Source organism: Micromonospora sp. NPDC000207, from assembly GCF_040300925.1.
Lineage (GTDB): Bacteria > Actinomycetota > Actinomycetes > Mycobacteriales > Micromonosporaceae > Micromonospora.
In genome coordinates, this window is sequence record NZ_JBEPEQ010000016.1 from 1 (window position 1) to 57,671 (window position 57,671).

Genomic DNA, 57,671 nt, shown 5'->3' on the forward strand with positions numbered 1-57,671 from the left:
GCCGCGTCTCCCACCGCCGCCGGAGTCGTCGGCGTCCTCGACACCGGGGCCTCGGCAGCCGGTGACTTCACCGCCACCCCGCTGCTCTCCTCCGGGTCCTGGGCGGCCGGTGCCTCCTCCGGCGCGTTCACCTACGGCTACCAGGTCCAGGTCCCGGAGGCGACCGGCGGCCTCCAGCCGAAGATCAACCTCGGGTACTCCTCCCAGTCGGTGGACGGTCGGACCTCGGCCACCAACAACCAGGCGTCCTGGATCGGCGACGGCTGGGACTACAGCGCGGGGTCGATCACCCGCAGCTACGCCAACTGCGCCCAGGACTCGAAGAAGGCCGGGGCCAACAACGCCACCCACCGCACCGGGGACTTCTGCTGGGGCTCGAACAACGCCACCCTCTCCCTCGGCGGGTCCACCACCGAGCTGGTCTGGGACGCCGACGAGGCGACCTGGTTCACAGCGAACGGCGACGGGTCCCGGGTGGAGCTGGTCAAGGACACCAGCAAGGCCAACGGGGACGCCGACGGCGAACACTGGATCGTCACCACCCGGGACGGGACCCGGCACCACTTCGGTCTGCACCGGCTGCCCGGGTGGTCAACCGGAGACCCGGTCACCAACTCCGTCCTCACCGTCCCCGTCTACGGCAACCACGCCGGGGAGCCCTGCTACCAGGCCGGGAACTGGGGGGCCTCGGTCTGCACCCAGGGTTGGCGGTGGTCGCTGGACTACGTCGAGGACGTCCACGGCAACGCGATGAGCCTGTGGTGGACCAAGGAGACCAACCACTACGCCCGCAACTTCAACTTCAAGGACCCGGTCCGGTACGACCGAGGCGGCTACCTGACCCGTATCGACTACGGTCAGCGGCGCAGCACCCTCTTCTCCGCCCCGCCGGTGTCCCAGGTGACCTTCTCCGTCGCCGAGCGCTGCTTCGCCGAGGGGAGCCTCACCTGCACCGAGGCGAACTTCACCAGCAAGGAACCCGCCAGGTACCGGATCTGGTACGACACCCCGGCGGACCTGCGTTGCACGGCCGGGCAGAAGTGCTGGAACGCCTCCCCGTCCTTCTTCACCCGCAAGCGCCTCGACAAGATCACCACCTGGACGCAGCGGCAGCCCGGCAGCACCGCCCGGCAGGTCGTCGACGAGTACCAGCTCAAGCAGTCCTTCCCGATCCTGCAGACCGGTACCAACACCGCCCTCTGGCTGGAGTCGGTCACCCGGACCGGCTACGGCCGGGCGGGTGGCACCGACCGGATCAGCCTCAACCCGGTCCGGTTCGAGTCCAACGTCGAGGACATGCCGAACCGGGTCCGCAACGACCACCGTCCCGGGTTCTCCCGGCTGCGCATCGCCCGGGTCATCAACGAGTACGGCGGGGAGACCGTCGTCACCTACCGGCAGCCCACCGGCGGCTGCGCCACCGGGGCCGGCCTGCCAGGAAAGACCGACACCACGGCCCTGAGATCGAACACCCGGCTCTGCTATCCCGCGTTCTGGCACCCCGACCCGGCCGCCGAGGAGATCGACTGGTTCCACAAGTACGTCGTGGAGAGCGTCGAGGAGCTGCCCGTCATCGACGGCCCGGCGGTCAACACCATCACCAGGTACGCCTACGACACCCCCGGGTGGAAGCTCGCCGAGCAGGAGTTCACCAAGAAGTCCACCCGGACGTACTCCCAGTTCGCCGGGTTCGCCAAGGTCACCGTCCTGACCGGGCACGACGACGACAGCGACGGCAGTCGGCGTACGAAGTCCGTCGCCAGGTACTTCCGGGGGATGGGTGACACGGTCTCCGTCCCGGACGTCACCGGGACCGAGATCGCCAAGGACCGGGAGGCCTTCGCCGGGCGGATCGCCGAGGAGCTGACCTACAGCAGCGCCGAGCACGCCGACTCGAACTGGCTGACCCGCAGCGTCACCTACCCGGAGGCGCTGGAACTGGGCCGACGCGACCGGGACGACGGGCTCAGCCCGCTGCGGGCCTGGCGGGTCACCGAACCCCGGACCCGGTCGTTCACCAGGTCCTCCGGCACCGGGGACGACACCCGTACGCTGCGGACAGTCGAGTCGAGGACCACCTACGAGACGACGTACGGTCTGCCGACGTCGATCGAGTCCCTCGGGGACACCGGCCGCACCGGGGACGAGTCCTGCACGTCGGTGCAGTACGTGCACCGTACCGACAAGCACCTCATCGGGTTGACCCGGCAGATGCGGACCAGCCCGACCACCTGCGCCGCCGCCACCTTCGACGACCTGGGGACCCTCGCCTCGGCCAGCCGGATCGGCTACGACGGCGCCGCGTACGGCACCGCACTGGCAGTCGACGCCCGGGGACTGGTCACCCAGACCTGGTCGCTCAACGGCGCCGGGACCGGCTACCAGTCCGACGGCACCGTCACCTTCGACGCCCACGCCCGGGTCACCGGCCGCACCGACCCCGACGGCAAGACCTCGACCACCACGTACACCCCCGACACCGGCCAGGCCTTCCAGGTCCGGGAGAGCAACTCCCTGCAACACCGGCAGATCCAGGAGATCGACCCGGGGCGGGACGTGGTCCTGCGCAGCACCGACCTCAACGACCTGGTCAGCGAGGCCCGGTACGACGCCCTCGGCCGCCTCGTCCAGGCGTGGGGACCCGGCCGGAGCACCACCGTCACCCCCGACTTCGCCGCCGAGTACGTCGTCGAGACCGGGAAACCGTCCTACGTCCTGACCAGGCTGCGGGGACACGACAACCGGATCGACACCTCGATCACCATCTACGACGGTCTCGGCCGGGAACGGCAGACCCAGGAGGGGGCCGTCGGCGGGGGGCGCCTGATCACCGACGTCTTCCACAACGCCGCCGGCGAGGTGTGGCGGACCCAGAACGCCTACTACGCCGACGGTGCTCCGAACGGAACGCTCTTCACCCCGGCGGCCACCGACGAGGCCCCCGCCGCGGTGCCCAACGCGACCCACTACGCCTACGACGCGCTCGGTCGGGTCGTCGAGGAGATGCCGATCCACCACGGCGTCGAGGTGCCCCTGCGGGCCACCCGGTACAGCTACGGGGCCGACCACTCCACAGTGATCAACCCGACCGGGGCGCCCTCCTACCGGCTGTACACCGACGCCCTGGGCCGGACCGCCCGGGTCGACACCTTCACCAACTCGGCGCGTACCGCGTTCACCTCGATGCGCTACGAGTACGACGACCGGGGACAGCTCGCCAAGGCCACCCACTCCGCCGACCCGTCCCGACCCTGGACCTGGGCGTACGACAAGCGGGGCCGGCTGGCCAGCGCCACCGACCCGGACACCGGCACCACCACCGTCGGGTACGACCACCGCGACCGGCAGGTGACCTCCACGAACGCCCGGGGGATCACCGTCTGGAACGGGTACGACGAGCTGTCCCGCCCGACCCAACAGCGGCTGGGCGGCAGCACCGGAACCCTCCTCGGCCAGTACACCTACGACACCGCCACCCGGGGCAAGGGGCTCCCGGCCACCGCGACCCGGTTCACCGACGGACTGCCGTACACCCAGTCGATCGGCGGGTACACCGACGACTACCAGCCGACCTCGACCACCCTGACCCTCCCCACCGCGATCGCCACCGCCTGGGGGCTGGCCACCACCTACCGGTACGACTACACCTACACCGACACCGGTCTGCCCGAATCGGTCACCCTCCCGGCCGTCGGCGCCCTGCCCAGCGAGAAGATGCTGGTCCGGTACACCGCCGACGGGCTGCCCCTGTCGGTGTCCGGCAGGGACTGGTACGGCTCGGAGACCGTCTACTCCCCGTACGGCCAGGTGCTGCGCTCCACCCTCGGGGCACAGCCGTCCCGGGTGTGGACGATGGCCTCGTACGACGACGCCAGCGGCGCCCTCACCGACCAGCAGGTCTACCGCGAGCAGAAGGGACACACCGCCCGGGTCGCCGGGAACCTGGTGTCCCACCGCTCCTACGGCTACGACAACGCCGGGAACGTCAACTCGATCCGGGAACGGGCGATCGGGATCCAGGAACGGCAGTGCTTCAGGTACGACGCCGTCGGCCAGCTCACCACCGCCTGGACCTCGAACAACCTGACGTCGTGCATCGCCGGTGCGGCAGGTCCGGACGGTGTCCCGAACGTGGCTGCCGGACCGGACGGGGCCGGATACTGGCACCAGTACTCCTACGACCTGCTCGGCAACCGGACCCGGTTGGTGGAGAAGGACATCACCGGGGACACCGCGAAGGACGCGACCTCCACCTACACCTACGGTCGGGTCGACGGCGGCCAGCCGCGCACCCTGACCCGGGTCACGAAGGAGTACACCACCCCGGCCGGCGCGGAGATCACCGCTGTCGCCCAGCGTCTGTACGAGGCGACGGGGGAGACCAGGTCCGTCGCGTCGGTGGAGAACGGCGACGAGCAGACCCTGACGTGGACTCATGACGGTCAGGTCGAGCGGATCACCGGGCAGGGCAGCAAGGGCCGGTCCCCGTACGTGGGGGTGGCGGGCAAGTGCCTGGACCTGACCGGTGGGCAGGCGGTGGCCGGGCAGCCGATCCAGCTGTGGTCGTGCAACGGCACTCCCGCCCAGCGGTGGACGTTCGCCCCCACCCCCGGCCAGCCCGACGGGGACGTCGGCTCGGTGACCGTGTACGACGACTGGTGCCTCCAGCCCGCCGGCAGCGCCGCCGGTTCGGCGGTGCAGTTGCAGAAGTGTGACGGTGGGGCCGGTCAGCGGTGGGAACGCTCCTCGACCGGCCAGTTGACGCATGTCGGGTCGGGTCTGTGCCTTGCGGTGCAGGGTACGGCCACCGCCGACGGAACCCCGACGGTCCTCGCCGCGTGTGCGGGTGGGGCGGTGTCGCAGCGGTGGGAGGCGCAGTACGACACCCGGCACATCTACGGCCCCGACGGCAGCCGACTGTTGACCGTCCAGGGTCGGCAGGCCACCCTCGACCTGGGCGAGGCCCAGGTGACAGTCCAGTCCGGTGGGACGTGGGTCAGCACCCACCGTTCGTACGCGGCCCCCGGCGGCAGCATCCTGCGGTACGCCCACGGGGCGGGCGGTTCCCAGTTGGCGGCGATCGCCGGGGACCATCAGGGCTCCCCTTATGCCGAGGTGGCTCTCGACGGGTCGGCGATGACGCCGAGGATCCGGAAGCAGGATCCGTTCGGCAATGCCCGGGGCACCGCGTACCTGGCGTCGAACACCGAGACCCGGACCGGGTTCCTCGGTGCCGTCCACGACGACGCGTCCGGCTACACCCCACTGGGTGCCCGCCTGTACGACCCGGCGGTGGGCCGGTTCCTCTCCGCCGACCCCGTGTTGGACCTGGCCGACCCGTTGCAGTCCAACGGGTACGCGTACGCCCACAACAACCCGGTCACCCACTCCGACCCGACCGGCCTGTCCATCTCCCTGACGCCGTCGGAGACGGCTGCAGCCCTCGCGGGTGCCGGCCTGTCCGCCGCCCAGGTCGCCCAGGCCAACGCCGACATGGGCAAGACCGTCACGTCAATCATCTTCTCGGTGGCGTGGGACGTCCTGAAAGACTTCCTCGGCATCAACGCCGCTCTCGGCTGCTTCGGCGGCAGTGTCTGGTCCTGTGTCGACCTGATCACCGGGGCGATTCCCTGGGTGAAGGCCGCCCGCAACGCCGGGAAGATCATCGGTGCGGTGACCCGGACCTTCAACGCCATCCAGGCCCTCCACGCAGCTAAACGCCGCGCCGAACAGGTCCTCCGCGCCGCGAAGGCAGCCGAAGCATCCGCCCTCGCCGCGAAGAAGGCGGCGATCGATCGGGCGAAGAAGGCAGCCCAGGCAGCGAAGAAGAAAGCCGCCGAGAAGGTCAACACCACCAGCAACCGGGCGGTCAACCAGGCCAAGAAGACCGGCAACCCCGTCCAGAAACAGGCCCAGGCCAAGTCGAACCCGAAGGCATCATCGGCTGCGTCCAGCGGTGGTGGGAAGTCCGGAGGCGGCGGTAAGAACTCCGGCGGCGGGGCAGGCAAGGCGACTTCCAAGCCGGGAGGTAACTCCGGGGGCGGCAGCCGTTCCAACGGCGGCACCAGCGGAGGCGGCGGAAACGGCAAAGCTGGCAACGCCGCCGAGGTCGCCACCGGCGGATCCTGCAACAGCAGCAGCTTCATCCCCGGCACCAAGGTCCTCATAGCCGATGGCACTACCAAGCCCATCGAAGACCTCAAACCCGGCGACAAGGTCCTCGCCACCGACCCCACCAGCGGCGACACCACCGTCGAAACCGTCACCGCCGCCATCACCAGCACCGGCACGAAACACCTCGTCAAGATCGCCATCGACACCGACGGCGATCAAGGCACCGATCAGGCCGAGATCGTCGCTACCGACAACCACCCCTTCTGGGTGCCCGACCTCGACCAGTGGACCGACGCCAAGGAGTTGAAGGCCGGTCAGGGGCTCCGAACCAGCGCCGGCACCCACGTCCAGATCACCGCCATCCACCGCTACGCCACCCAATGGGCCACTGTTCACAACCTCACCATCGCCAACACCCACACATATTATGTAGCAGTCGGGGAGCGCTCGGCGCTGGTCGGTAACTGCGGCGGCTCGATCCGTGTCTCTGTGTCCGCTCAAGACTGGGGAACGAAGGGGGCTCATGTGCACATCGGAAACCATGAGGTGCGTGTGTTCCCAGACGGAACTGGGGGGATTGGCGCCGAGGCCATCCGTCTGAGTTCAGGGACCGCTACGCCTCAAGACGTGCAGCGAGCGCTTGCTGAAATAAATAGAAGCGCTCGATTCCGGTCCGACTTGATCGGCAAAGCACGTAGCGCCATGGCTAGCATGAACAGTGGCGAGTGGGGCATGAACCTAAATCGCGCCGCCGAAATGAACTTCCTGATAAAGGCATTGGAGAAAATGGGGTGACCGGCATCGAGTTTTATTTGGACGCACTCCTGTCGGGCGAGGTGTGCGGTGTAGGGGCAGGGTCTTCTGCTGATCGCATCCAAGAAGTCCTGGGATCCGGATTTATCGATGATCGGCGAAAAAGATGGATGCGCCGCGATTTCGGATTAGTGGAGTTTCATTTCAATCGAGTGGGGCCAACTTGGACGTGTTTTGGCTCCACAATTCAAGTCCACCGATTGAAAGAAGCGGGTGGCTCGATTACCCCCAGATCATTGATCAAACTGTATGGTGAATTATCGTCAACTCTCGATCATGCAACTCTCACCGACGCCTTTCAAGCACGAGGTGGTCTTCTTGTGCGCGAAGGGGTCGCAGGGGAATTCGTGCGCTACCGGGTTGCCGGGGCGAGCTCCTTTGTCTACTCCCTTCGCAGTGCCCCGGAGAACTCGATCGCCAGTCATCCCATCGAGACGGTGTGGTCAATCGACCTCAGGGCGCGTCAAGCTTAACCGGGGTTAACATAAGCAGGCCGAGTTCGGTGGATCAGTACGGCTGCTGGCCCTGTCCGCTGCCCAGGTCGCGCAGGCCAACGCCGACATGGGCAAGACCGCCACGTCGATTATCTTCTCGGTGACGTGGGACGTCCTGAAATACTTCCTCGGCATCAACGCCCCGCTCGGCTGCTTCGGCGGCAGCGTCTGGTCCTGCGTCGACCTCGTCACCAACCTCATCGCCGCCAAGAGGGTCTTGCAGATGGGCAGGATCCTCGGGCGGTCCACCGCACATTTCGAGCTGTCCAGATCCTGTTCGACGCCCAAACGCCGCGCAGAACAGATCCTCCGCGCGGCGTAGTCCGCCGAATCTTCCGCGCTGGCGGCGAAGAAGGCGGCGATCGAGCGGGCGAAGCGGGCGGCGCAGGCGGCGAAGAAGAAGGCCGCAGCGAAGGTCAACACCACCAGCAACCGGGCGGTGAACCAGGCCAAGAAGACCGGTAACCCTGTTCAGAAGCAGGCTCAGGCCAGGTCGAACCCGAAGGCCTCGTCCGCTGCGTCCACCGGTGGTGGGAAGTCCGGAAGCGGTGGAAAGGCGACTTCCAAGCCGGGAGGTAACTCCGGGGGCGGTAGTCGCTCCAACGGCGGCTCCAGCGATGGTGGTGGAAACGGTAAGGCCACCGGGGGTTCCTGTCAGAACCCGAACAACAGCTTCGTCCCCGGCACCCCGGTGCTCATGGCCGACGGCAGCACCAGGCCGATCGAGGAGGTGGAGCCCGGTGATCGGGTGATTGCCACCGATCCGGAGACCGGGCGTACCGAGGTGGAGACCGTCACGGCCGCGATCACCGGCGACGGCGTCAAGCACCTGGTCACCATCACCGTCGACACCGACGGCGACCAGAGCACCGAGACCGCTGACGTCACTGCCACCGACGGGCATCCCTTCTGGGTTGCCGATCTCGGCGAGTGGGTCGACGCCACCGACCTCAACCCCCAGTGGCTGCGCACCAGCGCCGGCACCCACGTCCAGATCACCGCCATCACCCGCCACACCCAGCGGGCCACCGTCCACAACCTCACCACCGCCAACACCCACACCTACCATGTACTCGCCAGCGACACCCCCGTCCTGGTCCACAACTGCAGCGAGACGTTCTATCGAGACATGAGTGAGAAAGAATTTCAGCAACTTGGGCCAGGTGGCGAAATTTCCGTGCGGGGAACGGAGATTTTCGTTACTCAGTCGCGCGACTACCTGGAAGGTTTGAGAGGGCGAGTTTCTCGCGGTGGTGGACGTAATGCTGACAAGTACTCGGTGCTGGTTGCGTTTGAAATGCAACGAGGGGCTCGCGACGCACTCGTGGCCGCAGGGAAGCTGCCAGCCGACATTGGGCAGGATCTGCGGTCTGTGCACTTGAAAATGGAACGTGGGTTCGAAACCTTCGGCCTTAGGACAGATTCAGTTCATGTTTTCAATTCGAGGATCACGAGCTTTGCGAGGGTGGACGATTGGTGGCGAGCGATGATCTCGCGGATGCGGTCGACTCTCAAGTTTCCCGGGGTCCAATAACTGCTGAAGTCGCAATGAGGATCCAGCACGAGTTTCCGGCTGCCGCCGAGTACCTAGCAAGCTGGATTCGAATTTCTGCTGAAGGCCGTGACTGGCGGAGGGTCGAACGGCTTGCAAACCTTGCCGCCGCGTTGCGGGCTCCCAATCTAAGTGCTGTCCTTGTTGGTCTTCTTGAGGCTGATATTAGTGGCCTGAATGAGGAGGATCTGGTAGATATCCTTGGGGAGATTCGAGCAGTTGAATCAGCAGGAGCAATATTTCGCATTATTAAGCGACGCCTTGATGTAGATGCTCCCGCTTACTGGCTGTGCCAGAAAGCGATTCTTTCTCTGAGTGAGCTTGACACAGATGAGGCTGAGCGGTACCTCAGAAGCATGCTCTCCGATTGGTGGCCAAAACCAGTCCGATGGCATGCGGCGGTCGTACTGTGTGTGGAGGACGACCTCGGGTTCGACGAGGGTTCCATGCTTACCTAGGCTGGTTAATTCAGAAGGAGTCTTTCCTGAATTAGCTAGTGCCGTGACCATGAACGTTCGCGGCGTTGAGGAGTATCTGTCGCCCGGCGGCCGTGCCGGTTCCTGATCGTGAAACCGCTCCCGTGGTCTTGGCTCACGGGAGGGGCAGAGGAGTTCACTGTCCGGGGGAGCGCGGCGATCGGTGGCGCGCACCCGCCGGGCTGTCAGGCGTGTGGGGCCTGGTCGGCCTTGAGGGCCTGGAGGAATCCGGTCCATGCCCGGTCGGTGAAGGCGAGGGTGGGGCCGTTGCGGTCCTTGGAGTCGCGTACGCCGATGGTGTCTTCGGTGAAGCGGACCTCGACGCAGGCGGCGTTGTTGGAGCTGCGGGTGGACTTGAACCAGTCGCGGTGGGGGGTGGTCACGTCATCTCCTCGGCGATCCGCTGGATCAGGGCCAACGACTCGGCCGAGTTTAGCGCTCGTTCCTGGGCCTCGGCGAAGGTGACGACGTAGTCGGCGACCCGACTGGACTGGTCGATGATGTCGCTGGAGGTGAGGACCTCCTGCCAGACCAGTTCGGGTAGTCGGGGCGAGGGGAACGACAGGATCTGGAACGGTCCGCCGAGCGCAGGGTGTGCTCCGGCGGCGAAGGGCATGACCCGGATGTCGAACTGGTGGGGGCGTTCGGTGAGCAGGGTGGCCAGGTGGCCGAGCTGGGCACCCATCACCGCCGGGCCACCGACCTGCTGACGCAGCGCGCCCTCGGCGACGACGGTGGTCAACCGCAGTGGCACCTCGCTGGTCAGCCTGGCTTGGCGGGCCATCCGGGCGCTGATACGCCGGTCGATCTCGGTCAGTCGGACGTAGGTGTTGCCGCCCCGGATCACTGCACGGGCGTACTCCTCGGTCTGCAACAACCCGTGCAGCAGTTCGTTGTCGTAGCTGCGGATTTCTGCCGCGCCGGCCTCGTAGCCGAGGAAGCGGAGGAACTCGGCCGGGAAGAGCTGGGAGTACTGGTGCCACCAGGCCCGCTGCATCGCCGCGACGCGCAGCTCCTCCAGCTCGGCGGCCTCGCTCGGCTCGACCTCGTAGATCTTGACGAGTTGGGCCAGTCGGTCGGCTGGCAGCTTGACCCGACCGGATTCGACCCCGGAGACGTACGCCTGGGTGATGCCGCTCGCTCGCCCGGCGGCGACGGCGGTCAGGCCCAGCTCCTCCCGGCGCTCCCGCAGCCGGATGCCCAGCTCCCAGGCGTGGACTGTGGGCGATGTCAAGGCGGGCCGTGGCCAGACCCGACCCGGTGGCATGCGGCGGTGGTACTACGCGTCGAGGTTGAACTCGGATTCGACGAGGACACCATGCTTACCTGACGGACAAAAGGGCAGGACCGCCCCGAGGGCAGTCACCTGTGAGAGGCGCTCGGCTGGCGCTGATAGCGGTCTTTCCCTCGACCGAGGGGTGAAACCGAGTCTCGGGGTACGTGGGCTGTCAGGTGGCGAACGGAGGCGGGAGCGGGTCCGGTCAGGTGTGTGGGGTGTGGTCGGCCTTGAGTGCGTGGAGGAAGCCGGTCCATGCCTGGCCGGTGAAGGCGAGGGTGGGGCCGGTGGGGTTCTTCGAGTCGCGTACGCCGACGGTGTCGTCGTCCATCCGGACTTCGACGCAGTTGGCGTTGTCGGAGCTGCGGGACGACTTGAACCAGCCCTGGGTCGGGGTGTCGGACTGTACGGTCACGTCATCTCCTTGGCGATCCGGCGGATCAGGTCGAGTGATTCGTCGGAGCTTACCGCCAGTTCTCGGGTCTCGGCGAAGGTGACGACGTAGTCGGTGACCCGGACCGACTGGTCGATGATGTCGATGGAGGTCAGGATCTCCTGCCAGACCAGGTCGGGCAGCCGGGGCGACGGGAACGACAGGACCTGGAAGGGTCCGCCGAAGGCTGGGTGTGCGCCGATGGTGAACGGCAGGACCCGGATGTCGAACTGGTCGGGGCGTTCGGTGGCGAGCCGGACCAGGTGGTCGAGTTGGGCGCGCATCACGGTCGGGCCGCCGACCTGCTGGCGCAGGGCACCCTCGCTGAGGACGGCGCTGATCCGGAGTGGATGTTCGCCGTCGAGCCGGGCCTGTCGGGCCATCCGCACGGCGACGCGCCGGTCGACCTCGGTGAGGCGGATCGTGGTGGTGCCGCCCCGGATCACCGCGCGGGCGTACTCCTCGGTCTGCAACAGGCCGTGGATGGCCTCCGGGTGGAAGCTGCGGATCTGGTCGGCACCGGCCTCGTAACCGAGGAACCGCAGGAACTCGGCCGGGAAGAGCTGCGAATACTCGTGCCACCAGCCGCGACGGGCGGCCCCGGCCCGAAGCTGTTCCAGCTCGGTCGCCTCGTCCGGCTCCAGTTCGTACGCCTCGACGATCTGGGCCAGACGGCGGGCGGGAAGTTTGACGCGGCCCGCCTCCACGCCGGAGACGTAGGCCTGGATGATGCCGATCGCGCGACCGGCGGCTGCTGCGGTGAACCCGACCTCCTCGCGGCGCTGGCGTAACCGCAGTCCAAGCTCCCACGCCTGAACGACCGGCGACGAGTCCAGGTGCGACAGGGGTGCACGGGGGCGGGGCTTCTCTGTGGACGGGGTGGCCATGGCTCCTCCAACACTCGAACTCACCGATGACCGCGAGTATTCACCCCGACACGCTTGATATCAAGCTGTGAAGGGTGCATTCTCAGGAAAACAATCGATCTGTCGATGCGTCGAGGAGGTAGTCATGGAGACCGAGGGTCGGTGGGTCTACCGGCAGGAGAAGGTTCCGCACGCGTTCTCGTTGTGTCGGGTGCTGGACGCGGGGACGTTCGAGCAGTCGTACGACCTGCTCGGGGTCGTCCAGGTCACTGTCGACCGGCGGTATCCGGAGCGGTTGCCCGCCGCCTTGCGGCCGTGGGCGTTGGCCACTCTCACCAGTGGCGGGTACGGCTTCGGCCGGTACTACGCCTCGTACAGCACTCTCGACGAGGACGGTGAGCCGGACAAGGCCATCGCCGACGAGTACGTCGACTGGTCCGGCACCGAGACCCTGGCCCCCACCTCGCAGCCCTCGGACGGTGAGGGCGTCGAGCGGGCCTGAGGGGGCGGTGACGTTCGCGAGGCCCCGGGTCACCCTTCAGGGGGCTGGGCTGGGTGGGCCGGGTGGGCCGGAGCCCGGTGAGCAGTGTGCTTGCCGGGCTCCGGTGTGTCGTGCGGGTGGTTCCCGGTCTGGTGTCGGCCGGGGTGGTGGGGGATTACCTGCCCCGGCTCCGGCGTCGTCGCTGGGCGTCCGGGTCTTGCGTCTGGGTCTTGTCCTGGTCGTCGGACTGGCGGATCTCGCCGACGGTCCGTTCCCGCAGGGCGGCGATGTGAGGTCGGGTGAAGCCCGGGGTGGTGCGGGCGGCCTGGATCCCCCGCATCGCCTCCGCGTGCTCGACCGAGTCGTGGTCACCGTGCTCCCGCAGGGTGGCCCGAATCGTGATCAGAGCGTTCTCGTTGGCGATCTTGGCGGCGTCCTCGTCCCGTTGCCTGTCCTGCTGGGCCTGGAACCGGGCCCGATCCGCCTCCCGTTGTGCGTCGACTTCCGGTCGATGTTGGTTCATCCGGGGACCTCCTGGAGGATCGTCGATGCGTTGCGTGCCCGCCCTACGGCGGCGGACCCCGGTCGGTTCGATGCGGATTCGACAAAGGATGTGGCGTAGCTCATTGCGCTCATCGGGTCGCCGAGAGTATTGAATCGAAAGTTGACGGACCGTGTGTGCGACGGCGTGCGTCGGGGGCTGCGGTGGCTAGGGTGGGCTGTGCAGGATGTCCCGCTGAGGGGGTGAGCCCGGATGGCCCAGGCAGCGTACGCACCGGAGCCGATGCCGCAGGGCACCGAGGCCCGACGACCCGCCGGAGCGTCGTTCGACGTGCTCCGGTGGCACGACGAGCCGTGGACCGCCCAGCTCGCCCTCGACCTGTTGCCGGAGACCAACGGCCCCAAGGTTGAGGTCCTGAGCGGAAGCGTGATCGTGACACCCCACGCCGGATACGACCACCAGGACGCCGAGCTTGATCTCGCGTACCTGTTGAAGCAGGCGGCCCGTCGGGCCAAGCTGTGGCTCTACGCGGAGGCCAACGTCGTCTCGGGCGACGACCTCTTCATCCCCGACATCGTCGTTCTCCGGGTGCCCGGGGGTGGCCGGACGACCATGGACATCCGGCACGCGGTCCTCCTCGGAGAGGTGGTGTCCCCGGGTGCGCGGCGTAAGGACATCGTCGATCGTCCCCGGGAGTACGCCGCAGCCGGTGTTCCCTTCTTCCTCCGGGTGGATCTTCGTAACCGGATTCCCACGATCGCCCTCTACGAGCTGGTCGACGGGGAGTACCGGCCGCAGGCCGCCGCAGCAGCCGGGATGACGTTCGTGATGCGGGAGCCCTTCGAGTTCGCCGTCGACCCGGCCGACCTGCTCGGCGAGGAGGCCCCACCGACCGACGACGAGCCGGAGTAGCGTCCAGCAACGGATCGGTGGGGGCCGCAGGGGCAGGTCGGGGCGGGTTGGTGAGGCTCCCAGCGAGGGCTCAGACAGGGTGGGACAGAATGGGCCGGTGACGACCCCCCGCGACTGTGTGCTGCTGGGATCCACCGGTTCGATCGGTACCCAGGCCATCGACATCGTGCGAAGCAACCCGGACCGGTTCCGGGTGGTGGCGCTGGGTGCCGGTGGTGGAAACGTCGAGCTGCTCGCCGCCCAGGCCCTGGAGTTGGGGGTCGAGGCGGTCGGGGTGGCGAAGGCGTCCGCCGTGCAGGACCTCCAACTCGCCTTCTACGCCGAGGCGCAACGTCGGGGGTGGGCCACCGGGGACTTCAAGCTCCCGAAGATCGTGGCCGGGCCGGACGCGATGACCGAGTTGGCGCAGTGGCAGTGCGACGTCGTCCTCAACGGGGTCGTCGGATCGTTGGGGCTCCCGCCGACGCTGGCGGCGCTGCGCGCCGGGCGTACCCTTGCCCTGGCCAACAAGGAGTCCCTGGTGGCCGGCGGCCCGCTGGTCAAGGCCGCGGTGACCCGGCCGGGGCAGATCGTGCCTGTCGACTCCGAGCACTCGGCGCTCGCGCAGTGCCTGCGGTCCGGGACCCGGGCGGAGGTACGCCGACTGGTGGTGACCGCCAGCGGCGGACCGTTCCGGGGGCGGCGGCGCGAGGAGCTGACCGAGGTCACCCCGGAGCAGGCGTTGGCGCACCCCACCTGGAACATGGGGCCGGTCGTGACGATCAACTCGGCGACGATGGTCAACAAGGCGCTGGAGGTGATCGAGGCGCACGAGCTGTTCGACGTGCCGTACGCCGACATCACGGTGACGGTCCACCCCCAGTCGGTGATCCACTCGATGGTGGAGTTCGTCGACGGGTCGACGATCGCGCAGGCCAGCCCCCCGGACATGGGGCTGCCCATCGCCCTGGGACTGGGCTGGCCGGACCGGGTCCCCGGGGCCGCCGGTGCGGTGGACTGGACCACCGCCCACACCTGGGAGTTCGCCCCCCTGGACGACACCGCGTTCCCGGCGGTGGCACTGGCCAAGGCGGCCGGTACGGCGGGGCGGTGCCGACCGGCGATCTACAACGCGGCGAACGAGGAGTGCGTCGCCGCGTTCGTCGCCGGGCGGCTGCCGTTCCTCGGCATCGTCGACACCCTGGAACGGGTCCTGGACGAGGCCCCCGACTATGCCGAACCAGGTACGGTCGAGGACGTGCTCGTCGCTGAGTCGTGGGCGCGTGCCCGCGCGCAGGAGATCATCGTGGCATCTGTGGAAGGAGCTTGATGGCGTACCTGCTCGGGGTGGTGCTCTTCGCCCTGGCCATCCTCATCTCGGTCAGCCTGCACGAGGCCGGTCACCTGATGACCGCCAAGGCCTTCGGGATGAAGGTCACCCGTTACTTCGTGGGCTTCGGCCCCACCATCTGGTCGTTCCGCCGGGGCGAGACCGAGTACGGCCTCAAGGGCATCCCCCTCGGCGGCTTCTGCAAGATCGTCGGAATGACCCCGCAGGACGACGACGTCGAGCCGGGTGACGAGAAGCGCGCGATGTGGCGCTACCCGGTCTGGAAGCGGACGATCGTGATGTCCGCCGGGTCGGCCGCCCACTTCGCCCTCGCCCTGATCGGCATCTGGATCATGGCGATCTCCGCCGGGCTGCCCAACCCGCAGTTCCCCAGCACCGAGGAGCAGATCCGGGCCGAGCCCGCAGTGGTGGCGCTCGCCGAGTGCGTGGTGCCGGAGTTCGCCAACCGGGCCTGCGCGGCCGGGGACCCGGCCAGCCCGGCCGCCACCGCCCAACTGCGCGACGGCGACCGGATCACCTCGCTCAACGGCATCCCGGTCAACGACTACGGCGACCTGCTCGCCGCGATCCGGACCGTCGCCCCCGGCAGCACCGCCCAGATCGGGTACGTCCGCGACGGCCAGGAGACCACCGCCAGCACCGTGCTCGCCCAGACCCAGCGCCCCCCGCTGGACGACCCGAACGGTGCCGTCACCCCGGTCGCCGCCCTCGGCGTGGGCCTGATCCCCAGTACCCCGGTCCGGGTCACCTACGGTCCGCTCGCCGCGTTCGGGGCCACCGCCGACTTCACCGGCACCATGGCTGTCAACACGTACGAGGCGATGAAGCGGCTGCCGGAGAAGGTCCCGGCGCTGTGGAGTGCGATCACCGGCGGCGAGCGGGACATCGACACCCCGATCAGCGTGGTGGGAGCGAGCCGACTCGGCGGGGAGGCGGTGGCGAACAACGCCTGGATCGTCTTCTTCATGCTCTTCATCTCGCTGAACTTCTTCATCGGCGTGTTCAACCTGTTGCCGCTGCTGCCCCTGGACGGCGGGCACATCGCCATCGCCTGGTTCGAACGGGCCCGGTCGTGGATCTACGCCCGGTTCGGCAAGCCCGACCCGGGTCGGGTCGACTACCTCAAACTCATGCCCCTGACGTACGGGGTGATCCTCATCGGTGGCGCGTTCACCCTGCTGACCATCACCGCCGACGTCATCAACCCCATCACGCTCTTCTCAAGGTGAGTGCCCCAAAGTGACAGCTGTCAGTCTCGGTATGCCCGCCGTGCCGCCCCCGCCGCTGGCCAAGCGCCGCACCAGCCGCCAGATCATGGTCGGCGACGTCCCGGTGGGCGGTGGCGCCCCGGTCTCGGTGCAGTCGATGACCACCACCCTCACCTCCGACGTCAACGCCACCCTCCAGCAGATCGCCGAGCTGACCGCCGCCGGATGTCAGATCGTCCGGGTGGCGGTGCCCAGCCAGGACGACGTGGAGGCGCTGCCCGCGATCGCCCGCAAGTCGCAGATCCCGGTGATCGCCGACATCCACTTCCAGCCGAAGTACGTCTTCGCCGCCATCGACGCCGGGTGCGCGGCGGTCCGGGTCAACCCGGGCAACATCCGCCAGTTCGACGACAAGGTCGCCGAGATCGCGGCGGCGGCCTCGGCGGCGGGCACCCCGATCCGGATCGGGGTCAACGCCGGGTCCCTGGACAAGCGGCTGCTCGCCAAGTACGGCAAGGCCACCGCCGAGGCGCTCGTCGAGTCGGCCCTGTGGGAGTGCTCGCTCTTCGAGGAGCACGGGTTCCGGGACATCAAGATCTCGGTCAAGCACAACGACCCGGTGGTGATGATCCGGGCGTACCGTCAGCTCGCCGAGGCCTGCGACTACCCCCTGCACCTGGGGGTCACCGAGGCCGGCCCCGCCTTCCAGGGGACCGTCAAGTCGGCGGTCGCCTTCGGGGCGCTCCTGGCCGAGGGGATCGGCGACACCATCAGGGTCTCCCTGTCGGCCCCGCCGGTGGAGGAGATCAAGGTCGGGGCGGCGATCCTGGAGTCCCTCGGGCTGCGCGAACGCGGCCTGGAGATCGTCTCCTGCCCGTCCTGCGGCCGGGCCCAGGTCGACGTCTACAAGCTCGCCGAGGAGGTCACCGCCGGTCTGGAGGGGCTGCCGGTGCCGCTGCGGGTCGCCGTGATGGGCTGCGTCGTCAACGGCCCGGGTGAGGCCCGGGAAGCCGACCTCGGCGTCGCCTCCGGCAACGGCAAGGGCCAGATCTTCGTCAAGGGCAAGGTCGTCAAGACCGTACCGGAGGCGCAGATCGTGGAGACCCTCATCGAGGAGGCGCTGCGGATCGCCGACGAGATGGGCGCGGAGCTGCCGGAGGAGCTGCGCGACCTGCTTCCCGGCGGGGCCACCGTCACCGTCCACTGACCCGCCACTCGTCCCGCAGGCCGTGGCGTCCGACGAACCGGACACCACGGCCTGCGGCGTTCCCACGGTCGCCGGTCGGTCACCCGCGTCCTGCGGTCGGGCGGCGGCGGACCGGGAACATCTGGCAGGCTGGTGGTCGTGCTGACGGTTCCGGTGCGCCAACTGGGGGAGTCGGAGCGTCGCGCCGTGGAACGCCTGCTCGACCTCGACCCGTTCGCCGGGGCGCAGGTCGCCGAGCGGATCGCCGCCCGCGGGCTCGCGTGGTGGCGGGCCGAGGGCAGAGTCCTGGGGTACGGCGCCCGCCGCAACCTGGAGGCCATCTGCTGGCTCGGCGGGAACCTCACCCCGGTGCTCGCCTCCGACGCGGCCGTCGCCGCCTTCGCCGACCTGCTCGCCGGGGAGGAGCGGCTCTGTTCGTCGATCGTCGGGCGGGCCGACGCCGTCCTCAGCCTGTGGGACCGACTCGCCACGACCTGGGGGCCACCCCGTGACGTCCGGGCCAACCAGCCGCTCCTGGTCGCCGACGCCCTGCCCGGGGTGGTGCCCGACCCGGAGGTCCGCCCGGTGCGCGCCGGTGAGGTCGACAGGCTCTTCCCGGCGGCGGTGTCGATGTACACCGAGGAGGTGGGCGTCTCCCCGTTGACCGACGACGGGGGGCGCAGCTACCGCCGTCGGGTCAACGAACTGGTCCGGGCCGGGCGGGCGTACGCCCGGTTCGTCGACGGCCAGGTGGTGTTCAAGGCCGAACTGGCGGTGGTGACCCGGCGGACCGCCCAGATCCAGGGGGTCTGGGTGGCCCCGTCGTGGCGGGGTCGGGGGATCGCCACCGCGGCGATGGCGGCGGTGGTCCGCGACGCCCTCCTGCGGGTGGCCCCCACCGTCAGCCTCTACGTCAACGACTTCAACGAACCGGCCCGCCGGGTGTACCAGCGGTGCGGGTTCCGCCCGGTCGGGACCCTGGCCACAGTGCTCTTCTGACGCCACCGATCGAACGTTGCGGCAGCTCACGCGGTTGGTGGAGCGGACCGGTGCGCGCCCCGGTACGGGCGGAAAAATGCGTTGAGCGGGACGTCCCGGACGGGAAGGCTGGGAGGATCGCCACCCCCCTGTCCCGGAGGAACCGCATGCGCCTGCTCCGTGACCTGTGGGTCACCTCCCCCCGTCGGATGGCGGTCGTCGCCGTCCTCATCGTGCTCGGCGCGGCAGGTCAGGCCGCCGCCTCCGCCCTGGCCGGCCCGGTCCTGGTGCACCGCTCCGGAGGGTTCTTCACCCTGCTGGCGGCGGCCCTGGTCGCCCTGGTCCTGACCGACCTGGTCGTCGGGCTGGTGATGGCCGGGTTGACCGCCGACTGGTCTGCCGACGTCCGACGCCGCCTCTGCCGGGTGGCGATGGGGCAGGACCTGCCCACCCTGGAGAACACCCCGGTCGGGGAGCTGCTGGACCGCATCGACGGGGACGTCTACCAGGTCGCCGCCGAGGTCAGGGGCGCCGGCGTACGGCTGACCCAGGCACTTGCCGGTGGGGTGCTCTCCACGGTGGTGGCCTTCGTCGTCTGGTGGCCGGCCGGGATCGGGATGCTGGTGGTCACCGCCGTGCTGGTGGGGGCGCTGCGTCGGCCCACCGCCCGGATCGCCCCGGCCCGGATGGCCGAGGAGGAGGCCTGGTCCGACCTGGCCGCAGTGGTCGAGGAGGCGGTCCACGGTCAGGACGACGTCCGTACCAGCCTGGCCCGTCCGTACGTGCTGAAGGTGTACGCGGGGCGGGCCGCCCGGGTCCTGGAACGGGGGATCCGGGTGTTCCGGCTCACCGGCCAGGTCACCACGATCGCCGGGGCGGTGATGCGGGGCGGGATCGCCGCTGTGGTGCTCGGCGGGTCGTGGGCGCTGGTCACCGACCGGATCGACGGTGCCCGGCTGACCGCCGTCTGGCTGCTCGCCCTCGGGTACGGCGCGACGGTCGAGCACACCAGCCGGCTGGTGCCGCAGATGCAGCAGGCCCTCGGGGCGTGGGCGCGGATCCAACTGCTCGCCGCCGGCGCGCAGGAGCCGACGGGCGGCCTGACCCCGGTCCCCGGTGACCTGGTCATCAGGGGGCTCACCTACCGCTACCCGTCGGAGGACGCCGGGCGGGGACCGGCCCTGCGCGACCTGCACCTGACCTTCGCCCGGGGCCGGTCGTACGCCCTCGTCGGGCGGACCGGGTCCGGCAAGTCCACGCTGGCCAAGGTGCTGTCCCGGGCCGTGGAGGTGCCCGCCGGGACTGTCTTCCTCGGCTCCGTGGACCTCGTCGACCTCGACGTGGAGCAGTTGCGCCGGTTCGTGGCGGTGGTGCCGCAGCGGACCGAGATCCTCGCCGGCACCCTCGCCGAGAACGTGGCCCTGTTCGACAGGAACCTTCTCGACGCCGCCGAACGGGCACTGCACGAACTGGGCCTCGACCCGTGGGTCGCCGAACTGCCTGACGGGGTGCGGACCCGGCTCGGGGAGGGCGGTCACGTCCTGTCCGCCGGGCAGGAGCAGCTCGTCGCGTTCGCCCGGATCCTGGTCCGTGATCCGCACGTGGTGATCCTGGACGAGGCGACCGCCCGACTGGACCCGGTGACCGAGGCCCGGGTGCAGCGGGCCACCGAACGGCTGCTCGCCGACCGGATCGGCATCGTCATCGCCCACCGGCTCTCCTCGGTCCGGCGCTGCGACGAGGTGGTGCTGTTGGCCGACGGTGCGGTGGTGGAGGCCGGGCCGATGGCCGGGTCGCGGCGCTTCGCCGAGCTGCTCGCCACCAGCGACAGCCTCGCCCTCGCCGGGGCGGGCGCCCAGGTCGGAGCCGGTCGGGGCGGGACGGCACCGGTGGTGCCCCAGTCCCGGCCGGAGGGCGCTGACCCGGTGGTGGTGGTCCCGGAGCGGGCGGAACCGGTGGCGAAGGGGACCCCGCCGCCGTTGCCCGGGTCGCCGCCCGCCCGGACCATGCGGGAGATCCTGCGGCTCAGCCGCAACGACCCCCGGTACGGGCTGGTCTCCATCGTCCTGTTCGGGGTGATGACACTGCTGGGCCTGGACGGGGTGGTGCTGCCCTGGCTCTGGGCCGACGTTGTCGACGGCACCGCCGAACCCTGGCTGCCGGCCCTCGGGATCGTGGCCGCCCTGCTCGTCACCGCGCCGTTGCCGTACTTCACCAACCTGTGGTTCCCGCAGTGGTGGGTCCGGCAGATCCTGCGGATCAACGCCCGGCTGGTGCACGGGCAGACCGGCCCGCGTCGGGTCAGCGCCCACACCCCGGCAGAGGTGGTGGCGCAGGGCGGGGACACCGACCGGGTGGTGCAGATGACCGACAACCTCCTCGACCAGGGCATCGCCGTGGTGATGCTGGTGGGGATGACGGTGGTGACCGGCAGCGTCGTACCGGCGATGTTCTTCCTCGGCACCATGCTCGTCTCGGGGGCGGTCGCCACCGGGTTCGGGCCGATGCTGGAACGGTGCGCGCGGGCGACGGTGACGGCGCGGGCCGCGTTCGCCACCGCCCTGGTCTCCGCCCTCTCCTCGGCCCGGACGGTGAAGCTGGCCGGGGCGACCCGGCCGGTGCTCGGCCACCTCGCCGACCTGGACGTCGTCCGCAGCGCCCGACAACGTCGGGAGATCTCCCTGCAGGTGTGGTCGGCGTCGACCCCGGCGGTGGTCAGCGGACTCCTGCCGATCGGCGCGTGGGCGCTCTACCTCGGGGGTGGGCTGACCGCCGGTGCCACCCTGGTCGCCGTCTCCACCCTCGGGGCGGCCAGGTGGTTCGCCTGGACCACCGCCTCACTGGTCTCCAAGTACCCCTCGGCGCGGGTGTGGACGCGGCGGACGGTGGCGATGACCGGTGTCGGGGCGTACTCGACGGAGGTCCCCGGGTTGGACCTGGTGGCCGGGACCGCCCCGGCACCCGAACCGGCTCCGCGGAGCCCCCTGCGTCGGCTGGAGCTGACCGGGTTCGGCGCCGTCCACGAGGACGGCACGGTGGCCGTCCGCGACGTCGACCTGGCCGTCGAACGGGGTGAGCTGGTCCTGGTCGTGGGGCCGGTGGGGGCGGGCAAGTCGTCGATGCTGCGCGCCCTCGCCGGGATCGTGCACCACACCGGGACCCTGACCTGGAACGGGGAACCGGTCACCGAGCCGGAGGTGTTCCTCCGGCCCAACCAGGTCGGATACGTCGGTCAACTGCCCCGGGTGCTCTCCGGGACGGTGGCCGACAACATCTCCCTCGACCACGGGGTGGACGCCACCGGGGCGGTCACCACCGCCCAGCTCGACCACGACCTGGCCGCCGGTGGCGGGCTCGGCCTGGTGATCGGCCACAAGGGCACCCGGCTCTCCGGGGGACAGCTGCAACGGCTCGCGTTGGCGCGGGCGTTGGCACCGCGTACCGAGCTGTTGATCGCCGACGACGTCTCCTCCGCGCTCGACGTCACCACCGAGCTGGCGCTCTGGGAGGCCCTGCGCGGCCACGGGGTGACGGTGGTCGGATCGACGTCGAAACGGGCGGCGCTGGTCCGGGCCGACCGGGTGCTCGTGTTGCAGGCCGGGACGGCGGTGGCCCAGGGGACCTGGGCGGAGCTGGAGCCGCGCTGGGGTCACCTCGCGGGGTGAACCCGGCGCGGCGGGGTGGGCGGGGTGGTGGCCAGGGTCACCGCAGTGGCCAGGACCCACCCGGCGGCCAGCGCGATGAACACCCGTTCCAGGACCCCGACCAGGGTGCTCCGCCCGACGACCAGCATCGCCAGGGCCACCGCTCCGGCCATCGGGAGCGACGCCACGAAGGCCCCCGCCGCCATCCGACGCAGCCGGGGCGCGGCGTCGGGGGAGACGGCCACCGCCGCCATCGCGAACACCACGCAGGCCGCCGCCGCCGCTGCCGCCCCACCGTGCACCAGGTCCGCCACCGTCGGCTCCTCGAACGGGGGAAGCGGACATCCGTCGCTACAGGTCACCGCAGCGGACAACGCCGTGCAGAGGGCGGCGACGGCGAGGAGCCCGGCCGCCGTACGCAGCGCCGAGGGCAGGGCGACGGCGAGCAGGAGCAGCGCCGTGGCCAGCGCGAACATCCCGGAGCCGAAGACCGGGGCGTACGGGCTCCCGGGGATGCCGGACTCGCTGACGTACCCGGTCAGACCCGGACCGGGACCGGCGACCACCGCGACGACGATCGCGACCACGCCGCCCACGGTGCCGACGGCGGCCACGGCGGCGACGACCCGAGCCGCCACCTCCCGTGACGTCCGGGCCCGGGAGGCGGGCGGCACCATGGGCGACAACCTATCCGATCCGTCGTGGATATCCTGGCGCCGGTGTCGACGGTGATCCGGTCGACAGTGACGCCCCTGCCCCTTCCCACCTGTGAGGGATCCCCGATGACAGTGGCATACCTGGTGGCCGGTGTCCGCACCCCCTTCGGCCGGTACGGCGGCGCGCTGGCCGGGGTCCGCCCCGACGACCTCGCCGCGCACGTGATCCGGGAACTGGTGACCCGGCACCCGACGGTGGAGTGGGACCGGGTCGACGACGTCGTCCTCGGCTGCGCCAACCAGGCCGGCGAGGACAACCGGAACGTGGCCCGGATGGCCGCGCTCCTCGGCGGGCTGCCCGAACAGGTCCCCGGCACCACTGTCAACAGGCTCTGCGGGTCGGGTCTCGACGCCCTCGCCGTCGCCGCCAGACAGATCGTCTCCGGGGAGGCCGACCTCCTCGTCGCCGGTGGGGTGGAGAGCATGAGCCGAGCCCCGTTCGTGGTGCCGAAGGCGACGGCGGCGTTCTCCCGATCGGCCGAGATGTACGACACCACCATCGGCTGGCGGCTTGTCAACCCGCTGATGGAGCAGGGGTGGGGGACCGACTCGATGCCGGAGACGGCGGAGAACGTCGCCGCCGAGCACGGGGTCGGACGTGCCGACCAGGACGCCTTCGCGTACCGGTCGCAGGTGCGGGCGGCCCGGGCGCAGGCCGACGGCCGGTTCGCCGAGGAGATCGTGCCGGTGCGCGTACCGGCGGGGCGACGGGAGACCCGACTCGTCGAGGTCGACGAGCATCCCCGCCAGACCTCGATGGAGAAGCTCGCCACCCTGCCCACCCCGTTTCGGGCCGACGGCACCGTCACCGCCGGCAACTCCTCGGGGGTCAACGACGGGGCGGTCGCCCTCCTGGTGGCCGGTGAGGCGGCGGTGGCCCGGTACGGGCTGACCCCGCTGGCCCGGATCACCGGGGCCGCCGCGGCGGGGGTGCCGCCCCGGGTGATGGGGCTGGGGCCGGTGCCCGCCACCGGCAGGCTCCTGGACCGGCACGGCGTCTCCCTCGCCGAGGTCGACGTGGTCGAGCTGAACGAGGCCTTCGCCGCCCAGGCGGTGGCGGTCCTGCGGCAGCTCGGTCTGCCGGAGGACGCCGAACACGTCAACCCCAACGGCGGGGCGATCGCCCTGGGACACCCGCTCGGGGCCAGCGGCGCCCGGTTGGCGTTGACCGCCGCGACGGAGCTGCGCCGTCGGGGCGGTCGGCGGGCCCTGGCGACCATGTGCGTCGGGGTGGGGCAGGGCATCTCCCTGCTGCTGGAGTCGGTCGACTGACCCGACGGGGCCGCCCCGCGCTACCCACCCGGGTCGGCCATCGATCCGACACGATCCACCACCTGTCCGGTCGTCTCGCTAAGTCGCCGGTCAGCGGCTTAGAGTGTTCCCACCACACGGGACGCGAGCTTCCGTCGGCTGTCGGCGGGTCGGTGTCCGGCACCGACCCGAGTGGACGCGGAAGGAACTGGGGGCGGGGAGATGGACGAACAGGAGGGGCGGGCGGCCGGGATCGACCTGAGCCGGCCCAGCGCAGCCCGGGTGTACGACTACTTCCTCGGCGGGGCGCACAACTTCGAGGTCGACAGGCAGCTCGCCGCGCAGATCGCGGCGATGACCCCGAACCTCGCCGCCACAATGCGGGCCGGACGGGAGTTCCTCCGCCGGGCGGTGCGTACGCTCCTCGACGCCGGTGTCGACCAGTTCCTCGACATCGGCTCCGGGATCCCCACCGTCGGCAACGTCCACGAGGTGGCCCAGTCCGCCGACCCGTCGGCCCGGATCGTCTACGTCGACATCGACCCGGTCGCCGTGTCCCACAGCAGGGACCTGCTCGCCGACAACGAGTCGACCGGGGTCCTCCACGGTGACCTGCGGGAACCCGACCGGATCCTGGCCGGGGCCCGACACTCGGGGCTCATCGACTTCACCCGTCCGGTGGGTGTCCTCCTCGCCGGAGTGGTCCACTTCGTCGGCGACGCGGACCGCCCCGCAGACCTGCTCGCCACCCTCCGGGCCGCCGCCGCACCGGGCAGCTTCCTGGTGGTCTCACACTCCACCTTCGAGGACCAGCCACCGGAGATGCTCGACGCGCAGCGCCTCTCCGCGCGTACCGACACCGAGATAACCCTGCGCTCCCGGGCGGAGATCACCGGGTTCTTCGGTGACTGGACGATCCTGGAACCCGGGGTGGTGCACATGCCCCTGTGGCGGCCGGACCTCCCGCCCGACCCGGACGAGCGGCCGGAGCGCTTCGGTGCGTTCGGCGGGGTCGCCCGGTACGACCAGCCCGGCGGCTGACCCCGCGATGGGTGCCGAGCCGACCACCGGCGGGGAGACCGCCGACCTGACAGGTGCCCAGGAGTACGCCGCCGAGTGGGCGCGTCACCTGCGTCGCCTCGGCTTCGTGCCGCTGGACCCGGTGGAGGCCGAGCGGCTGTTGCTCGTCCACACGGTCCGGTTGGCGCAGGCGCTGCTCGCCTCCGACTTCACCGCCCGGCCCGCGCAGGACGTGGGTCGTGCCCTGGTGGAGGCCCAACTGACCGAACCGCAGATGCTCGACTGGTCGGTGCGTACCCTCGGGGTGTCGTTCTGTGCCCGGGTGGTGCCCGGACGGGTCGACCACCCGGACACCCCGGCCCGGGTCGCGGCGTTGCAGGCGGCGTTCGCCGCCGGGTTCGCGCGGGCGCTGCGCGACCGGACCTTCGCCCAGCAGGAACGGATCGCCCGCTCCGCCTGGCAGGCCCGGGACCAGATCGAACGGGCGCTGCGCGACAGCGAGGCCCGGTTCCGGGCGGTGTTCGTCGGAGCGGCGATCGGCGTCGGGGTGGCCGGGATCGACGGCCGGATCGTCGAGGTCAACCAGGCCTTCGCCGACCTGCTCGGGTACACCCCCGACGAGCTGCGCGAGTTCAACGTGGCCGAGCTGACCCATCCCGACGACGCCGCCGGGATGTGGGGGCTGTACCAGGAGCTGATCGAGGGCAGGCGGGACTGCGCCCGGGTGGAGAAGCGCTACTTCCGCAAGGACGGCACCGCCGTCTGGACCGACCTCGCTGTCTCCCTGGTCCGGCACGCCGACGGCCGCCCCCGGTTCACAGTGGCGATGGTCCAGGACATCACCGAGCGGCACGCCCTCCAGCAGCGGCTGCGGTTCCAGGCCGAGCACGACCCGCTCACCGGACTGCCGAACCGGACCCTGTTCTTCCACAGGCTGAACGCGTTGTTCGCCGCCGCCGACCCGCAGCAGCGGATCGGGGTCTGCTTCCTCGACCTCGACGGGTTCAAGGCTGTCAACGACCGCCTCGGTCACCACCACGGCGACCGACTGCTGGGGGTGATCGCCGACCGGCTCGCCGACTGCGTCTCCGGGCTGGGGCACCTGGTGGCCCGGATGGGCGGGGACGAGTTCGTCATCCTCGTCGACGGCGGTGCCGGCCTCGACGAGGTGGTGGCGGTCGCCGAGAAGGTCCTGGCCGCCGTGGCGGCCCCGGTCGACGTCGGCGACCACCAGCTCACCGTCTCGGCCAGCATCGGTGTGGTGGACTCCCCCGTGGGGCAGACCAGCGCCGCCGAGCTGATGAAGGCCGCCGACACCACCCTCTACTGGGCCAAGGGGGAGGGGCGGGGCCGGTGGGCGGTGTTCGACCCGGAACGCAGCGCCCGTGACCAGGCCCGCTCGGCGCTCAGTGCCGGGCTCCCGGCGGCCCTGGACCGGGGCGAGTTCGTGGTCCACTACCAGCCGATCGTGTCGCTCGTCGACGGCACGATGTCCGCCGTCGAGGCGCTGGTCCGGTGGGTCCACCCGGAGCTGGGACTGGTCGGGCCGGACCGGTTCATCGGGCTCGCCGAGGAGAGCGGCCTGATCGTCCGGCTCGGCGAGTGGGTCCTCGGCCAGGCGTGCCGGGACGCCGAGCGGTGGCGGCGGGAGTTCCCCGACGCCAGGCTGGTGGTGAGCGTGAACGTGGCAGCCCGGCAGGTCGACGACCCGTCGCTGGTGGACGTCGTCGCGGAGACCCTGAGCCGGACCGGACTCCCCGCCGACCTGCTGCAACTGGAACTCACCGAGAGCGCCGCGACGGGCGGCCCCGGGGAGCCGCTGCGGGCGCTGCACCGCCTCGCCGGGCTGGGCGTACGGCTGGCGATCGACGACTTCGGGACCGGCTACTCCAGCCTGGCGTACCTGCGTCGGCTGCCGATCCACGTCCTCAAGCTCGCCGCGCCGTTCGTGGAGGGCATCCGGGCCGACGACCCGACCAACGGGCACCGCGACGAGCGGATCGTGGACGCGCTGGTCCGGTTGGCCCACGCCCTGGAACTGCGGGTCACCGCCGAGGCGGTGGAGACCGTCGAACAGGTCGAACGGCTCCGGGCGCTGCGCTGCGACACCGGCCAGGGTCGATGGTTCGGCCCGCCGGTCCCCGCCGACGAGATCAGCGCCCGGCTCCGGGGCCTCCCGCCCGCCTGACCCGCCCGGGATGCCGGGTGTCGACCGCGTGGGCGTGCGGCGGGTGGGGTCGGTGCCTAGCATGAGGCGGACGGGTCAACAGGTGGGGGTGCCGGGGTTGAGTGCGTTCACGGTGGAGGAGCTGCGCGCGGCGGTGGGCACCGGCGAGGTCGACACCGTGGTGTTGGCCCTCGTCGACATGCAGGGCAGGTTGCAGGGGAAACGCTTCCACGCCCCGTTCTTCCTCGACCAGGTGGTCGAGCACGGCAGTGAGGGCTGCGACTACCTGCTCGCCGTGGACGTCGACATGAACACCGTCGACGGGTACGCGATGTCGAGCTGGGAGCGGGGCTACGGCGACCTGGCCATGCGTCCGGACCTGGACACCCTGCGCCGGATCCCGTGGCAGCCGGGTACGGCCCTGGTCCTGGCCGACGTCGAGTGGCCGGGCGGGGGCCCTCCGGTGCCCGCCTCACCCCGACAGATCCTGCGCCGCCAACTCGACAGGCTCGCCGCGCACGGGCTGACCGCGTACGCCGGGACCGAGTTGGAGTTCGTCCTCTTCGACGACTCGTACGAGCAGGCCCGGCGGCGCGGCTACCGGGACCTGACCCCGGCCACCGGGCACAACGTCGACTACACCCTGCTCGACACCGCCGGGGTGGAGCCCCTGCTGCGCCGCATCCGCAACGAGATGGCCGGTGCCGGACTGACCCCGGAGAGCGCGAAGGGCGAGTGCAACCTCGGCCAGTACGAGATCGCCTTCCGCTACGACGCCGCGCTCACCTGCGCCGACCACCACGTCGTCTACAAGAACGGGGCGAAGGAGATCGCCGCCCAGGAGGGCAGGTCGATCACCTTCATGGCGAAGCCGAACGCCCGGGAGGGCAACTCCTGCCACATCCACTTCTCGCTGCGCGACGAGTCGGGTGCCTCGGCGATGCTCGGTGACGGCCCGGCCCACCTCGGCGTCACCGGGCAGCGGGTCCTGGCCGGGCTGCTCGCCACCATGCGGGAGTTGAGCCTCTTCTCCGCCCCCAACGTCAACTCCTACAAGCGGTACCAGCCGGGCTCGTTCGCCCCGACCGTCCTGCGCTGGGGCGTCGACAACCGCACCTGCGCACTGCGGGTGGTCGGACACGGGCAGGGCCTGCGGGTGGAGAACCGGGTACCCGGCGGCGACGTCAACCCGTACCTGGCGATCGCGGGGCTGATCGCCGGTGCGCTGCACGGGATCGAGCAGGAGTTGGAGCTGCCCGCCGAGTGTGCGGGCAACGCGTACGACGACCCGACGGCCGACCGGGTGCCCGCCACGTTGCGGGAGGCGGCGACGGCGTGGGAGTCCTCGACTGTGGCCCGGGACGCCTTCGGCGTCGACGTGGTGGCCCACTACGCCAACCAGGCCGCCGTGGAGCTGGCCGCCTTCGACGCCGCCGTCACCGACTGGGAGCTGGCCCGTGGCTTCGAGCGACTCTGAACCGGGTCGTTCCGGAGCGGATCGTTCCGGACCGGGTCGTTCCGGATCGGGCGGTGACGAGGGTGGGGTGACCCGGGTCCGCAACCCGGCGACCGGTGAGGTCGTCGACCTGGTGCCGGAGACCACTGTGGCCCAGACCGACGCGGCGATCGGGCGGGCGGTGGCCGCGAGCGGGTCGTGGCGGGCTGTGGACCCCGCCGACCGGGCCCGGCTGCTGCGGCGGTTCGCCGCTGTGGTCGACGCGCACCTTGAGGAGTTGGCCCAGGTGGAGGTCCGCACCGCCGGGCACACCGTCGGCAACGCCCGCTGGGAGGCGGGAAACGTCCGCGACGTCCTCGACTACTACTCCGGTGCCCCGCAGCGGTTGACAGGTGGGCAGATCCCGGTGGCGGGCGGACTCGACGTCACCTTCCACGAGCCGCTCGGCGTGGTCGGGGTGATAGTGCCGTGGAACTTCCCGATGCCCGTGGCGGCCTGGGGGTTCGCACCCGCCCTGGCGGCCGGGAACACGGTGGTCCTCAAACCGGCCGAGCTGACGCCGCTGACCGCGCTGCGCCTGGCCGAACTGGGCCGGGAGGCAGGGCTCCCGCAGGACGTGTTCACAGTCCTGCCCGGTCGGGGCGACGTGGTGGGCGAGCGGTTCGTCACCCACCCGGCGGTCCGCAAGATCTGCTTCACCGGATCCACCGAGGTCGGCACCCGGATCATGGCCGGTGCCGCAGCCGGTGTGAAGCGGCTCACCCTGGAGCTTGGCGGCAAGAGCGCCAACCTGGTCTTCGCCGACGCGGACCTGGAGAAGGCGGCGGCGACAGCGCCGTACGCCGTCTTCGACAACGCGGGCCAGGACTGCTGCGCGCGGTCCCGGATCCTGGTCCAGCGGTCGGCGTACGACCGTTTCCTGGAACTCCTGGAGCCTGCGGTACGCGCCCTGCGGGTGGAGGACCCGGCCCGGGAGAGCGCCGAGATGGGGCCGTTGATCTCCGCCGGTCAGCGGGACCGGGTCGCCGGGTACGTCGACGGCGCCCGGATCGCCTTCACCGGCTCCCGCCCCGACGGCCCCGGCTTCTGGTACGCCCCGACGGTCCTGCTCGCCGACTCGCCCGCCGACCGGCACTGGCGGGAGGAGATCTTCGGCCCGGTGGTCTCGGTCCTCCCCTTCGACGACGAGGCCGAGGCGATCCGGCTCGCCAACGACACCGAGTACGGCCTCTCCGGCTCGATCTGGACCCGGGACGTCGGCCGGGCACTGCGGGTGGCCCGGGCGGTGGAGGCCGGGAACCTGAGCGTCAACTCGCACTCCTCGGTGCGCTACTGGACCCCGTTCGGTGGGATGAAACGGTCCGGGCTGGGCCGGGAACTCGGCCCCGACGCGCTGCACGCCTTCACCGACGTCAAGAACGTCTTCGTCGCCACCGACGACTGACACGGCAGGCCGACGGGGATGACCGACGAGTGAGCGGAGGACAGGTGCACTGTCGTTTGCAGGATCGGGTGGCGGTGGTCACCGGCGCGGCCAGCGGGATCGGGTTGGCCACGGTCCGTCGGTTCGCCGCCGAGGGCGCCCGGGTGGTCTGCGTGGACGTCGACGCCGAGGCGGGTCGGCGGGCCGCCGAGGAGGTCGGCGGGGAGTTCGTCGCTGCCGACGTCTCCGACGAGACGGCGGTCCGGGACCTCTTCGACGGGGTGGCACAGCGGTACGGCCGCATCGACGTGGCGTTCAACAACGCCGGTATCTCCCCTCCGGAGGACGACTCGATCCTCGACACCGGCCTGGACGCCTGGGAACGGGTGCTGCGGGTGAACACCACGAGCGTCTACCTGTGCTGCCGGTACGTCCTGCCGCACATGCGGCGACAGGGGAGTGGCTCGATCATCAACACCGCCTCGTTCGTCGCCCTGATGGGGGCGGCCACCTCGCAGATCGCGTACACGGCGAGCAAGGGTGGGGTCCTGGCGCTGACCCGGGAGCTGGGTGTGCAGTTCGCCCGGGAGGGCATCCGGGTCAACGCGCTCTGTCCCGGGCCGATCGCCACGCCGTTGCTCACCGAACTGTTCGCCGCCGACCCGGACCGGGCCGCCCGCCGCCTGGTGCACGTGCCGATGGGGCGGTTCGGGCGGCCGGAGGAGATCGCCGCCGCGGTGGCCTTCCTGGCCAGCGACGACGCGTCGTTCATGACGGCGGCGCAGTTCGTCGTCGACGGCGGGATCACCGGGGCGTACGTCACCCCGCTGTAGCCGCCCGCGCCCCCGTCGACGGCGGGGGTGTGCGGTGATCAGCGTTCGCCGTGTCGATCGCGTTACGTCGCTGGTCCGCCTGGGTACAGGGTCCGGCACGGCCGGCAGTACGTCGTGTCGCGGAATCGGCCGGAGCGGGGAGGTCGTATGGGCTCGGCCCAGGGGGGCGAGGACGGGCAGCAGCGGTCCGGACTGCCGCCGTGGCTCGCCGCTGCCGTCGTCGGCGGTGGCGAGATGGGCCGTCGGCTCGGCGGGCACGACTGGACCCGCACCGCCCTGGGCCCGCCGGACGGGTGGCCCACCGCACTCAGCCACGCGGTCAGCCTCATGCTCTCCTCCGCCGCCCCCATCGTCATCTTCTGGGGCGACGACCATCTCGCCTTCTACAACGACGCGTACCTGCCCACCATCGGCGACAAGCATCCGGCGGCGATCGGCCGTCCGGCCCGGGAACACTGGTCCGAGACGTGGCACGTCCTCGCCCCGCTCCTGGAGCAGGTACGCCGTACCGGGGAGTCGTACCAGGCCCGGGACCATCCCTTCGTGCTCGACCGGCACGGGTTCCTGGAGGACGTCCACTTCGACATCACCTACGACCCGCTGCGCGCCGTGGACGACGACGGCGCGGTGGGCGGGGTGCTGTGCCTGGTCAACGAGACCACCGGGCGGGTGGTGGGGGAGCGTCGGCTGCGCGTCCTCGCCGAACTGGGCACGGGACTGGCCGGCGCGGCCGGTGGGGCCTGCGACCTGGGCACGATCGTGGCCGAGGTGCTCGACCGGCATCGGACTGACGTACCCCTCGGGTTGCTCTGCCTGCCCGACGGCGACCGACCGGCGGTCGCCGGGGTGTGGGGGGTGGACGCGTCGGGCCTGCGGGCCGATCCGGCGCAGCTGGTCGCCGCCGCCGGTCCGGCCCCGGTGACGGTGCCCGTGGTCGACCTGGTCGAGAGTCCGGGGCCGGACGTCGCGGAGCAGGCGCTGGTCCTGCCCGTCACCGTGACCGACGACGAGCCGGCCGGGGCACTGGTCGTCGGGGTGTCCGGCCGGGTGGCCTTCGGGGACGAGTACCGCGCCTTCCTCGACCTGGTGGCCGCACAGATCTCCGGCGCGGTGAGCCGACAGCTGGCGTACGAGCAGGAGCGGGTCCGCGCCGCGGAGCTGGCCGCGCTGGACCGTGCCAAGACGAACTTCTTCGCCAACGTCAGCCACGAGTTCCGCACCCCGTTGACCCTGGTGCTCGGCCCGGTGGAGGAGATGCTCGCCGACACGACCCTCGACCGGGCCCACACCGAGCGGCTGACCGTCCTGCACCGCAACGCGTTACGGCTGCTCAAGCTGGTCAACACGGTCCTCGACTTCTCCCGGCTGGAGTCCGGTCGCCGCACCGCCCACTACCAGCCGACCGATCTGGCCGACTACACCACCCGCCTGGTCAGCACGTTCCGTTCGGCGGCCGAACGCGCCGGACTGCGGCTGGTGGTGGAGTGCGGCCCGTTGCCCGCGCTGGTCCACGTGGACCGGGAGATGTGGGAAAAGATCGTGTTCAACCTGCTGTCGAACGCGGTGAAGTTCACCTTCGACGGCGAGATCCGGGTCCGGGTCGGCGACGGCGACGGCACCGTCCACCTCTGCGTCACCGACACCGGTGTGGGGATCGCCCCCGACGAGCTGCCCCACGTCTTCGAGCGTTTCCACAGGGTGTCCGGGGCGCGGGCCCGTACCCACGAGGGGACCGGGATCGGTCTCGCCCTGGTCCGGGAGCTCGTCGAGATGCACGGCGGGCGGGTCGAGGTGCGGAGCCGACCCGACGAGGGGAGCACCTTCACCGTCACGGTGCCCTTCGGCACCGCCCACCTCCCGCCGGGTCGGGTCGTCGAGACCGCGTCACCCCTGCCCGACGAGCCTGAGCAGGCGCGGCTCTGGATGGCCGAACTCCCGCTCTGGGAGGGCCTGGGCGATCGCCCCGACCCGGAGCCGACAGTCGACCCGCCGGCCCGGTCGGCGACGTCGACCCCGGCGGTGTCGCCCCGCCCCGGGGGCCGGATCCTGGTCGTCGACGACAACGCCGACCTGCGTGACCACGTCACCCGGCTGCTGCACCCCTTCTGGGAGGTGGTCGCCGTGGCCGACGGGGTGGAGGCGCTGACGCTCGCCGTCGACACCCCCTTCGACCTGGTGCTCACCGATGTGATGATGCCCCGGCGGGACGGGTTCGGGCTGGTCACCGCGTTGCGCGCCGACTCCCGTACCCGGCACGTGCCGATCGTGCTGCTCTCCGCCCGGGCCGGACCCGCCGACGCCGTCGCCGGGCTCTCGGTCGGCGCGGACGACTACCTGACCAAGCCCTTCTCCGGGCAGGAACTGATCGCCCGGGTCCGGGCCAACGTGGAGCTGGGACAGCTGCGCGGTCAGATCATCCGCCGGCTCCGGGGGCTCGCCGACGCGGCGGTCGCTGTGAACACCGCCCGCTCCACCACCGACGTGCTCCAGGTCGCCGCCGAACACGCGCTCACCCTCGCCGAGGCCGCCCGGGTCACCATCACCGCGGACGAGGTCCGGTACGAGGCGGACAGCGGGGCCACCGGCACCGGACCGCCCACCGTCGCGCCGCTCACCGGCACCACCGACGAGCAGCTGGGTGAACTGCGGGTGTGGCACCGCGACGGCGAACGGACCGACACCGAACGGGCGACCCTGACGGAGCTGGCCCGGCTGATCGGGGTGCGCCTGGAGAACGCCCAGCTGTACGAGGCGGAACACCACATCGCCACCACCCTCCAGCACAGTCTGCTGCCCCGGTCGCTGCCGAAGCTGCCCGGTGCGGTGATCGCCAGCCGTTACCTGGCGGGCACCGCAGACGTCGAGGTCGGTGGCGACTGGTACGACGTGATCGGCCTGGACGACGACTCGTTGGTGCTGGTCATCGGGGACGTGGTCGGCAAGGGCGTACGCGCTGCCGCAGCCATGGGACAGCTGCGTAACGCGCTGCGGGCGTACCTGCTGGAGGGTTTCGACCCGGGGGAGGCGCTGACCCGGTTGAACAGGTTGGTGGGCTCCGCCGAACACAGGTCGTTCGCGACAGTGGTCTGTCTGTGGTTCTGCACCCGCACCGGCCGCCTGCGGTACGCCAGCGCCGGGCATCCGTCACCGCTGCTGATCCGAGGAGACGACGTGGTGTTCCTGCACGATCGGGCGCTCGGTCCGCCGGTGGGGGCGATCCCCGGGACGCAGTACCGGACCGCCGAGGGGGAGCTGCCCTCCGGTGCCCGGCTGCTGCTGTTCACCGACGGGCTGATCGAGGACCGGGAGATCGGCATCGACGCCGCGTTGGCGCAGCTGCGGGCGGAGGTGGCCGGGGACGCCGAGCACGTCGCCGACCTGGTCGACCGGGTCGTCGACCGGGTGGGGACCCGCCGTCGCCGCGACGACGTGGCGGTGCTCGCCCTGGAGGCGACCGACGTCGACAGGTTCACCCTGCGGCTGCCGGCCGACCCGACCCGGCTCAGTGTGCTCCGCAAGCGGCTGGAGGACTTCCTCACAGTGCACGCGGTGAGCGAGACCGACCTGTTCGACCTGACGGTGGCGATCTCCGAGGCCGCTGCGAACGCCATCGAACACCCGGTCGAGCCCCGGGAGGCGATGATCTACGTCGAGGTGACAGTCGTCGACCGGACTGTGGTGGCCACCGTCCGCGACACCGGGCGGTGGCGGGAGTCGACAGGCTCCGGGTTCCGGGGTCGAGGGCTGTCCCTGATCGAGGCGCTCGGTGACCTGTCGGTCCGGCACACCGAGGACGGCACCGAGTTGACCCTGCGCCGTCGGCTCCAGCCCTGACCGGTCCGGGGGCGGCGGCTCCGGTCTCGGTCGGTTCCGGTCTCCGATCCGCCGGGGGCGGGTCAGACCGGGCGGAGCCAGTCCTGGTCGCCGAGCCCGGAGATCTCCAGCACCCGGGTCACCTGACGGGACGGGTGGACGGAGAGCGCCCCCGGGAACAGCCGTCCGAGGTGGAGCACCGCGTGGATCGCCGCCGAGTCGAAGAAGGTCACCGCCCGCAGGTCGAGGGTGATCCGTCGGGCCGGTTCACGCAGAGCGGTCTGCAACATCGTGTCGGCGGTGGCCATGTCGACCTCACCCGTCACCACGACGCGGAGATGGCCGTCGTCGATGCCCGCGGTGGCGGAGAAGACGGGCGCCGATCTCCCTTGATCCACGTCCATGCCCTGACACAGCGGAGTGGACGCGGCAAGGATCCGGCCCCGCCGGGCGGTGACGCGGGTCACCCGGTCGGCAGGGATAGGCTTGCGGCATGAACGTCCGTGCGCCGCTGACCCCTGGCACGCTCTCCCCGTGGCGAGCGGTGCCCGCCCACATCGTCCGCCCCGAGTACGTGGGTCGCAAGAGCCCCCGGGAGTACCGCGGTTCGCACGTCCAGACCCCGGAGACGATCGAGAAGATGCGGGTCGCCGGGAGGCTCGCCGCCCAGGCCACCCAGCTCGCCGGTGCACACTGCAAGCCCGGGGTCACCACCGACGAGATCGACCGGGTGGTGCACGAGTTCCTCTGCGACAACGGTGCCTACCCGTCGACGCTCGGCTACAAGGGCTACCCGAAGTCCTGCTGCACCAGCATCAACGAGGTGATCTGCCACGGCATCCCGGACTCCACGGTGCTCGTCGACGGCGACATCATCAACGTCGACGTCACCGCGTACATCGACGGGGTGCACGGGGACACCGACGCGACCTTCTGCGTCGGTGAGGTGAGCGAGGAGGCCCGGCTCCTGGTCGAGCGCACCCACGAGGCGATGATGCGGGGCATCAAGGCGGTCGCCCCGGGGCGGCAGATCAACGTCGTCGGCCGGGTCATCGAGTCGTACGCCAAGCGGTTCGGCTACGGGGTGGTCCGCGACTTCACCGGCCACGGGATCGGGGAGGCCTTCCACAGTGGTCTCTACGTGCCGCACTACGACAGCCCCCGTCCCACCGAGGTGATGGAACCGGGAATGACCTTCACCATCGAGCCGATGATCACCCTCGGCACCTACCAGCACGACATGTGGGCCGACGGCTGGACGGTGGTCACGAAGGACCGCAGATGGACCGCCCAGTTCGAGCACACGATCGTCGTGACCGACGGCGGCCACGAGATCCTCACCCTCCCGTGACGGACCCGCCTGCCGCACTGCGGGAGGGGCACCACGCCGACGTCTCCGGTGGCCGGCTCCGACCGGCCGTGTTCGGCGCGATGGACGGCCTGGTCACCAACATCGCGCTGATCGCCGGGGTGGGCGGCGGTGGCGTCTCCGCGAACAGCATCGTCCTCACCGGCACCGCCGGCCTCGTCGCCGGGGCCATCTCGATGGCGCTGGGCGAGTACACGAGCGTCAGGTCGGCAAACGAGCAGGTCGCCGCCGAGGTGGCGAAGGAACGGCGCGAACTGGAGCGGCACCCGCAGGCGGAGGCCCGCGAACTGGCCGAGGTGTGGGTGGGCCGGGGGCTGCCGAGGAACCTCGCCATGGAGGTCGCCGAGACGCTCGCCCGCCGCCCCGAGGAAGCCCTCCGGGTGCACGTCCGGGAGGAGCTGGGAGTCGACCCGGACGACCAGCCCAGCCCCTGGACGGCGGCGATCTCGTCGTTCCTGTTCTTCTCCGTCGGGGCACTGATGCCGCTGCTGCCCTACCTGCTGGGGTTCACCAACCTGTGGCTGGCCCTCGCCGTCGGCGGTGTCGGGCTGTTCGTCGCGGGGGCGGTCGTCGCCCGGTTCACCGGCCGGTCCTGGCTGATCAGCGGGCTGCGACAGCTGCTGCTCGGCGCGGCCGCCGCTGCGGCCACCTACCTGGTCGGGACCCTGATCGGGGTGCAGGGCGGCCTGTGACGCGCCCGGTGCTCACCCGGCGGTGGTCGCCGGGTGAGCCCGCAGGAGCCGCCGCTGCCGCCAGGTGAACGTCTCCACGACTGCGAACAGCAACCCGGTGAGGCTCAGCACGGCCAGGTCCACCAGCTCCGGCAGCGGATAGGTCACCAGCGCCAACCCCAGCACCGTCGTCACCCAGCCCACCCGGTACCAGCTGACCTGTCGGCAGCTGCGCCACCAGAAGAGCTGGTTGGCCACCAGGAAGATCGCCACCCCGCCGTAGAGGGCGACGTGACCCAGCAGGGTCGAGTCGTACGGGTCGCTGCTGAGGACCATCAGGTTGGCGCGCAGACCGAAGGCGTACACCAGGAGCCCACAGACCATCGGAAAGTGCAGATAGACGTACGCGTCGCGGGCCAGGGCGGCGCGGTCGCCCCCCTTTCTGCGGCGCATGCTCCGCTGGGTCACGATCACGTCGGTGTCGAAGTACGCCCACCAGAGCGCGGCGAGCCCCAGCGCGCTCAGGGCGACGGCGGTCAGGACCCCCGCCGACAGCCCCTGCCAGTCGGCTGAGAGACCGATGGCGACGATCACCTGACCGAAGGCGATGAGCATGATCAGCTCGAACCGTTCGGTCCAGTGTTCGATCGAACTCATCTGCCACGACACCGGCCCGGGCCGGTAGTTTCCCACCATCTCGGTGGCCAGGGCCCCGGCCCACAGGGCGGTGACGATCGCGGCGGTCACGGTGGTGTCGGGCCGGTCGCCCACCACTGCGGCCCCGCCCAGCAGCGCCCCGGCGACGAGCATCGTGCCGACCGTACGGCGGAACATCCGCGGGTCGGTGCCCCCTCGCCAGCGCAGCAGGGCGACCAGGAGCAGCCGGATGGCGACGTAGCAGACAGCCACGACGACCGACCCGGGCAGCCCGCCCGGGACCGTGGTGAAGGTCTGCGGCAGGGCGATCCCCAGGACCAGGGCGACGGCGAGGACCGTGAGCAGCGTGATCCGCAGGAAGCTCGCCTCGGAGCGGACGCTGTTCGTCACCGAGGAGTACGTGCACCAGGCCCACCAGACCAGGCCGAGGACCAGCAGCGCCCGGAACATCCCGTGCCAGGTCCCCTCCCGGCCCATCAGGACGACGACCTGGATGAGGACGAACACGAACACCAGGTCGACGAAGAGTTCCTTCGGGGTGGCCCCGGCCTCCCCGGCGAGGCTCTCGTCGGCGAGTTCGTGCAGCACACGGTGCCGCTGTCGGAACAGCGTCTGGTCCGCTACCACCATCACCGTCATCGTCAGGGTGAGCAGGGCCAACGAGCCCAACGGCGGGGTCAGCGCGGCCAGGGGCAGGACCACCAGGGTGGTGGCGGCCCCGAGCAGCGGCCCCCGTCCCCAGATCCTGAGCACCCGCCGTTGGAACCCGACGAGTCCGACCAGGTACAGCAGGACCCCGCCGAACAGGACCAGGGCGCCGATGCCCTGCCACGGGTGGACGTCCTCGGCGGCGGTGGTCCGTACCGACTGTTTGAGACCCATCGCGAGCAGGATCAACCCGCTGATCATCGGAAGGTGCCACAGACTGTAGGCGTCCCGGCCGGTGAGGGTCTGCTCGACCGGGCCGGCGTCGTGCAGGGCGCGCTCGGCCACCGGCTTGGCCACGTCGAAGTACGACCACCAGAGGATCGCCACGACCACCATGCCGAGCATCGACGCGGCGATCACCGGGGCGGTTATCCGGGCGGTCCCCTCCAACCCCAGGCTGGTGCCGACGGAGATGATCGTCTCGCCGAGGGCGACGAGGATGATCAGGGCGTGCCGGTCCGTCCAGTGCCGGACCGAGTGGATCCGCCGGGAGCGCCCGTTGACCGCCCGGAGGGTGGCGAAGTCGCTCGTCACCGCCGCCGTGACCAACACCAGCCGGACCAGGTCGGGGTCCACACCCTCCGGCAGGCGCGGCGGCACGAGCGCACCGGCCAGCAGGAACAGGCTCGCGCAGACCAGCGGCGTCCACAGCCGCCCGAAGGAGACCCGTTCCCGCTCGGTACGGCGGATCACCACACCGAACAACAGCTGGGCGGTTCCGCGTACAAGGGTGAAGCCCACAGCGACGACCAACGGCCCGGTGAGCAGCCCCGGCTCGTCGGTGAAGGCCGTCGGGACGGTGACCGCCATCAACAGGACCACCACGCAGAGCCCGCAGACGACGGGGGTCATGATCCCCTGGTCCATCCGGACCGTGTTCCCCAGCCACGTGCAGGAGGTCCAGGCCCGCCACAGCAGCAGCACCAGCAGGGTCCCCTGGTAGAGCCCGGTCAGGCTGAAGTCGGCCGCCATCAGGCGGCTCACCTCAAGGAACGCGTAGACGAAGAACAGGTCGAAGAAGAGTTCGACCCGGGTGACACCGGTACCGTCGTCACCCGCGTGGACCCGCCCGCGCAACAGGCCCGGGTTTCCCGGCCCGGCGGCGGCCGGTCCGCCCCCGTCGACCATGGAATCCACTCTGCCAACGCCGGTTCCGTTGCGGGGCGGATCCGACTATTCCCCGCGCGGCACGCCGGCTGGCCCGAGGGCGTCGGTGGCCCCTCAGTCGGCCCTCGGCCGGCCCCCGGCTGGTCCGGCGGTGTCGGTCGCCGGTGGTCAGCCGTCCAGGAGTTCCTCCACCGAGCCGTCGACCGGTCGACCCCGGGCCGCCAACTCGTCGGCCTGCCCGGCCAGCACCCGACCGACAGTGGTCATGTCGGCACCCGCCAACCGGGTACGCCGGACCGCGTCCCCCGGGTCACGGAAGTAGGTCCGGGTCAGCAGCCCGGTCACTGTGGCCGCCGCCAGCCGGGCCTCCCCGAGCATCAGCAGTGCCTGGTCGGTCTCGTACCACTGCGCCAGTCGGCCCGCCCGGGCGTGCGCGGCGCAGCCCCGGTACCAGGCCCGTCGGGCGGCGGTGGTGAACTCGGTCGGCCTGGCCCTGACGAGTTGGGCGAGATGCTGGTCGCGCAGCCCGGGCAGCCACCCCGACGGGTCGTACAACGCACGGGTGGTGACGTACCGGTCGGCTGTCAACGGCCACAGCGGGGTCACCGTCCGGGCCTGCCGCAGGTAGTCGTCGGCGCCGGAGACGGTCAGGTCGACCAGGACCCCGTCGACCCGGCGGGTGGCCGGCACCGGCCCGGTCCCGGACCGGTAGGTGACCACCAGGAGGTTGACCTCCCCGTCCCCACCCCCGTCGTCGTCGCCGTGGGCCAGCGGGCCGTGCACGGCGACGGCGAGCACGTCGGCGGGGAACCGGCGGCGGATCGCCTCGGTGGCCCGTTCGGCGACCCGCCAGCGGGGGTCGTCCCAGCGCGGTTCGTTCGGTGCGCCTCCCGGCGGTCGGCCGGGCACTCCGAGAGTCGGTCCCGCCTCCACGTCGGCCTCACCTCCGCTGCGCTCCCCCCGCCGACTCGGAACGCATTCACCCTAGTCAGCCGGGTGCCGGAGCCACCGGACCGCCACGCCGACCCGGCTCTCACGTGCGCCGGGTCGTCACGGTGCGCCGGGTCGTCACGTGCGCCGGGCGGGATCCGTCACCGGTCCGGGTGCTCCCGTTCCAGTGTCGTCTCGCAGTGGTCCAACCAACGGAGCTCCGCCTCGGTCTGGAACACCATCGCGTCCAGCACCAACCGCCAGGACAGGTCCGCCTCCCCGTGCCCGGCGCAGGTCCGACCGGTCAGCTCCTGCAACTGGCGCTCGGTGGCGACGCGTTGCCGCCGCAGTACCGCCCGGGCGTCCACCCCCGGCGTGGTCAACGCCAGCGCCAGCTTGATCGTCAACTCGTCACGGGGACGGCCGGTCCGGCTGACCGGGTTGGCGAACCACCGCGCCAGCTCCGCCCGACCCGCCGGGGTTATCTCGTACGGACGCTGTCCCGCCTCGTTCTCCGGAAGGGGGCGGACCAACCCGTCCCGTTCCAGTCGACCCAGTGTGGTGTAGACCTGTCCGATGTTCACCGGCATGGTCGAGCCGGTCGACTCCTCGAACGCGGCCCGGAGCTGGTAGCCGTACATCGTGCCGCGTTCGAGCAGGGCCAACAGTCCGTGGCGGATCGACATGGCAACGGAGTATGCATACCTGGTATCCCGGCCGCAACCACTGCCCTCGGCCCCGGTGGCCGGCCCAGAGGTCGGCCCCGGGTGACCGGCTTCAGCCGGGTCGGCCTGGGAAGGGCACGGTGAGCGGGGTCACCCCGGCGGTCCGACGCCACCGGGTGGCTCGCAGCGCGCAGTCGGTCAGCGCGGCCAGCGCCCGGCTCCGCTCCCCACCGGTGGTCACCGGCAGGGCCGCCCGCCAGAACGCCCCGGTCCGCTCCTCCACCTCGATGGCCAGCCGTACTGCGCTGGCCTGGTCGATCACCGGGAACGGCAGGGCGTACCCGGCCCGGTCGGCGGGGACCGACCCGCCGGCGTTGCTCAACTGCAGGACGAGGGCGTCCCGGCGGGACCGGTGGGCGGCCTCGGCGGCGCGTGCGGCACGTTGACCGGCTGCCGGCAGGTGCACGCCGATCGATCCGTACGCGTAGACGGCGGCGTACTCGGCGGTGAGGGCAGCGATCAGTGCCGCGTCGGCGGCGCTGGGGGTGGGCTGGGTCACTTGAGTGCCTCCACGTGCGTCGCCCGGGCGGCGGCGATGGAACCGAGCAGCGCGGCCCGCTCGGCGGGGGCCTGGGCACATGCCTGGTCGGCGGCCTCCCGGCCCTGCCTCTCGGCCTCCCGGAGGGTGGTGAGCACCGCCGTGGCGTCCCCGGTCGGGACGCCACCGGTCGGGGTGGGCGGGGTGGGCGACGGTGTGGCACCGGTCAGCCGCGCCAACTCGGCGGCGTGCGCCCGGTGTGCCTCGGCGATCGGCGAGAGCCTGTCGGACAGGGTGGGGTCGCCGTCGACGGCGATCCGGTGTCGGGCGGCCAGTTCGAGTGCCCCGGCGAGTAGCGGCGCCAACGGGTCGGCGGCGGGGTCCGGCGCGTCCTCCCGGCCGAACAGACCGCATCCGGTGACCGCTGCGGCCGTCCCACCCAGGGCCAACAGTGTCCCGGCGCGTAGCAGCCTCCGTCGGGTGTGTCCGGTTGTTCCGCCTGAAACTGTGGTCCTGCCCGTCGTCACCGGACAAGTCAACACCATCCGGGGCGGGGCATGGGCGACCGGCGTCGGTGCGCCGCCCGGCCCGCCGTGCGGGGAGCGCGTTACGCTCTGCGCAACCACCGGCGCGGATCGCCCGGTGGCGTGTCGGCATGGCGGTCGAACCGGGCCGTGGACCTTCGAAGGGGTGCGCCAGATGACGCAGCGTGGCCGGGCCACCAGACCGACGGGCAGGCCCCGCGGTGGCGAGGCGCCCCGGGGCGGTGACGCGACCGCGCGCCGTGACCGGTTGCGGGCCGTGATCGAGCCGGTGGTGAGCCGGGCCGGCTACGACCTGGAGGACCTCTCGGTCTCCCGGGCCGGGCGGCGGCACGTGGTCCGGGTGATGGTGGACGCCGACGGCGGGATCAACCTCGACGCCGTGGCTGAGGTCTCCCGGTCGGTCTCCGTGGCGCTCGACGACGCCGAGGCCACCGGCGGGGACCTCCTCGCCGGGGAGTACCAGCTCGAGGTCAGCTCCCCGGGGGTGGACCGACCACTCACCCTGCCCCGACACTGGCGGCGCAACGTCGGACGGCTGGTAAAGGTAACTGTCCGTAACGCCGCCGGGCTGCCGGGGCAGCGGGGCGACCAGCCCGCCGGTGACCGGCAGGTGACCGGGCGGATCGTCGAGGCCGACGACGACCGGGTGGTGCTGGAAGCCGACACCGGGACCGTCACCGTCGCCCACGCCGAGCTGGGACCGGGGCGGGTGCAGGTCGAGTTCAACCGCCTCGACGAGATCCACGAATCAGACGAGATTCACGAATCAGACGAAATCGACGACGAAGACGATGTGGAGGACGAGGAGAGGTGAACATCGACCTCGCGGCGCTGCGCGCCCTGGAGCGCGAGCGGGAGATCCCGTTCGACACGATCCTCGCGGCGATCGAGACCGCGTTGCTGACCGCGTACCGGCACACCGAGGGTGCGGAGCCGCACGCCCGGGTGGAGATCGACCGCAAGAACGGTGCCGCCCTGGTGTACGCCCAGGAACTCGACTCCGACGGGACCGTCACGCGGGAGTGGGACGACACCCCGCACGACTTCGGCCGGATCGCCGCCATGACCGCCAAGCAGGTGATCCTCCAGCGGCTGCGGGAGGCCACCGACGAGGTGCACTTCGGCGAGTACGTCGGCCGCGACGGTGACCTGGTCACCGGTGTGGTGCAGGCCCACGAGGCGCGTACCGAGAAGGGCATCGTCAGCGTCGACCTCGGCAAGCTGGAGGGCGTCCTGCCCCAGTCCGAGAAGGTGCCCGGCGAGCGGTACGAGCACGGTGACCGGATCCGCTGTGTGGTGGTCCACGTGGCCAAGGGCATGCGGGGGCCGCAGATCACCCTCTCCCGGTCCCATCCGGCGCTGGTGAAGAAGCTCTTCGCCCTGGAGGTGCCGGAGATCGCCGACGGCACCGTCGAGATCGGCGCGATCGCCCGTGAGGCAGGTCACCGTACGAAGATCGCGGTGCGCTCCACGGTGCCGGGCGTGAACGCCAAGGGTGCCTGCATCGGTCCGATGGGGCAGCGGGTCCGGGCGGTGATGAGCGAGCTGCACGGCGAAAAGATCGACATCATCGACTGGTCGGATGATCCGGCGGTGTTCGTCGGGAACGCTCTCTCACCGGCGAAGGCCCTCCGGGTCGAGGTGGTCGATCTGGCAGCTCGGGCGGCCCGGGTGACGGTCCCGGACTTCCAGCTGTCGTTGGCGATCGGACGGGAAGGGCAGAATGCCCGGCTTGCCGCCCGGTTGACCGGTTGGCGCATCGACATCAAGTCCGACGCCGAGACCGGCTCCGGCTCCGGCCGGGGCTCAGCTGATCACGTCCGGGAGGCGGGCAGCGCGATCTCGGGCAGCTAGGGGTAGACTTCTTCCGGTGGTGGGACGCGCGCTGCCGGAGCGCACCTGTGTGGGCTGCCGGCTCAGTGCGCCGACCAGCGAACTGCTGCGGATCGTCGCGGTGACCGACGAGGCTGGCTACAGCCTCCGGCCCGACCCGTTCCGCAGGCTGCCGGGTCGGGGAGCGAACATGCACCCGGATCCGGCCTGCTTCGCGCTGGCAGTGCGGCGTCGCGCCTTCGGGCGTGCGTTGCGAATCACCGGGATCGTCGATCACGGTGCGCTGGCCGAGCACGTCGACGCGTCAAACCACTACACCCGGTCAACCGGATCGGGTGAGGGTCGCAAGCAAGGTAGGACGACCGACATGGGCACACGATGAAGTCGCAGAAATGATCAGGCTTCAAGTGGACGAGTGAGGTCGTTGCGGGTGCTGCCCGCACGACCTCGGAGTGAGGAGTGCAGTGGCAGGTAAGGCCCGCGTACACGAGCTGGCGAAAGAGCTCGGGGTCGAGAGTAAGACAGTTCTCGCCAAACTGAAGGACATGGGCGAGTTCGTGAAGTCCGCGTCCAGCACCGTCGAGGCGCCCGTCGCCCGTCGGCTGCGCAACGCGTTCGCCGCCTCCGCCGGTTCCCCGGCACCGGCGGCTCCACCGGCGGCCACCCCGGCCCCGACCCCGACGCCCACCCCGTCCCCGGGGCCCCGGGTCTCGGCGAAGCCGATGCCGCCCCGGCGGCCCGGTCCGCCGACCCCCGGACCGAAGCCCAAGGGACCCGTTCCCGGCCCGCCGCCCTCGGTGACCCCGGTCACCAAGCCGGCGAGCGCACACGACATCGAGGTGGCCGCCGCCGAGGCGCGCGCCGCCGCGCTCAAGGCCGAGCAGGCCGCGGCGGCGAAGGCCGCCGAGGCCGCCCGGCAGCAGCAGCGGGAGACCCCGCGCCGGGAGCCCCCGGCCTCCGGTGGTCCCCGTCCCGGTCCGCGCCCCGGACCCGGTGGCCCCGGCCCCGGCAACATGCCGCCCCGGCCGGGATCCCCGGCTGCCAACCGTGGCAACGGTCCGGCCCCGACGCCGGGTAACCGGCCCGGTGGACGGCCGCCGGTCCGTGGTGCCGGCAACAACCCGTTCGGCATCCAGGGCGGTCAGCAGCGTCCCCCGGCAGCCGGTGCCGGTGGTCCCCGGCCCAGTCCCGCCGGTATGCCGCCCCGGCCCAGTCCCGCCTCCATGCCGCCCCGGCCCAGCCCGGCCTCGATGCCGAGCCAGCGTCCGGGTCGCCCCGGCGGACCGGGTGCCGGTCGTCCCGGTGGCGGCGGCGGTGCCGGTCGTCCCGGTGGCGGCGGTGGCGGTGGCTACCGTGGTGGTCCCGGTGGCGGCGGCGGTGGCGGTGGCTACCGTGGTGGTCCCGGTGGCGGTGCCGGTGGCGGTGGCTACCGTGGTGGTCCCGGTGGCGGTGCCGGTGGTGGCGGTGGGTTCCGGCCCGGCGCTCCGGCCGGTGGCGGCGGTCGTCCCGGTGGCGGCGGTCGTGGCCGTGGTGGCGGAACCGCTGGTGCCTTCGGGCGTCCGGGTGGTCGCCCGACCCGGGGTCGCAAGTCCAAGAAGCAGCGCAGACAGGAGTTCGACAACCTGTCGGCTCCGACCATGAGCTCGGGTGCCCCCCGGGGTCAGGGTCAGGTCGTCAGGCTCTCCCGTGGCGCCTCGCTGTCGGACTTCGCCGACAAGATCAACGCCAACCCGGGTTCGCTGGTCCAGGAGATGTTCAACCTGGGCGAGATGGTCACGGCGACCCAGTCGTGCTCCGACGAGACCCTGCTGCTGCTGGGTGAGCACCTCGGCTTCGAGGTGCAGATCGTCAGCCCGGAGGACGAGGACCGCGAGCTGCTCGCGCAGTTCAACATCAACCTGGACGCCGAGGTCGCCGAGGACCGTCTGGTCGACCGGCCGCCGGTCGTGACCGTCATGGGTCACGTCGACCACGGTAAGACCAAGCTCCTCGACGCCATCCGTAAGGCGAACGTGGTGGCCGGCGAGGCCGGTGGCATCACCCAGCACATCGGCGCGTACCAGGTCCACGTCCCGCACGAGGGCGAGGACCGGGCGATCACCTTCATCGACACCCCGGGTCACGAGGCGTTCACCGCCATGCGTGCCCGTGGTGCCCAGGTCACCGACATCGTGATCCTGGTGGTGGCCGCCGACGACGGTGTGATGCCGCAGACCATCGAGGCGCTCAACCACGCCAAGGCGGCGGACGTGCCGATCGTTGTCGCGGTCAACAAGGTCGACAAGCCGGAGGCGAACCCCGACAAGGTCCGCCAGCAGCTCACCGAGTACGGACTGGTCGCCGAGGAGTACGGCGGCGACACCATGTTCGTCAACGTGGCCGCGAAGCCCGGTATCGGCATCGAGGAACTCCTGGAGGCCGTCATCCTGACCGCCGACGCGTCGCTGGAGCTGACCGCTCCGATCGACGGGCCGGCGCAGGGTGTGGCGATCGAGGCCCACCTGGACAAGGGCCGGGGTGCGGTCGCCACGGTGCTGGTGCAGAAGGGCACCCTGCGGGCGGGCGACTCGATCGTCGCCGGTGGGGCCCACGGCCGGGTCCGGGCGATGCTCGACGAGAACGGCCAGCAGGTCGCCGAGGCGGGTCCGGCCCGTCCGGTCCTGGTGCTCGGTCTGACCACGGTGCCGGGAGCGGGTGACACCTTCCTGGCCGCCGAGGACGACCGTACGGTCCGGCAGATCGCCGAGCAGCGGCAGGCACGGCGGCGGGCGGCGTCCTTCGCCAACTCCCGCGGTCGGGCCACCCTGGAGACGCTCATGGAGCAGCTCAAGGAGGGCGAGAAGACCTCGCTCAACCTGGTGCTCAAGGGCGACGTCTCCGGTTCGGTCGAAGCCCTTGAGGACGCGCTGTTCAACCTGGACATCCCGGAGGAGGTCCAGCTCCGGATCATCCACCGGGGCGTCGGCGCGATCACCGAGAGCGACGTCATGCTGGCGAGCGCCTCCTCCGAGGCGGTCACGATCATCGGCTTCAACGTGCGGGCCGCGAACAAGGTCCGCGAGATCGCCGACCGCGAGGGCGTGGAGATCCGGTACTACACCGTCATCTACCAGGCCATCGAGGAGATCGAGGCGGCTCTCAAGGGTCTGCTCAAGCCGGAGTTCGAAGAGGCGGAGCTGGGCAGCGCGGAGATCCGCGACGTGTTCCGCTCCTCCAAGGTCGGCAACATCTCCGGCTGCATCGTCCGGTCCGGGGTCCTCCGCCGCAACGCCAAGGCGCGGCTGCTGCGGGACGGGGCGGTCGTGGCGGACAACCTCACGATCAGCTCCCTCAAGCGGTTCAAGGACGACGCGACCGAGGTTCGCGAGGGCTTCGAATGTGGTCTGACCCTGGGCGGGTACAACAACGTCCAGGTCGGCGACATCATCGAGACCTTCGAGATGCGGGAGAAGCCGCGCGCCTGAGTGTGCGGTGAACACCACCGGTGACGGCCGGGGCCTGGACGGGCCCCGGCCGTCACCGTCTGTTCCGCCTGGAACAATCTCCGGTGTGTCCAGGTACGCGCTTCTCCTCGCCCCCTCCACCAACCGTGTCTACGCCGACGCCGCCGGCCGCCTGGCCCGCGCCGAGCTGGAGATGTTCGCCGCCTCGGGGGTGCTCGACGCCGCCCCGACCGAGACCGCCACTGAACGCATCGGCGGGGTGGAGTATCTGACCTTCGCCGCACCCGACCCGGGGCTGGGCGAGCGGGACCTGGCCCACCTGGCGAACCTGTCGGCGGCGTACGCGCTGTTCGAGCGGGTGGGGGAGGAGCTGCTGCGGCCTCTCCCGCTGCGCCCCCTGGCCCGGTACGACTCCGACCTGGTCACCATTCCCAAGTACGTGGGCAAGACCAACGAGCAGTTCACCCGGCTGCTGCTCAACGCCACAGTGCTCGCCTCCGCCTCGGCCGGGGCGATGCTGGACCGCCGACTGGTGGTCCTCGACCCGCTCTGCGGCCGGGGCACCACCCTCAACCAGGCCCTCATGTACGGCTACCACGGCATCGGGGTGGAGCACGACGGAAAGGACGTCGACTCCTACGCCGCCTTCCTGCGTACCTGGTTGAAGCGCAAGCGGCTCAAGCACAGCACCGAGATGACCTCGGTGCGCCGGGACCGCAAGCTGGTGGCCCGCCGGTTCGAGGCGGTGCTCGCCCCGACCCGGGAGGCCCACCAGGCCGGTGACACGCAGAAGGTCACAGTCCTGCACACCGACACCCTCCGGGCTCGGGAGAGCCTGCGCCCCCGCTGCGCCGACCTGATCGTCACCGACACGCCGTACGGGGTGGCCCACGGCAGCCGTACCGGGCGGGAACTGTCCCGTAGCCCGTTGGACCTGCTCACCGCCGCCGTGCCGGTCTGGCGGGAGCTGTTGCGTCCCGGTGGGGCCCTGGGGTTGTCCTGGAACACCCACGTGACCCCCCGTCGGGCCGCCGAGGCGGTGCTGACCGGGGCGGGGCTGCGGGTGGTGGACGGGCCGGGGTACCTCGGTCTGTCGCACCGGGTGGACCAGGCGATCGAGCGGGACGTGCTGGTGGCGGTGGTCCCGAACTGAAACGGGTGGCCGCCCGGGGGCGTCCGGCGTAGCGTTGCTCGCCGTGTACACGGGAACTGCCTGTTTCGACATGTTGCTGCCGGGGGACTCCCGGTCCCTGAAGGCCAAGCGGTCCTACGTCCGGCCGATCGTCGCCGCCCTGCGCAGGTTCGAGGTCTCCGCCGCCGAGGTGGGGGCGGTGGAGCTGTACGGGCGGACCGAGATCGGGGTGGCGGTGGTCGCCGCCGAGGCCGCCCACGTGCGGGAGGTGCTCGACTCGTGCGAGCGGCTGGTGGCCGCCCGCCCGGAGGTGGAGTTGCTCTCGGTCCGCCGTCGGCTGCACGGTGTGGAGGACTGACCCGTCGGTCGGTGTCGCCGGGTGCCCGGACCCCGGCGGCGCTGCGCGGGCGGCAGGGGCGCGCGGGTAGTGTTCGGGATGTCGGCGGTCGGGCCCGGCGGCGCGGGGCGCCGTCGTCTCCGACCGGTAGCAGGTAGGTCCTGGAGGTGGGGGAGATGACGGATCCGGCCCGGGTACGTCGGCACGCGGAGCGGGTGCGCGAACTCGTGGCGTCGGTGGTGCGGAGTCAGATCAAGGACCCCCGGCTCGGGATGATCACCATCACCGATGCCCGGATCACCGCCGACCTGCGGGAGGCGACGGTCTTCTACACCGTCCTCGGCGACACCGCCGCCCAGCAGGACACCGCCGCAGCCCTGGAGAGCGCCAAGGGAATGCTGCGCAGCACGGTGGGCAAGGCCCTGGGGCTGCGTCACTCCCCGAGCCTCGCCTTCGTCCTGGACAACGTGCAGGACCAGGTCAAGCACATCGACGACCTGCTTGCCCAGGCCCGCCACGCCGACGCGGAGGTGCAGCGTCGGGCGGCCGGGGCGGCGTACGCGGGGGAGCCCCAGCCGTACCGGGAGGCCGACGACGAGGACTCCGAGGGCGACGAGGGTGAGCAGTCCGGGGCGACGGGGGCGGACCGGGGCGGGGACCACCGGTGACGGCCCCCACCGGGGCGGTGCTGCCCGGCACGGCCCCGGGGGAGTCGGGGCCCACCGAGGCCGAGTGGGCCGCTGCGGTGGCCGCAGTCCGGCAGGTGCCGGCCGGGGGCCGGGTGCTGCTCGTCTGCCACGTCAACCCGGACGGCGACGCGTTGGGCAGCATGCTGGGCTTCGCCCAGGGGCTGCGGTGGCTCGGGGTGGACCTGTTGCAGGCGACCTTCCCCGGCCCGTTCGACCTGCCGGATCCCCTGCGGGGACTGCCCGGCGAGGAGTTGTTGGTGCCGGCGACCGAGGCGTACCCGGACCCGGACCTGGTGATCTGCTTCGACGCGGCGAGCGCCTCCCGGCTGGGTGAGCTGGTGGACCGGCTGGACGCCGCCGGGGCGGCCCTGGTGCTCGACCACCACGCCTCGAACACCCGGTTCGGTGGGCTCCACCTGGTGGACCCGCAGGCCGCCGCCACCTCGGTGGTGGCCGAGGAGCTGTTGGACCGGCTCGGGGTGCCGCTGGACGCCGGGATCGCCGAGTGTCTCTACGTGGCGCTGACCACCGACACCGGTTCGTTCCGGTTCGAGGCGACCACCCCGGCGGTACACCAGATGGCGGCCCGGCTGCTGGCCACCGGGATCCGTCCGGGGGACATCTCCCGCCGGATCTTCGACCACCGGCCGTTCGGGGCCGTCCGGCTCTTCGGCGAGGTGCTCGGGCGGGCCCGGTTGGAGCCGGCTGCGGCGGGGGGCCGGGGTCTGGTCTGGACCTACGCCACCCAGGACGACCTGGTTCGGCACGGGCAGCGGCCGTACGTGTTGGAGGCGTTGATCGATTCCGTCCGGTGCACCGCCGAGGCGGACGTCAGCTGCGTGGTCAAGCAGGTGTCGGCGCACGAGTGGGCGGTGTCGTTGCGCAGCAAGGGAGCTGTGGACGTCAGCCGGGTCGCTGTCGCGCTCGGTGGGGGTGGGCACCGGTTCGCCGCCGGGTTCACCGGTCGGGGCAGCGCCGACGAGGTGATGGACGGGATCCGGGGTCAGCTCGACGACGCCCTGGTGGGCGCGGAAGATCAGGTCTGACTCCGCCGGGTGTCGTCTTCCCGCGCTCGGTGAGGGCGGGGAGAATCGGCGGATGGAGCAGCCCCACGACCTCGCCGTCGACGCCACCCGGGTGTGGGAGCGTCCGATCGTCACCGTGCCGGTGCTGATCTGCCTCTCGCTCGTCGGTGGCCAGTTCCCGTCCTTCTCGACCCAGGCCAACCTCTACACCCTCGGTACCGGTGGGGTGCTCATCTGGTTGGGGCTGAGCAACAGGGTGCCGCGCCGACCGGCACCGCACCGGCTCGGTTCCGGTGTGGTGTGGTGGGTGGTGCCTGTCACAGTCTTCACAGTCCTGGAGGCGGCGACCTTCCTGATGGCTGCCAAGGACGAGTTCCCCACCTTCAGCCGGTTGGCCGATCCGCTGCTGGAGGACCACCTGGTCCGGTCGGCGGCGTGGGGGGTCTGGCTGGCCGGTTTCTGGGGGCTGGTGCGGCGATGATGCGGACGATCGCGATCGGCGGATTCCTCCTCTCGCTGGTGCTCTTCGCCGTGGTGGAGTGGGCGTCCCGGCGGGAGGGGTCGCGGATCCCGTCGCTGGGGGAGGTCTGCGGCCATCTGATGCGGTACGAGGTCGGCCCGGTGCCGGTGGGGCGGATCGCCCTGCTCGGGTTCTGGTGGTGGGTCGGCTGGCACTTCCTGGCCCGGTGAACCCCACAGGTCGCGTACGTCCCCCTGCCCACATGCCGGGAAGAAAAGGCAGTATGTGGAACTGAACGATAGCTTGGGAATCGGCCTGCGGGGTTGCCGTGCGCAGGTCGTGGGCGGTGACGTCGTACCAGGGTCGCCTCCCTCCAGGGTCTCAACCGACCCGGGCTCTCGCTGTCCGCAGCCCATCCGGTGACCCCGGGAGCGCTGCGGTCGCTCAGCTGCACCGCCCGTACGACCGCCGTCGTCGGCGGTGGTCGCGCCCTGGAAGGGGACAAACATGTCGACCACTCCCAAGCCCGACACCACGCCCACCGTCGACGAGGCCCGTGAGCAGGCGCGTCGTGCCCTGCAGACCTCCATGGACACCCGTCAGTAGTTCTCGCCCCGGACCGCCCTGCCCGCCCCGGGGCGACGAGCCCGGGGGCAGGCGAGCCGACCGATGCACCGGCGTCGATGCCGGGGCGACAGTCGAGGTCGACGCCGGTGGCCAGGGTCTCCCGGTAAGTAGCGGGTAAGGGGTTTCGCACTTACCTGTCGCTCTGCCAGGATCATGGCCGTGAGCACCCCGGTAGTCGCGTCACCGCGCAGGATCGCCACGTTGGCCCTGCCAGCGTTGGTGGTGCTGGCGGCAGAGCCGCTCTACATCCTGGTCGACACCGCTGTGGTCGGTCATCTCGGGCGGACCCCCCTGGCCGCCGTCGCCATCGGCGGCACCGTCATGACGATCATCGTCTGGCTCGGGACCGTCGTCGCGTACGGGACCACCGGGCGGGCGGCCCGCCGATTCGGTGCCGGTGACCGGGCCGCTGCGGTGGCCGAGGGCGTACCGGCCTCCTGGTTGGCATTCGGGGTGGGGCTGCTGGTCGTGGTCGCCATGCAGTTCGGCGGCGGGGCACTGGCCCAGGCCCTCGCCGGTGGCCCCGGTGAGGTGGCCGACGCCGCCGGGCAGTGGCTGCGGATCGCCTCCCTCGGTGCCCCCGGACTCCTGCTCGCCGCCGCCGGGAACGGCTGGATGCGCGGTGTCCAGGACTTCCGCCGACCGTTGATCTTCGTGCTCGCCCCGAACCTGCTCTCCGCCGTACTCTGCCCCGTCCTCGTCTATCCGGTCGGGTTGGGCCTGCCCGGCTCGGCGGTGGCAAACGTCCTGGCCCAGACCCTGTCCGGCGGGCTCTTCCTCGCCGCCCTGGTGGCCGAACGGATTCCGCTGCGTCCCCGGGCCGGACTGATCCGTCGGCAGCTCGTGCTCAGCCGGGACCTGCTGATCAGGGGGGTCGCCTTCCAGGCCAGCTTCCTGTCCGCCACGGCGGTCGCCGCCCGCTTCGGCGCCGCCACCGTCGGCGCCCACCAGATCGCCCTGCAACTGTGGTTCTTCACCGCCCTGCTGCTCGACGCTCTGGCCATCGCCGCGCAGGCCCTCGTCGGAGCGGCGCTCGGCGCCGACGACGCCTCGACGGCCCGGGCGCTGGCCCGCCGGTTCGCGCTCGTCGGCGGCGTCTGCGGGGTGGTCTTCGCCGGGCTGATCGCCGCCGGAGCGGGCATCGTCCCCGCCCTGTTCACCTCCGATCCCCAGGTACGCGAGCAGGCGATGCTGGCCTGGCCGTGGTTCGCCGCGATGCAGCCCGTGGCCGGTGTGGTGTTCGCCCTCGACGGGGTCCTGATCGGGGCCGGTGACGTCCGTTACCTGCGGAACCTGACGGTGACGGCAGCGTTGGGCGGGTTCCTGCCGGCGATCTGGGCGGCGTACGTGTGGGATCTGGGCCTGGGTGGGATCTGGGCCGGACTGACCCTGTTCATGCTGCTGCGGCTCGGTGCGGTGCTGCTCCGACTGCGGTCCGGGAAGTGGGCCGTGGCGGGGGTCGTCCGCTGACCTCGGCGTGAACGCCGCCACCGGGTAGGCGGTGCCCCCGGGTCTTCTGGCAGGCTTGGCGGTCGTGAGCACAGACGGTCTGATCGTGGTGGACAAGCCCGGCGGCATGACGTCGCACGACGTGGTGGCGCGGATCCGCCGACTGGCCCGGACCCGGCGGGTGGGGCACGGCGGGACGCTGGACCCGATGGCCACCGGTGTCCTGGTGATCGGGGTGGGCCGGGCGACCCGGCTGCTGACCTACGTGATCGGGGCGGGAAAGGGCTACACCGCCACCATCCGGCTCGGTCAGGCCACCGTCACCGACGACGCCGAGGGCGAGGTGACGCAGAGCGTGCCGGCCGGCGGGGTGACGGACGAGGCGATCCGGGCGGCCCTGGCCGACCTCACCGGCGAGATCGACCAGGTGCCGAGTGCGGTCAGTGCCATCAAGGTCGACGGCCGGCGGGCGTACCACCGGGTCCGGCAGGGGGAGAGCGTCGACCTGCCCGCCCGTCGGGTCACCGTCTCCCGGCTGGACCTCCTGGCGGTACGCCGGGACACCCCCGACGTGGTGGACGTGGACGTCGACGTCACCTGCTCCTCGGGGACGTACATCCGGGCCCTCGCCCGGGACGCCGGCCGGGCGCTCGGGGTGGGCGGTCACCTCACCGCGCTGCGGCGTACCGCCGTCGGGGGGTTCACCCTCGACGAGTCGGCCACCCTCGACGCGCTTGAGGAGCGCGCCCCCGAGGTGGTCGGCCTGCCGCTGGCGGCGGCAGCCGACAGGTTCTTCGCCCGCCGCGAGGCCACCCCGGAGGAGGCGCGGACCCTCTCCCACGGTGGGCCACTGGCCCCGGCGGGCATCACCGGCCCGTACGCGGTGTTCGATCCGGCCGGGGGGTTGGTCGCTATCGTCAGCGAGCGGGACGGACGCGCCCGCGCCGAGATCGTGCTCGCGCCGGCATGACCGCCGTGGACGCAGGTGCTGCCGACGGGAAAGGGCGACGGGAAGGGTGATGATGCAGCGGTGGCGGGGGTACGACGCGGCACCTGTCGACTGGGACCGGTCGGTGGTGACCATCGGTGTCTTCGACGGGGTGCACCGGGGGCACCAGGCGACCATCGGTCACGCGGTGGCCCGGGCCCGGGAGCTGGGGGTGAAGTCGGTGGTGGTGACCTTCGACCCGCACCCGGCCGAGGTGGTCCGTCCCGGTTCCCACCCGGCGGTGCTCACCGAGCCCGACCGGAAGGCGGAGCTGTTCGCCGCGCTCGGGGTCGACGCGCTCTGCGTGGTGCCGTTCACCGGTGAGTTCTCCCGCCTCTCGGCCGAGGACTTCGTGCACGACATCCTCGTCGAGCACCTGCGCGCCACCCTCGTGGTGGTGGGGGAGAACTTCCGGTTCGGTCACCGGGCCGCCGGTGACGTGGCGCTGCTGGAGCGGCTGGGCCACACGTTCGGCTTCGCGGTGGAGGACGGGCCGCTGCTCGCCGAGGAGGGGACCGTCTTCTCCTCCACGTACATCCGGTCCCGGATCGAGGCGGGGGACGTGGCCGCGGCGGCCAAGGTCCTGGGTCGCCCGCACCGGCTGGAGGGGGTGGTGGTCCGGGGTGACCAGCGGGGCCGGGAGCTGGGGTTCCCCACCGCCAACCTGCTCTGCCCGCCGTATCCGGCGGTGCCCGCCGACGGGGTGTACGCCGGCTGGTTCATCAGGTATGGCCGGGCGGGCAAACCCCCTGTGGCGCTGCCGTCGGCGATCTCGGTCGGCACCAACCCGACCTTCTCCGGCCGGGAGCGTCGGGTCGAGGCCCACGTCCTGGACTTCGACGACGACCTGTACGGGGAGCGGGTCGCCCTGGACTTCGTCGCGCACCTGCGCGGCCAGGTCAAGTACGACGGGATCGAGCCGCTGCTGACCCAGATGTCCGCCGACGTCGCCCAGGTCCGTCGGATCCTCGCCTGACATCCCGGGGTGTGCCTTGGCGGGCGCTTCCGTCGTGAGCTGGTACTCTGGCGGAGACGTCGGCTGTCCGACGAGGGGCCTCGCGTGCCTGCACGACGCCGCGGGCGCGAGGTTCAGTCCGTCCGGTGTTCCCGCCGAGCCGGGACGGCGGACTTACCCATCAACCCAGAGAACAGGGAGAAAATGGCGCTCGACCAGGAGAGCAAGGCCAAGATCCGCGCGGAGTACGCGACCGCCGAGGGTGACACCGGTTCCCCCGAGGTGCAGGTCGCGGTCCTGACCAAGCGGATCGCCGAGCTGACCGAGCACCTGAAGGTGCACAAGCACGACCACCACAGCCGTCGTGGACTGCTGCTGCTGGTCGGCCGGCGTCGCCGGCTGCTGAACTACGTCCAGAAGAAGGACATCCACCGCTACCGGTCGCTCATCGAGCGGCTCGGTCTGCGCCGATGACGTGACGGGAGAGCGGCACGAGGTGCCGCTCTCCCGTTCAGCGTCACCACCGACGAACCGGGCACGCGACCGACCCGAGAAGGGGAGCCGGTCAGCGCACCGGTCTCCGGTAGTGGCCTCCGGGCACCCCGGCCCCAGTGGTCGGCCCGTCCGGGCGCTTCGATCGAAGACCGGCCGTCTGAACAGCTCCTCACGCGTCGCGAGGCCCCCGATGTGAAGGAGTAAGTCCAGAACATGACCGAGACCAACCTCGGCACCGAACACCGTACCGCCGTGATCGACAACGGGTCCTTCGGCACCCGTGAGATCACCTTCTCCACCGGTCGGTTGGCCCGTCAGGCCGCCGGCTCCGTCATCGCCCAGCTCGGCGAGACCGTCGTCCTCTCCGCCACCACCGCCGGTAAGCAGCCGAAGGAGCAGTTCGACTTCTTCCCGCTGACAGTGGACGTGGAGGAGCGGATGTACTCCGCGGGCCGGATCCCCGGCTCGTTCTTCCGCCGTGAGGGTCGGCCCAGCGAGGACGCGATCCTCACCTGCCGCCTGATCGACAGGCCGCTGCGCCCGTCCTTCGTCAAGGGCCTGCGCAACGAGGTCCAGGTCGTGGAGACCGTCCTCGCGCTGGACCCGCAGCACCCCTACGACGTCGTGGCGATCAACGCCGCCTCGATGTCGACCAAGCTCTCCGGCCTGCCGTTCTCCGGCCCGATCGGGGCCACCCGGATGGCCCAGGTCGACGGCGAGTGGGTGGCCTTCCCGACCCACGAGGAGCTGGCCCGCGCCACCTTCGACATGGTGGTCGCCGGTCGGGCCCTGCCCGACGGTGACGTCGCCATCATGATGGTCGAGGCCGAGGCCACCGAGAACACCGTCGCCCTGGTCGCCGGTGGTGCCCCCGCCCCGACCGAGGAGGTCGTCGCCAGCGGGCTGGAGGCCGCCAAGCCGGCCATCCGCGAGCTGTGCCGGGCGCAGAGCGAGCTGGCCGACGTGGCTGCCAAGCCGGTCGCCGAGTACCCCGTCTTCCTGGACTACCAGGACGACGTCTACGACGCGGTCTCCGGGGTGGCCCGCGCCGAGGTCGCCGAGGCGCTGAAGATCGCCGGCAAGGCCGACCGGGAGGAGGCCCTCGACCGGGTCAAGGCCCGGGTCGCCGAGGACCTCGGGTCCCGCTTCGAGGGCCGGGAGAAGGAACTCTCCGCCGCCTTCCGGTCGCTGACCAAGTCCGAGGTCCGCAACCGGGTCCTGCGCGAGCAGGTCCGCATCGACGGTCGGGGGCCGCGCGACATCCGGCCGCTCACCGCCGAGGTCGGGGTGCTGCCCCGGGTCCACGGATCGGCCCTGTTCGAGCGGGGCGAGACCCAGATCCTGGGTGTCACCACGCTGAACATGCTGCGCATGGAGCAGTCCCTGGACACCCTCTCCCCGGAGAAGTCCAAGCGCTACATGCACAACTACAACTTCCCGCCGTACTCGACCGGTGAGACCGGCCGGGTCGGCTCGCCGAAGCGGCGCGAGATCGGCCACGGGGCGCTCGCCGAGCGGGCGCTGATCCCGGTGCTGCCGGCGCGGGAGGAGTTCCCGTACGCGATCCGGCAGGTCTCCGAGGCGCTCGGCTCGAACGGCTCCACCTCGATGGGGTCGGTCTGCGCCTCCACCCTGGGTCTGCTCTCGGCCGGTGTGCCGTTGAAGGCCCCGGTCGCCGGCATCGCGATGGGTCTGATCTCCGACGAGGTCGAGGGCAAGACCGAGTACGTGACGCTCACCGACATCCTCGGTGCCGAGGACGCCTTCGGTGACATGGACTTCAAGGTCGCCGGTACCCGGGACTTCGTCACCGCGTTGCAGCTCGACACCAAGCTCGACGGCATCCCGTCGGACGTGCTGGCCGCGGCCCTCCAGCAGGCGCACGAGGCCCGGCAGACCATCCTCGACGTGATGCAGGCGGCGATCGAGGCTCCGGCCACGATGTCCGACTACGCGCCGCGGGTCACCACCGTGAAGATCCCGGTCGACAAGATCGGCATGGTGATCGGCCCGAAGGGTCAGACCATCAACGCCATCCAGGACGAGACCGGCGCCGAGATCTCGATCGAGGACGACGGCACCATCTACGTCGGTGCGACGAACG

The 57,671-nt window shown here is 71.2% G+C and carries 45 protein-coding genes and 2 pseudogenes (1 of these 47 running past the window's edge); 35 read left to right on the forward strand and 12 right to left on the reverse strand.

Annotation, left to right across the window (positions count from 1 at the left end; translation table 11 throughout):
• From ABT336_RS06370 to ABT336_RS06385, 4 genes and pseudogenes are all read left to right on the forward strand, one after another.
• Nucleotides 1–6,909: ricin-type beta-trefoil lectin domain protein (locus ABT336_RS06370; RefSeq protein WP_350895467.1), on the forward strand; the 6,909-nt coding region annotated here is incomplete at its 5' end.
• Entirely contained in the window at nt 6,906–7,400 is a 495-nt protein-coding gene (locus tag ABT336_RS06375) for a hypothetical protein (RefSeq protein ID WP_350895468.1), read from the forward strand. The genes ABT336_RS06370 and ABT336_RS06375, both read left to right, overlap by 4 nt.
• A 52-nt stretch (nt 7,401–7,452) precedes the next feature.
• A pseudogene (locus tag ABT336_RS06380) lies at nt 7,453–8,955 on the forward strand (polymorphic toxin-type HINT domain-containing protein); the annotation flags it as partial.
• Nucleotides 8,956–8,969: 14 nt separating this feature from the next.
• Nucleotides 8,970–9,431 carry a hypothetical protein gene (locus ABT336_RS06385; RefSeq protein WP_350895469.1) on the forward strand — a complete coding sequence of 154 codons (462 nt, stop codon included), beginning with the start codon at nt 8,970–8,972 and terminating at the stop codon, nt 9,429–9,431.
• Between the two features lie 203 nt (nt 9,432–9,634).
• Here ABT336_RS06385 and ABT336_RS06390 read toward each other — a convergent pair whose 3' ends face one another.
• The 4 genes from ABT336_RS06390 to ABT336_RS06405 form a co-directional block, all read right to left on the reverse strand.
• On the reverse strand, nt 9,635–9,832 hold the full coding sequence (locus ABT336_RS06390; protein ID WP_350895470.1) for a DUF397 domain-containing protein: 198 nt from the start codon (nt 9,830–9,832) through the stop codon (nt 9,635–9,637).
• A complete protein-coding gene (locus tag ABT336_RS06395; protein ID WP_350895471.1) occupies nt 9,829–10,683 on the reverse strand; it encodes a helix-turn-helix domain-containing protein in 855 nt (284 codons plus the stop codon). The genes ABT336_RS06390 and ABT336_RS06395 overlap by 4 nt, the downstream gene beginning before the upstream one ends.
• Nucleotides 10,684–10,930: 247 nt before the next feature.
• Nucleotides 10,931–11,140, reverse strand: a complete 210-nt coding sequence (locus ABT336_RS06400) for a DUF397 domain-containing protein (protein ID WP_350895472.1) — start codon at nt 11,138–11,140, stop codon at nt 10,931–10,933.
• Nucleotides 11,137–12,045 (reverse strand): helix-turn-helix domain-containing protein, encoded by a 909-nt coding sequence (locus ABT336_RS06405; RefSeq protein WP_350895473.1) that lies wholly within the window; start codon nt 12,043–12,045, stop codon nt 11,137–11,139. The genes ABT336_RS06400 and ABT336_RS06405 overlap by 4 nt, the downstream gene beginning before the upstream one ends.
• Before the next feature lie 124 nt (nt 12,046–12,169).
• Here ABT336_RS06405 and ABT336_RS06410 point away from each other — a divergent pair, with 124 nt between their 5' ends.
• Complete coding sequence (locus ABT336_RS06410) at nt 12,170–12,526, forward strand: hypothetical protein (protein ID WP_350895474.1); 357 nt, start codon at nt 12,170–12,172, stop codon at nt 12,524–12,526.
• 154 nt (nt 12,527–12,680) lie between these two features.
• On the opposite strand, the gene ABT336_RS06415 is transcribed toward ABT336_RS06410, so the two are convergent.
• Complete coding sequence (locus tag ABT336_RS06415; RefSeq protein WP_350895475.1) at nt 12,681–13,028, reverse strand: hypothetical protein; 348 nt, start codon at nt 13,026–13,028, stop codon at nt 12,681–12,683.
• Nucleotides 13,029–13,259: 231 nt separating this feature from the next.
• Here ABT336_RS06415 and ABT336_RS06420 point away from each other — a divergent pair, with 231 nt between their 5' ends.
• From ABT336_RS06420 to ABT336_RS06445, 6 genes are all read left to right on the forward strand, one after another.
• The gene (locus ABT336_RS06420; RefSeq protein WP_350895476.1) at nt 13,260–13,919 is read left to right on the forward strand and encodes a Uma2 family endonuclease; all 660 of its coding nucleotides are present in this window, start codon (nt 13,260–13,262) and stop codon (nt 13,917–13,919) included.
• A 97-nt stretch (nt 13,920–14,016) separates the two neighbouring features.
• Nucleotides 14,017–15,228, forward strand: a complete 1,212-nt coding sequence (gene dxr, locus ABT336_RS06425; RefSeq protein WP_350895477.1) for a 1-deoxy-D-xylulose-5-phosphate reductoisomerase — start codon at nt 14,017–14,019, stop codon at nt 15,226–15,228.
• Nucleotides 15,228–16,478, forward strand: coding sequence for a M50 family metallopeptidase (locus ABT336_RS06430; protein ID WP_350895478.1), 1,251 nt, complete (start codon nt 15,228–15,230; stop codon nt 16,476–16,478). The genes dxr and ABT336_RS06430 overlap by 1 nt, the downstream gene beginning before the upstream one ends.
• 10 nt (nt 16,479–16,488) lie before the next feature.
• Complete coding sequence (ispG, locus tag ABT336_RS06435; protein ID WP_350895479.1) at nt 16,489–17,664, forward strand: flavodoxin-dependent (E)-4-hydroxy-3-methylbut-2-enyl-diphosphate synthase; 1,176 nt, start codon at nt 16,489–16,491, stop codon at nt 17,662–17,664.
• A gap of 138 nt (nt 17,665–17,802) precedes the next feature.
• Nucleotides 17,803–18,642 carry a GNAT family N-acetyltransferase gene (locus ABT336_RS06440; RefSeq protein ID WP_350895480.1) on the forward strand — a complete coding sequence of 280 codons (840 nt, stop codon included), beginning with the start codon at nt 17,803–17,805 and terminating at the stop codon, nt 18,640–18,642.
• A gap of 146 nt (nt 18,643–18,788) precedes the next feature.
• Nucleotides 18,789–22,286 (forward strand): ATP-binding cassette domain-containing protein, encoded by a 3,498-nt coding sequence (locus ABT336_RS06445; protein WP_350895481.1) that lies wholly within the window; start codon nt 18,789–18,791, stop codon nt 22,284–22,286.
• Here ABT336_RS06445 and ABT336_RS06450 read toward each other — a convergent pair.
• A complete protein-coding gene (locus tag ABT336_RS06450; protein WP_350895482.1) occupies nt 22,271–22,942 on the reverse strand; it encodes a DUF998 domain-containing protein in 672 nt (223 codons plus the stop codon). The two genes, ABT336_RS06445 and ABT336_RS06450, sit on opposite strands and share 16 nt — an antisense overlap.
• Before the next feature lie 105 nt (nt 22,943–23,047).
• Here ABT336_RS06450 and pcaF point away from each other — a divergent pair, with 105 nt between their 5' ends.
• The 7 genes from pcaF to ABT336_RS06485 all read left to right on the forward strand — a co-directional run bounded on the left by pcaF (nt 23,048) and on the right by ABT336_RS06485 (nt 34,965).
• Entirely contained in the window at nt 23,048–24,253 is a 1,206-nt protein-coding gene (gene pcaF, locus ABT336_RS06455) for a 3-oxoadipyl-CoA thiolase (RefSeq protein WP_350895483.1), read from the forward strand.
• 201 nt (nt 24,254–24,454) lie between these two features.
• The gene (locus ABT336_RS06460; RefSeq protein ID WP_350895484.1) at nt 24,455–25,273 is read left to right on the forward strand and encodes an SAM-dependent methyltransferase; all 819 of its coding nucleotides are present in this window, start codon (nt 24,455–24,457) and stop codon (nt 25,271–25,273) included.
• A 7-nt stretch (nt 25,274–25,280) separates the two neighbouring features.
• A complete protein-coding gene (locus ABT336_RS06465) occupies nt 25,281–27,440 on the forward strand; it encodes a putative bifunctional diguanylate cyclase/phosphodiesterase (protein ID WP_350895485.1) in 2,160 nt (719 codons plus the stop codon).
• Between the two features lie 61 nt (nt 27,441–27,501).
• The gene (locus tag ABT336_RS06470) at nt 27,502–28,896 is read left to right on the forward strand and encodes a glutamine synthetase family protein (protein ID WP_350895486.1); all 1,395 of its coding nucleotides are present in this window, start codon (nt 27,502–27,504) and stop codon (nt 28,894–28,896) included.
• A gap of 67 nt (nt 28,897–28,963) precedes the next feature.
• Nucleotides 28,964–30,319: an aldehyde dehydrogenase family protein gene (locus ABT336_RS06475; protein WP_350895487.1), complete on the forward strand. Its 1,356-nt coding sequence runs from the start codon at nt 28,964–28,966 to the stop codon at nt 30,317–30,319.
• 44 nt (nt 30,320–30,363) lie between these two features.
• Nucleotides 30,364–31,131: a 3-oxoacyl-ACP reductase gene (locus tag ABT336_RS06480; protein ID WP_350895488.1), complete on the forward strand. Its 768-nt coding sequence runs from the start codon at nt 30,364–30,366 to the stop codon at nt 31,129–31,131.
• Nucleotides 31,132–31,278: 147 nt separating this feature from the next.
• The gene (locus tag ABT336_RS06485; RefSeq protein ID WP_350895489.1) at nt 31,279–34,965 is read left to right on the forward strand and encodes a SpoIIE family protein phosphatase; all 3,687 of its coding nucleotides are present in this window, start codon (nt 31,279–31,281) and stop codon (nt 34,963–34,965) included.
• 62 nt (nt 34,966–35,027) lie between these two features.
• On the opposite strand, the gene ABT336_RS06490 is transcribed toward ABT336_RS06485, so the two are convergent.
• On the reverse strand, nt 35,028–35,348 hold the full coding sequence (locus ABT336_RS06490; RefSeq protein ID WP_350895512.1) for an STAS domain-containing protein: 321 nt from the start codon (nt 35,346–35,348) through the stop codon (nt 35,028–35,030).
• Between the two features lie 89 nt (nt 35,349–35,437).
• Here ABT336_RS06490 and map point away from each other — a divergent pair, with 89 nt between their 5' ends.
• Both map and ABT336_RS06500 read left to right on the forward strand, forming a co-directional pair.
• Entirely contained in the window at nt 35,438–36,295 is an 858-nt protein-coding gene (map, locus tag ABT336_RS06495) for a type I methionyl aminopeptidase (RefSeq protein WP_350895490.1), read from the forward strand.
• Nucleotides 36,292–37,005, forward strand: coding sequence for a VIT1/CCC1 transporter family protein (locus ABT336_RS06500; protein WP_350895491.1), 714 nt, complete (start codon nt 36,292–36,294; stop codon nt 37,003–37,005). Before map ends, ABT336_RS06500 begins: the two co-directional genes overlap by 4 nt.
• Nucleotides 37,006–37,017: 12 nt before the next feature.
• Here the strand turns inward: ABT336_RS06500 and ABT336_RS06505 are convergent, their stop codons facing one another.
• From ABT336_RS06505 to ABT336_RS06525, 5 genes are all read right to left on the reverse strand, one after another.
• On the reverse strand, nt 37,018–39,477 hold the full coding sequence (locus tag ABT336_RS06505; protein WP_350895492.1) for a low temperature requirement protein A: 2,460 nt from the start codon (nt 39,475–39,477) through the stop codon (nt 37,018–37,020).
• Between the two features lie 147 nt (nt 39,478–39,624).
• Nucleotides 39,625–40,365 (reverse strand): nucleotidyltransferase domain-containing protein, encoded by a 741-nt coding sequence (locus tag ABT336_RS06510; protein ID WP_350895513.1) that lies wholly within the window; start codon nt 40,363–40,365, stop codon nt 39,625–39,627.
• Between the two features lie 182 nt (nt 40,366–40,547).
• Nucleotides 40,548–41,072: a PadR family transcriptional regulator gene (locus ABT336_RS06515; protein ID WP_350895493.1), complete on the reverse strand. Its 525-nt coding sequence runs from the start codon at nt 41,070–41,072 to the stop codon at nt 40,548–40,550.
• Between the two features lie 91 nt (nt 41,073–41,163).
• Nucleotides 41,164–41,610: a ferritin-like domain-containing protein gene (locus tag ABT336_RS06520; protein ID WP_350895494.1), complete on the reverse strand. Its 447-nt coding sequence runs from the start codon at nt 41,608–41,610 to the stop codon at nt 41,164–41,166.
• Nucleotides 41,607–42,059, reverse strand: a complete 453-nt coding sequence (locus ABT336_RS06525; RefSeq protein WP_350895515.1) for a hypothetical protein — start codon at nt 42,057–42,059, stop codon at nt 41,607–41,609. The genes ABT336_RS06520 and ABT336_RS06525 overlap by 4 nt, the downstream gene beginning before the upstream one ends.
• 229 nt (nt 42,060–42,288) lie before the next feature.
• Between ABT336_RS06525 and rimP the strand changes: the two genes are divergently transcribed.
• From rimP to ABT336_RS06600, 15 genes and pseudogenes are all read left to right on the forward strand, one after another.
• The gene (gene rimP / locus ABT336_RS06530) at nt 42,289–42,948 is read left to right on the forward strand and encodes a ribosome maturation factor RimP (protein ID WP_350895495.1); all 660 of its coding nucleotides are present in this window, start codon (nt 42,289–42,291) and stop codon (nt 42,946–42,948) included.
• Nucleotides 42,945–43,988 (forward strand): transcription termination factor NusA, encoded by a 1,044-nt coding sequence (nusA, locus tag ABT336_RS06535; RefSeq protein ID WP_350895496.1) that lies wholly within the window; start codon nt 42,945–42,947, stop codon nt 43,986–43,988. The genes rimP and nusA overlap by 4 nt, the downstream gene beginning before the upstream one ends.
• A 16-nt stretch (nt 43,989–44,004) precedes the next feature.
• Nucleotides 44,005–44,386 (forward strand): annotated as a pseudogene (locus ABT336_RS06540) (YlxR family protein).
• A 45-nt stretch (nt 44,387–44,431) separates the two neighbouring features.
• Nucleotides 44,432–47,431 (forward strand): translation initiation factor IF-2, encoded by a 3,000-nt coding sequence (gene infB / locus ABT336_RS06545; protein WP_350895497.1) that lies wholly within the window; start codon nt 44,432–44,434, stop codon nt 47,429–47,431.
• Between the two features lie 85 nt (nt 47,432–47,516).
• Nucleotides 47,517–48,563, forward strand: coding sequence for a TRM11 family SAM-dependent methyltransferase (locus tag ABT336_RS06550; protein ID WP_350895498.1), 1,047 nt, complete (start codon nt 47,517–47,519; stop codon nt 48,561–48,563).
• Between the two features lie 43 nt (nt 48,564–48,606).
• The gene (locus ABT336_RS06555; protein ID WP_350895499.1) at nt 48,607–48,900 is read left to right on the forward strand and encodes a DUF503 domain-containing protein; all 294 of its coding nucleotides are present in this window, start codon (nt 48,607–48,609) and stop codon (nt 48,898–48,900) included.
• A gap of 155 nt (nt 48,901–49,055) precedes the next feature.
• Complete coding sequence (gene rbfA / locus ABT336_RS06560; protein ID WP_350895500.1) at nt 49,056–49,547, forward strand: 30S ribosome-binding factor RbfA; 492 nt, start codon at nt 49,056–49,058, stop codon at nt 49,545–49,547.
• Complete coding sequence (locus ABT336_RS06565; RefSeq protein ID WP_502891122.1) at nt 49,544–50,614, forward strand: DHH family phosphoesterase; 1,071 nt, start codon at nt 49,544–49,546, stop codon at nt 50,612–50,614. The genes rbfA and ABT336_RS06565 overlap by 4 nt, the downstream gene beginning before the upstream one ends.
• Before the next feature lie 52 nt (nt 50,615–50,666).
• Nucleotides 50,667–51,074, forward strand: a complete 408-nt coding sequence (locus tag ABT336_RS06570) for a hypothetical protein (protein WP_350895501.1) — start codon at nt 50,667–50,669, stop codon at nt 51,072–51,074.
• Nucleotides 51,074–51,283 (forward strand): DUF6186 family protein, encoded by a 210-nt coding sequence (locus ABT336_RS06575; RefSeq protein ID WP_350895517.1) that lies wholly within the window; start codon nt 51,074–51,076, stop codon nt 51,281–51,283. Before ABT336_RS06570 ends, ABT336_RS06575 begins: the two co-directional genes overlap by 1 nt.
• Nucleotides 51,284–51,833: 550 nt before the next feature.
• Nucleotides 51,834–53,150, forward strand: coding sequence for an MATE family efflux transporter (locus ABT336_RS06580; protein ID WP_350895502.1), 1,317 nt, complete (start codon nt 51,834–51,836; stop codon nt 53,148–53,150).
• Nucleotides 53,151–53,214: 64 nt separating this feature from the next.
• Nucleotides 53,215–54,099, forward strand: coding sequence for a tRNA pseudouridine(55) synthase TruB (gene truB / locus ABT336_RS06585; RefSeq protein ID WP_502891123.1), 885 nt, complete (start codon nt 53,215–53,217; stop codon nt 54,097–54,099).
• A gap of 52 nt (nt 54,100–54,151) precedes the next feature.
• Nucleotides 54,152–55,093: a bifunctional riboflavin kinase/FAD synthetase gene (locus ABT336_RS06590; protein ID WP_350895518.1), complete on the forward strand. Its 942-nt coding sequence runs from the start codon at nt 54,152–54,154 to the stop codon at nt 55,091–55,093.
• Nucleotides 55,094–55,276: 183 nt separating this feature from the next.
• Complete coding sequence (rpsO, locus tag ABT336_RS06595) at nt 55,277–55,546, forward strand: 30S ribosomal protein S15 (protein ID WP_350895504.1); 270 nt, start codon at nt 55,277–55,279, stop codon at nt 55,544–55,546.
• A gap of 234 nt (nt 55,547–55,780) precedes the next feature.
• Nucleotides 55,781–57,671: the 5' portion of a polyribonucleotide nucleotidyltransferase gene (locus ABT336_RS06600; RefSeq protein WP_350895505.1), read on the forward strand. It continues 482 nt past the right edge of the window; 1,891 of the gene's 2,373 nt are visible here — the first part of the coding sequence; it begins with the start codon at nt 55,781–55,783; its stop codon lies off the right edge, out of view.

Bases quoted from the DNA above. Each gene is read 5' to 3' on its own strand.
- ABT336_RS06470 (WP_350895486.1), top strand. From the start codon at position 27,502: ATGAGGCGGACGGGTCAACAGGTGGGGGTGCCGGGGTTGAGTGCGTTC.
- ABT336_RS06385 (WP_350895469.1), top strand. From the start codon at position 8,970: ATGAGGATCCAGCACGAGTTTCCGGCTGCCGCCGAGTACCTAGCAAGC.
- pcaF (WP_350895483.1), top strand. From the start codon at position 23,048: ATGACAGTGGCATACCTGGTGGCCGGTGTCCGCACCCCCTTCGGCCGG.
- ABT336_RS06415 (WP_350895475.1), bottom strand. From the start codon at position 13,028: ATGAACCAACATCGACCGGAAGTCGACGCACAACGGGAGGCGGATCGG.
- rimP (WP_350895495.1), top strand. From the start codon at position 42,289: ATGACGCAGCGTGGCCGGGCCACCAGACCGACGGGCAGGCCCCGCGGT.
- ABT336_RS06450 (WP_350895482.1), bottom strand. From the start codon at position 22,942: ATGGTGCCGCCCGCCTCCCGGGCCCGGACGTCACGGGAGGTGGCGGCT.
- ABT336_RS06570 (WP_350895501.1), top strand. From the start codon at position 50,667: ATGGAGCAGCCCCACGACCTCGCCGTCGACGCCACCCGGGTGTGGGAG.
- rbfA (WP_350895500.1), top strand. From the start codon at position 49,056: ATGACGGATCCGGCCCGGGTACGTCGGCACGCGGAGCGGGTGCGCGAA.
- map (WP_350895490.1), top strand. From the start codon at position 35,438: ATGAACGTCCGTGCGCCGCTGACCCCTGGCACGCTCTCCCCGTGGCGA.
- ABT336_RS06430 (WP_350895478.1), top strand. From the start codon at position 15,228: ATGGCGTACCTGCTCGGGGTGGTGCTCTTCGCCCTGGCCATCCTCATC.
- ABT336_RS06515 (WP_350895493.1), bottom strand. From the start codon at position 41,072: ATGTCGATCCGCCACGGACTGTTGGCCCTGCTCGAACGCGGCACGATG.
- rpsO (WP_350895504.1), top strand. From the start codon at position 55,277: ATGGCGCTCGACCAGGAGAGCAAGGCCAAGATCCGCGCGGAGTACGCG.
- ABT336_RS06575 (WP_350895517.1), top strand. From the start codon at position 51,074: ATGCGGACGATCGCGATCGGCGGATTCCTCCTCTCGCTGGTGCTCTTC.
- ABT336_RS06445 (WP_350895481.1), top strand. From the start codon at position 18,789: ATGCGCCTGCTCCGTGACCTGTGGGTCACCTCCCCCCGTCGGATGGCG.
- ABT336_RS06490 (WP_350895512.1), bottom strand. From the start codon at position 35,348: ATGGACGTGGATCAAGGGAGATCGGCGCCCGTCTTCTCCGCCACCGCG.
- ABT336_RS06465 (WP_350895485.1), top strand. From the start codon at position 25,281: ATGGGTGCCGAGCCGACCACCGGCGGGGAGACCGCCGACCTGACAGGT.
- ABT336_RS06405 (WP_350895473.1), bottom strand. From the start codon at position 12,045: ATGGCCACCCCGTCCACAGAGAAGCCCCGCCCCCGTGCACCCCTGTCG.
- ABT336_RS06505 (WP_350895492.1), bottom strand. From the start codon at position 39,477: ATGGTCGACGGGGGCGGACCGGCCGCCGCCGGGCCGGGAAACCCGGGC.
- ABT336_RS06485 (WP_350895489.1), top strand. From the start codon at position 31,279: ATGGGCTCGGCCCAGGGGGGCGAGGACGGGCAGCAGCGGTCCGGACTG.
- ABT336_RS06460 (WP_350895484.1), top strand. From the start codon at position 24,455: ATGGACGAACAGGAGGGGCGGGCGGCCGGGATCGACCTGAGCCGGCCC.
- ABT336_RS06580 (WP_350895502.1), top strand. From the start codon at position 51,834: ATGGCCGTGAGCACCCCGGTAGTCGCGTCACCGCGCAGGATCGCCACG.
- ABT336_RS06420 (WP_350895476.1), top strand. From the start codon at position 13,260: ATGGCCCAGGCAGCGTACGCACCGGAGCCGATGCCGCAGGGCACCGAG.
- ABT336_RS06410 (WP_350895474.1), top strand. From the start codon at position 12,170: ATGGAGACCGAGGGTCGGTGGGTCTACCGGCAGGAGAAGGTTCCGCAC.
- ABT336_RS06590 (WP_350895518.1), top strand. From the start codon at position 54,152: ATGCAGCGGTGGCGGGGGTACGACGCGGCACCTGTCGACTGGGACCGG.